Raw genomic sequence first — 57,671 nt, forward strand, 5'->3', positions numbered from 1 at the left:
GCAAGGGAAGGAAGTATAACAGCAGCAGCGGACTCGCTGCATGTTACACAGCCAACCTTGTCCAGACAATTAAAGGACTTGGAGCAAGCCTTAGGAAAAAAACTGTTTATTCGCAGCAGTCACAGCATCATTCTGACAGATGAAGGGTTGATATTAAGACAAAGAGCGGAAGAAATTGTCAATATGGTCAGTAAATTAGAGGCTGAATTTACCGCTATGGAGGATACCGTTAGCGGTGATGTTTACATAGGTGGCGGAGAAACGAAAGTTATGAAGCAAATTGCAAGTGTAGTTAAGGAAGTACAGCTAAAATACCCTAATATCCGCTATCATCTTTACAGCGGCAATGAAGAAGATGTAACAGATCGACTTGATAAGGGCTTACTTGACTTTTGCCTTTTAATTCAACCCGCCGATTTGTCCAAATATAATTATATCAATATCCCTGATAAAGATGTTTGGGGAGTTGTCATGAGAAAAGACAGTCCACTTGCAGTTAAAGCCACGATTCAATCGGCTGACCTACTTAATGTGCCGTTAATCTGTTCACGCCAAGCCATCCAACAATCTTATTCAAAAAATGAATTTGCAGACTGGTTTGGAGAGGATTTTGAAAAATTAAATGTAGTAACAACATACAATCTCGCCTTTAATGCTGCCATAATGGTTGAGGAGGGCATTGGTTATGCTATAACCCTTGATAAGATTGTGAATACTTCTAGTGACAGCAATCTTTGCTTTAGACCACTTAATCCAAAACTAGAATCAGGATTAAATATTGTTTGGAAAAAGCACCATGTCTTTTCCACTGCTGCTTCCGTATTTTTACAAGACATCCAAACTAAATTTTCAAGTATGTCATAAGGAATTATTTTTTTTGTCACAAAAAACATAGATTGCTGAGCTGTTTTCCTCAACTATCTATGTTTTTTTTAAAACGTAATTAGAGCATTTTCATTCCAGCTTGATCCCAACAAAGCAAATAATTATTAGAGTACTTTATTCTTAAAGATACGAATGGATAATAACCAGGAACAAGCAAACAAAATAAGAATGGAACCCGAAGTCATCAGATAAAAAGACAGAGTTTGCAAGGATAGCAGCTTTTCTACAAAATTTATGATAACTTCGTTCAGATTGTAAAATATCATATTAATTACTACCATATAAATAACAAACAACACAATGGAGGCTATCAGCAAATATTGACTTTTAAACTGATAAGAAAAAGGAAGAATAAAAGAAGCAACAATCATCACTAAACTAATGATAAGCATTATTTCTTTCCAAGCCATTAGCTCCTGGTTAAGAATTAAATTTCCAATAAATAGACCAGAAACAACAATTAATGTAAACACTAATACGCCAATATATTTAGAACTTACCATTTCTTTTCTGGTGTATGGCAGTGAATTTAGCAGTGTATTAATGGAGGACTTTTCATCCATGGAAAATGCATTCATAATGATTACAATACTAAATACAAACCCTATCCAAACATATCCGATATTAAGAGACAAATACACTAATTGAATTGGTAACAGTATCCACAATGTTTTCTTCTGCATTACTATATCTTTTCGAATTAGATTATACATCTGTCACAGTTCCTTTCTTTGTATAAAACATAATGTCTTCTAAAGTCGGTTTTTCCATAACCACTAATGACCCAAAAACCTCTTCTACTCTCCCTTTATTGCTAGTTAATGCCTCAAAGCCATGAGGAGACGTTTTAATAGAAATAAATTCTTGCTTCGTATCTTGATCTAATAAATCCAGCCCACCCTTTACAAGGGCATACTCCTCTTCTATTTGATAAGATTTCTTAGTGAAAACATGTTCGCCATCGTGAAGGAATGTGATATAATCTGCGATTCGGTCTAAGTCTGTTGTAATATGCGTGGAAAAAAAGATTGATTTCTCCCCATCTTCCATTATTTCATGAAGGATTTCCAACAGCTCTCTGCGAAAGATTGGATCTAATCCTGATGTCGGTTCATCCATAATAATTAACTCTGCTTGATGTGATAAAGCGATTGCTATGGAAGTCTTCATCATCATGCCTTTAGAGAATGTTTTTAGCTTTTTCTTTAACGGCAGTTCAAACTTCTCAACATATGCTTGAAATATACCGTCATCCCAATAATGATAAGATCGACTTATTATTCCGACCATCTCTTTAAGTGATAGATGCTCATAAAATACATTACTATCGAACACAAAACCAATTCGCTGTTTAATTTCTTTTTCATTTCCCTTGTAATTTAACCCGAAGATAGATATATCACCGCTATCTGGCTGCAATAAATTCATAATTAACTTAATTGTTGTTGACTTCCCTACACCGTTTCCGCCAATAAGCCCTGTAATATATCCCTTTTTCACAGTCATTGTAAGGTTTTTCAGCTGAAAATCACCAAATGATTTGTTGACGTTTTGTAATTCAATAACATTCTCCACTAAATTTCCTCCTTGTATAAGAATGTAAGCAGCTCCTTCAATTCTGTCAGTGAAACACCAATTTCTTTACTGTTATGGATTGCTGCTATTAATTGCTCCTCAATTACCTTCATTTTTCTTTCTTTAATCATTTCATTATTTTGCTCTTGAACAAATGAGCCTTTCCCAACAACTGAATAGATGAACCCGTTTTTCTCAAGCTCTTCATAAGCACGTTTCGTTGTTATTACACTTATGTCCAGCTCCTTAGCTAATTGGCGCATGCTTGGGAGTGGACTTCCTTCCGGTAATTCAGCTGAAAGGATATGCTTCTTTATTTGAGCATAAATTTGTTCATATATAGGTTCTTTTGATTTGTTTGAAATAATTATTTGCATGCAAAAACCTCATTTACAATATTGTATATATACTATATATACAATATATACAAAATACTAACTATATACAATAGTTTTTTTGGAAATTTTTACTTTTTTTCGCAAGCACAAAAAAACCAGGAGCCGCTTTCCGGTCCCTGGTTTTAAACAAGTTAAATTTCCCTATTATTTTGAAGCCGGTGCTAGCGAAGACTCTGGTGTAGTTACCTTGTCATAGAAATCTACAAATTTATCTCTGTCTTCACTGTCACGGTATGCCATTGCTACACGTGGATGCTCATTAAGCACACCAGAAATCATGTAAGGAATAATATAGCCCCATTCCCACTTTTGTCTCATTTCTACCATATGCTTTTCAATAACTCCAAGAACTGGCTTAAGCTCATAGCTTGGTTTTTGGATATAGCCAACTAAAAGCTCTGTATTACAGTTTCCTGCAGCACGGCCCATTCCATATACAGATGAATCAAGGAATGTAACTCCGTGTTGATATGCAGTTAATGTATTGGCAAACGCCAGCTGCATATTGTTATGAGTATGTATTCCCAGCTTTTTATTTGGAAGCATTGCTTTAAATTTATTAACTTGATGCTCAATATCAGAAGGATCTAAGCTTCCAAAGGAGTCCACAATATAAACAACATCCACTGGGCTTGCTTTCACCATCTCAAATGCTTTAATAAGCTGTTTCTCAGGTACACTTGATAATGCCATAATGTTTAATGATGTTTCGTAGCCTAAATCATGGAACAGCTTTACAAGCTCTAAGCCTTTATCAACTTCACGAATATAACAAGCAACTCGTATCATATCCAGCGAACTTTGCTCACGAGGCAGGACATCATTTGGGTCTACTCGTCCAATATCAACAAGTGCAGAAAGCTTTGTGAACTTTTTCTCTGGGATAATTTCTTTCAAGAAGTTATCATCAAGAAATCTCCATGGGTTGGGCTCAGACACATTCAGAAGCTTTGCAGAATTTTTATAACCGATCTCCATATACTCAACGCCAGCTTCACTTAAACCATTATATAAATCCTGAACAAATTCTACACTGAAGTCCCAATTGTTAACTAAACCTCCATCACGGATGGTACAGTCGATAATTTTACTATGATGTTCCATAATTCTACCTCTCTCCACTAATTCTTTTAGGGTCATAATATAATACGTTATCTATGCTTATATCATGTTTATTGCAAGGGAGTCAACCTTATCATCCAAATCCATAAACTTTCTACAATTAACAACGTAATAATGTTCTTAATGTAAATTGACTATGATTTATAAAAAATATCTGAAGGATATTCGATACTAGGAATTAACTTACAACTAACCATACATCAACCCTCTAGATAGTGCTAGAGAAAAACGAAAAAAAAAGAAACCCTTATTAAATGTCTTCTACGAAAAAGATATATATAAACAGCAGAAAAAAAGAATAATGGATAATGGTGACATAACGATCCTTTCTTTTTTACTTTTAGAAATTAAGTTTGTTAATGTATTTAAACCAAGGAATATGGTCATAACCCATACTAGTATGTTTGTAGGTAAAAAATGAAAACCATTTAATACTCCAGCATGGAGTAGAAAAACAAAGCCCATAAATAAAAGAATAATGGCATTTATGAAGCTCACAATGCGTAACTTTTTAGGTAAAACCTTGTAAAATCCCCCCATTGCATACTCACCGAATGAATAACCAAGTGAGAGCAATACTTGAAAGACTGATATGGACACGAGCATAAGCGCAACAAGAATGGATAATATGAACACAATTCCCATACATTTATTCCCCCCTGTTTACAGTAAATTTCTAAGTAAGTTCAAAATAGAATACGTTTGACCAGTCGTCATTATTCCTGATAACAGCTTCACTTGCTACTGTAATGATATAAATTTCGTATATTGCTATGGAAGAAAAAAAAGACAATGCCTGTTTTTGCATTGTCCCTGTACATTCATTTAGCCGTGAAATTTTTATCATTATCTACTAGCCCAACTGTATCTTTTTCTGTTATTGGTCTGATGACTCTACATGGAACACCTGCGGCAATAACATTAGCAGGGATATCCTTTGTTATAACACTTCCTGCTCCTATAATAGTATTATCACCGATAGTTACGCCTGGAACAATTGTAACAGAACCACCAATCCAAACATTATTTCCTATTGTAATAGGCAACGACCTCTCGTATCCTGCCTTACGCTCAACTGCATCCATTGCATGGTTTGGCGTATACAAACTAACATTTGGGCCAATCAGGACATTATCGCCAATCGTAACTTTGGCGCAGTCCAAGATTGTACAGTTTGTGTTTGCATAGAAATTATCACCAACTGTAATGTTATATCCATAATCACAATTAAACGGTGACTCAATCCATGCGTTTTCTCCAACAGAATGAAACAGTTTCTGAATGATTTGGTTTCTTTCCATGCGTTCTGATGGTTTCCTACTATTAAATTCATATACCAAATCCTTTGCTCTTTCTCTTTCTGCTGTTAACTCTTCGTCCCAACAAATGTAATATTCTTGATTTAACATTTTATGTTTTTCCGTTTTCATTCTTTTCATCTCCTAGTTAGTTCATTACACGCATCTACAAGTTATTCCAAGCAAAATGGTTGCCCCGGAATATATACTAATGGTTTTGGTTTTCTATATTTCAATATGTTTAATGATTCTTGCCGGATTCCCGCCTACCAATACATTTTCTGGTACATCTTTAGTAACTACTGCACCTGATGCGATTACAACATTATCTCCTACTGTTACTCCTGGATTTATTATTGCACTGCCCCCAATCCATACATTGTTTCCAAACGTAATCGGTTTTGCATATTCCTTACCTGAATTACGTTCAGCTGGATGAAGTGGATGTGTAACTGTATAGATTTGCACCCCAGGTCCAAGCATACAATTGTCCCCAAATCGCACTTCAGCAACATCTAAAATGGTACAGTCATAGTTGGCAAAGAAGTTTTCTCCTACATATGTGTTATATCCATAATCAAATCGTATATTAGGACGCATATGTACATTTTCTCCAGTAGAACCGAGTAATTCTTTTAATAATGCAGTCCGTTTTTCACCTTCTGTTTCCAATGTGTTATTAAACATACTAACCATCGTTCTTGCTTTCCTTCGTTCCTTAGATAAATCTGGGTCAGCAGGATTGAACATTTCGCCAGCCAGCATTTTTTCTTTCTCTGTTTTCATATGAATCTCCCTTTTATCCTGTGTATGATAGCGCATACAATTAGTATACTTGTATATACAAGTTAGTTCAACAATCTTTTTCGCTTTTTTTCCATAAAAAAAGGACTTTTTATAAAAGAAAGTCCAATTCCTAGCTTTACTCATGCCCTTTTTGCATAGGGATTCTGATTGTAAATATGCTGCCTTTTCCTAATTCACTTGATACACGAATGGTTCCTTTATAGCTGTCGACAATCCATTTGGCAATGGATAATCCGAGGCCATGGCCGCCAATTTGTCTTGTTCGTGATTTATCTGTGCGATAAAAACGGTCAAAGATGCGTTGCTGGTCTTTCGCTTCGATTCCGATGCCTGTATCTCTAACTTCCACAATAAGCTCCTTTTCACCGGCTATAAGTGCAAGCAGTACCTCTCCGCCGTTCGGTGTGTACTTAATCGCATTTTCAACCAAAATGTACAAAAGCTGTGTGAATCTTTGAGAATCTCCACGAACAATCAAGACTTCTGGTGCATGAAAATTCAGTTTAATCTGTTTTGAATTGGCTAGTGTCTTTAATGAATCAATTGTTTTACCTGCTATCGGACAAAAATCAAAGGTTTCATTTACGAGTTCAATCTTTTCCAAGTCAGACCGCGCTATTGTTAATAAATCTCCCACTAAACCTGCCATTCTCTTCACTTCATTTTTCATATTAACGAGAAGCTTATGGGAATAGTCTTCTTCCTTGAATTCCGCGGTCATTTCCATTGCATTGATGGAGGACAGCATAACACTTAAGGGTGTTCGCAGTTCATGGGATGCATCTGCGACGAATTCCTTTTGTCTTACAAAAGTCTTTGAAATAGGTATCATTGCTTTTTTGGACATATAGTAGCTAATATAAATAGCGACTCCCATAAACAGAATAGCTATTCCAAATAAAATAAATGGCAGCATCTTAAAGAGCTGGTATGCAAAGGAGATTTCCTTTCCGATATATAACATGCCAATTTCTTCACCGTGCTGATAGATAGGCTGTGCGGCAACAAGTAATCTGACAGTTTCTTTAGTTTGAGATGAGTGAAATTCCTCTCCCCTGTCTCTGCTTTTAAACCGTCTTTCTGTTGTTATATTAGCTACCTTTATTGATTCAGTACGGATTTCATTTCCAGCCGGATCCCAGCCGGCAAGCTTGTTTAGTATGGCAGACCGAGAGTCAGAAATAGTTTCATCCCCCAGAACAAGTGAACCAGATGTATTAACAACATAAAAGAAAAATTGGTCAACATCCTTCTCAAGGGATTTCTGGTACTGAAATTCAACAAGGCTTGATTGGTTTGTCTGGCTCAAATATGTCTCAATGTTTGCTGCTTCCTGCACAGCACTCGCTTTCAGCTCACGCTCTTGCTCCTTAAAAATAGTAAAATATAATAACAAATACACAACAACAATAAAAAGGAGCAAAAACAGCATAAGCAAGCCGCTGTAAAGCACCGTCAACCGATATTGAGTACTTTTGAAGACGTCTTGATTTTTCCGGTCATTCCATATAGAGAAAAGTGATAGCATTTTAGCTTTCAAATTTATAACCAACCCCTCTAATGCTATGAAGAAGCCCCTGCTGACCGATCATATCAAGTTTTTTGCGGAGAAGCTTAATTGTTGCATCGATTATTTTCATCGATACATCAGCATCCAGGCCCCAAATTCGATCGAGAATTACTTCCCTTGGCAAAACTTGCCCGCGGTTTTGCACAAGCAAGTCAAGCATCTGAAACTCGCGCGGACTTAGCTGGATTTCTTCTGCTCCATTACTGATCGTCTGGCTGAGTCTATTTAAGTGCATTTCATGAATGGACAGCTGTTCTTCGAGGATTGGTGCATAATTGCGACGGGACAAAGCTCGTAAACGGGCAAGCAGCTCGTCAATTTCAAAGGGCTTTACAAGATAATCATCTGCTCCCGCATCTAATCCGATGATTCGGTCAACAACTGCATCCTTGGCTGTAAGCATAAGAATTGCTCCTAAGTAGCCGCTGCTTCTCAGACGTCTGCAAACGGTCACACCGTCCTCATTAGGCATCATCCAATCCAATATCAATATATCATAGTGAGAGGCTTTCGCGTAATCGTATGCGTCCTCTCCATCCATGACCCAATCAATATTATAGCTGCCCTTCTTTTTCAGCATATATTCCACTAACTCACCAAGCTGCAAATCATCTTCTGCTAAGAGTATGTTCATGTAAAGCTCCTCCTTTTCTTTTCCGTTTCTATTTAGGTCGTCCCTGTATCTCCAACTACTTAACTACTGTTTGCATATTACCAGTCCTTTCTTAACATTAACTTAAGAAAGATGTGACGATATAATATCCTGCATACAGGGATTGGCTAAGCAGTACTAAACCAAACATCATTGCCGGAATCCACTGAAATCTTCCGAAAAATCCTTTCCCTCTGTTCACCTTTCTATTGGAAACACTACTCTTCATTTCACTTAATGAGCGAAGTACAGACTGAATGAGAATGACAGAGCTGAGGAAAATCGCAACATGCATAATAATGATGCCATCGCCATAATAAAGGGGTGCGGCAAGAATGGTGAGTGAGGCTATTGCCCAGAAGAACCCAATAAACGTTCGAATCCAGAACAGCAAGGATAAAGCAAGCAGACCAAATAACACGAATAGAATTAGTTCGTACTGTTGTCTCGAAACGAAGTAAAATAACCCGATTGCTGCTACTAAAGCTCCTGTATGGCCAACATATCTGGAGAAGGCTTCCTTAAATGTGCTCCCTTCTGCCTCAGCCTCGAGCATTTTCTTATTCCGTATCGCACGTATTTTCCTGCCTGCCGCTAAATCACCAAAAATGTTTAACAGCAATGTATTCCATATGGAAAAACAAGCCTTCACGAATGGAAAGATAGAGACCACTAGTGCTAATGCTAGATAAACAAAAATCGGCAGTGCTCTATCATCATTTAGAATTGCACTAGGATCTGTGTGAAGCAGATTTTGGATTGTCTCTTTCATTTTTTATACTCCTTCTCTTTATATTAGAAAAGAAGCACCTCTTATATATCCTGGTGCTTCTCACGCTTATCAACCAATCATTAAAGGTTTTCTTTTTCTGCCTTTAGCTTTTCTAATTCTGTTGTGATTTCAGCATCACTCACATAGGAAAAGCTTGTCTTGGCATAGCCGCTGTGATGGTTAGCTGTATAGCTGCCAGCCTGAACTTCTGCTTCCACATAGAGGATTTTCTCCTCCTGCTTTGCAAAACCTCTTAAAATGTTATCGGCATTGAATTCCATTGATACCTTTTGGATTTGCTTGATTGATTTTGCTACATTGACACGAGAAGCAAGCAAAATCTTTTTATGCTGAAGCTCATTATATGTTACCTGAAGCTCATTGAACCTATCTTTCAGGACATTTGTTTGTCCATTAAGGGTAAGCTGCTGCTGTTCGTACAGATGCAACTGTTGCTCAAGGTTTATTTTTTCCTGAATTGCTAATTTAGCAATACCTTCGTCCCCTTTTTCAAGGGCAAGCTTTGCTTGATTCGTTCTTTTTCCGATAAGCTCCTTTGTTTGTGCAATAAGTGCTGCTTGTTTGTTTCCCACAAAAATCTGTCTCGATAAAGCTGCCTGCGCCTGGCTCAGGCCCTGTTCCATTTCTCTGGTGTACTCATTCAGCATGGCGATTGGATCTTCTATACTGTCCAATAAACTGTTGATATCTGCCTTTGCGATTGTTTTTATCCTTTTAAAAATGCCCATTTAAATTCTCTCCTTTTGCTCTGCTGTATTCTTTTCCCATTCATCTAATATCGTTGCATTGCTATAGTTAACAGTTGGCTTTGGGGTATTCATAATGGAAGTGTCGATAAACTGCTGCATCGATGAAGCTTGCGATTTCTTCCTGAAGAGTTTGACTGCAAGAACAATCACCGTAACCAGGAAGAGAATAAAGAATAGTGTCCAAATCCATGAAAATGATGGTTCATTATGATAGCTGACCAATACTCTTTCATGGACCACTACATCCTGGTGATGCAGCACGGCTTCCCCTGGACCTCCTCGGTCGTGAAAGCCTGCAGCCATTGCAGTTGAAGCACCTCCAATCTGATTAAAGATAAAGCTAATCGCAAGCGTCATAGAAGCAACCATTGCTCCCCAGAAAATACCTTTTTTCAATCTAGCATTCACTGTTCTCCTTCCTCCTTTTCTTTTCATATTTGTAGTTTAGTAGCCTTTGGTGAAAAGATGGTGAAAGCAAACTACTATTTCACTCTATTAAAAAAATAAAAAAAGACAGCACAATCTTTGTGCTGTCCCAAACGATTAAATCACCCTTTTAAACTGACTAGTATACAGACCATAATAGAAGCCCTTTTGTTCAATCAATTCATCATGGCTGCCACGCTCGATAATGTCCCCGCCATTAAGCACAAGTATCGTGTCTGCCTCTCTGATTGTACTTAGCCTGTGGGCAATAACAAAGCTTGTTCTTCCTTTCATCAGCTGCCCCATAGCTGCCTGTATTTGCATTTCCGTTCTTGTATCAATACTGCTTGTTGCTTCATCCAGTATTAACACAGAAGGATCAGCAAGTATTGCTCGGGCAATTGTCAGTAGTTGCCGTTGTCCTTGGCTTAGGTTTCCTCCCTCAGCAGTCAAAACAGTATCATAGCCTTTCGGCAGCTTCCGAATGAAGCTGTCAGCATTAGCAAGCTGTGCTACGTATTCTACTTCTTCGTCTGTCGCATCCAAACGACCGTAACGGATATTCTCCCTGATAGTATCTGAGAACACATAAGCATCCTGTAGAACAATCCCAAGCCTCTGGCGGAGACTATCCTTACTGATAGATTGTAATTCGGTACCGTCAATGGTAATTCTTCCGCTGCTTATCTCGTAAAATCTCGTTAACAGATTAACAATCGTTGTTTTCCCAGCACCTGTCGGCCCAACAAGTGCAATCGTCTCACCAGGCTTAGCTGTTAACGTGATATTCTTTAAAATAGAATGACCTTTCTGATAACCAAATGAAACATTCTCAAAAATCACTTCGCCTTTTATTTCCCGCATATTATAAACTGCTTGCTTTTCATCATACTCTGATTCCTTATCCATTATTTCAAACACACGCTCTGCTCCAGCCACCGCAGATTGAAGCATATTAAATTGATTGGCTACTTGGTTGATTGGATCATTAAATTGTCTTGAGTATGATAAGAAGCTAACGACTACACCTATTGTGACCATATCCTCAAGAGCCATCCAGCCACCTGCTGCTGCAATAATTGCAAAGCTTGCATTCTTCATGACATTCATAACAGGACCAATAAATCCTGAGTAAATTTGTGCCCGAATAGACGCTTCCCGCAACTTTACATTAATATCCTGAAATTCCGCCTTAACCTTTTCCTCACGGTGGAAAACCTTCACTGCCTTCTGGCCGGAAATCGTTTCTTCAATATAACCATTCAGCTCGCCAAGGTGCTGTTGCTGGCTTGTAAAGTATTTTCTCGTAAACTTCGCAATTTTCGATGTCAGGAACATAACAAATGGGATTGTCACAAAGCTCAACAATGTTAGCCATATATTCAGACTTAGCATAAAGCATAATGCTCCGACAAGTGTGATTATGCTTGAAATAAGCGTTGTAAAGCTCTGGTTTAATGTGTTGGAGACATTCTCCATATCATTTGTAGTTCTGCTCATTAATTCTCCATGTGACTGTCTGTCAAAAAAACTCAAGGGGAGCATCTGAAGCCTAGCGAATAAGTCCTTTCGCATCCCTTGCACAGTATGTTGAGAAACGGCTGCCATGAAAAAGGATTGAAGCCATGTTGTAATAGAACTGCATACATAAACTCCAAGCAAGGCTGCACAAAACAAGATAAGTCCATTCGCGTTGCGAGTAATTATATATTTGTCGATGGAAACACCAATTAAGTAAGGACCTAAAAGATTTAAAATGGCTGTTGCCATTGTCAGGAATACGACAAGGACTAACCCTTTACGCTGCTTACCCATATAACGCCATATACGCAGGCATGTTTCCTTTGTGTTATTTGCTCGCTGTACAGGCATGTTGCCGCGGAAATGCTTTGGTCCTCCTCCTAATCCCATCTGTTGTGGAGGAATGTTGGTTTTTCTTTCACTCATAGACTACATCCTCCTTTCCAAGCTGGGAACGGTATATTTCCTGATATACTTCACTATCCTTCATTAACTGTTCGTGTGTGCCCTCAGCACAAATCCTGCCATCCTCAAGCACCATAATTTTGTCTGCTTCCAGCACAGAAGATATACGCTGAGCGATGATAAATGCAGTGCTTTTCTCCAGCAATTCTCCAAGCGCCTTTTGAATGCGGGACTCGGTTCCTAAGTCTACCGCGCTTGTGCTGTCATCCAATATTAAGATGCTTGGCCGCACTAATAGTGCTCTTGCAATGGAAATACGCTGTTTTTGACCACCAGACAAGTTTATTCCCCGTTGACCAAGCATCGTATCATATCCATCTGGCATACTCATGATAAATTCATGAGCACAAGCCGCTTTCGCTGCTAATTCTACCTCTTCCTGTGCAGCATCATGTTTTCCATAAGTGATATTATCACGGATTGTTCCACTGAATAAGATGGACTGCTGTAAAACCACACCAATAGATGTGCGTAGATGCTCTAAAAATATGTCACGGACATCAACCCCATCAATGGAAACACTACCAGCAGTTACATCATATAGTCTCGGAATTAACTGCACGAGTGACGATTTTCCAGAACCTGTTGCTCCTAATATCGCAACCGTTTGCCCTGGTTTAGCTCGAAAACTGATGTCCTTAAGTACATCCGCTTGTCCATCATAGCTGAAAGAGACACGATCAAACACAACTTCCCCACTTGTAACCGCCTGATGATCTGCTTGCAGATTGTCAATAAGAGTAGAGTCTGTAGTAAGGACTTCCTGTATCCGGTCTGCCGATACTTTAGAACGAGAAATAGTAATCATCATCATACCTATCATCATTACAGCAAACAATACTTGTGTCACATAGTTGATAAATGCAATCAAATCGCCAACTGGCAAGGCACCGTTCCATGTCTCGTGTGCTCCAAACCACAAAATACCTACTAAGCTGAAGTTAAGAATAAGCATTAAAACAGGCATATTTAACGAAACAATACGAGCTGCCTTAATCGCATATTTTGTGTAATCACCATTCGCATTCCCAAACCGGTCATTTTCAAAATCTGTCCGCACAAACGCCTTGACTACTCGTATCCCCATTAAATTTTCCTGAAGAACTGTATTCACCTTATCAAGCTTTTGCTGGACAACTGTATATGTAGGAAATGCGTGACGAATAAGGAAATAGAGGACAATAAACAATATTGGAATCGTTACTGCGAAAATGATTGCCAGTTTAAAACTGATTGTAAAAGCCATGATGACACTTCCAATTGTCAAAAGTGGCGAACGAATGCTGCGAAGTACCGTCATAATAAACATTTGCAGCTGGACTATATCCGCAGTCAGTCGAGTAATTAAACTTCCGCCCTTAAATTGATCCAAATTTTGAAAAGAGAAGGTTTGAACTTTGTCAAACACACTCTGTCGCAAATCAGTCGCAAAATTTAAGGAAGCAGTACTTGAAAATACCGTACAGCCAGCACCGCCAAGTAAGCCAATAAAGGCTACAAGTATCATTAGCCCTCCTGTTCGCTTAATCGTCTCCAGATCCCCCGCTATAACTCCTTCATTAACGATTTTCGCCATTAAGATTGGCTGAAGTAAATCCATCGATACCTCAAGCACCATAAACATTGGTGCAAGCAACGTGATTTTCCAATAAGGCTTAAGATAAACCATTAAATTTTTCATCTAACTCCCCCCTTACCAAGAAAACGGACTGGATTACTCCAATCCTTCCCTATCTTCCAAACCGTGAAATTCAGCCTTCTTTTCGAAAGGTTCCTCTGCTACTATCTCTTCTTGTACATTGGCTGACATTTCATTCTCTTGAATTTCAAACAACTGGATAAACTCGTTTATCACCATATCAATAGCCTTCAATTCTCCAACTAAGATCGGCTGAATTGTTTGAAATTCAGGTGCCTCCAGCTGCTGTTTGATTGTGGAACGCTTAAGATTCATCATCTCAAGAAAAGCAATTGCCCTGCCACGACGAAATGTTTTTGCACCTTTATGCCCTCTGTCCTTCCGCTTATGATGGTCCCCCCTGTGATGCTTTTCTTTTCTGAAGTCCTCATGCTTCATTTTCATCCCTCTTATCTGTATACATTTGTATACGTTTTTTTATAAATATAATGTATACGTTTGTATACATTATGTCAATAACCAACTGATGAGGAACTAATTTATGTTACACCGAGATTTCTCAAGAATAAAACAGTTACAAATAGGTCTTTGTAACCGCTATTTTGACATTATGAGATTTAAAAGTACTGATACCTCTTAAACCGAAAACTTTTGATATATTTACCTATTATTTATTACGGTTATCTATGTAATTTTGAGGATAATTATATTTGATACTATTATTTTTCGTTCAAATAATAGTTCTTTTGAAAGAATAAATCCAATTATTTTTTCGTTAATAAGAACCATTGTCCAATATTTGGATGATAGTATAATTGAATTTATAATATTCTAACAACGGAGTTGATTTACTTGTATTTAGGTAAATTATTATGCATGTTAAAACGAAAACATAAATTCCATTATTTCCGGCATACTTGTATTCGATGCGGTAAATTAAATAACTTGTAGTCTCCCTGCAAAACTTGATGATAATAACCTAAATTAATCCATATATTAAGTGATCCCCTAGAATTTATATTCTAGGGGATCACTTGATTTTATTCTTTTTTAAGTTGGTAGTTGCACACTAAAGTAAACAACCACATAGTTATTTACCTTAATGTGCAAGATAGATTCCAAGATTCCAAATAAAAGTCAATTTAATTTGTAGGATTGTTTAGGCAATATCTGATACCTTAACTAGATCTTCCTTCCATAGGACTTCTAAAAAATTTATTACTTCTTTTTCACATTCTTCTTTTTTTACGTCATATTTTTCAGTTAAATTGACGATAATGCCATCAAATGTTATAGGTGTACTAATAAGTTCCCATATTGCTCCACCAGTAGTGCCTAAATTATAGTATTTTCCGTTTGATATGCTTAGCATTACCTTTTCACCATTCATATCACTAACTATTTGTCCTTCTGACTGACAGATTGTTCTATTTTCTTCTAATAAGACATTTTTCAATTCACTCACTTAGAATTCCCTCCATTAATCGCTTTAAGTATAACCGCTGTTAACTCGTTTGCTGTAAAACGGGACATTGGCCTAATCAGCTTAAAGACGTGTATATTTTCAATTATTTTTGCTGATAGCTGAAAATGCCAGTTCAGCAATCCTAGTCTTTGAATAAGAAAATTCCGATACGTATGCTCAGATAGTTCTTGGATAGCATTGATACTATTCAGCTCCGTTAATTCTACGTTTTCTCCTTGTTTATTCAATACAAAGATTCCGGCTAACGGGATTGTTTCACGTTCAAAGAGATCATCAATTGGCACAGAATATTTTGTTTCTCTATAAACAATAGGTTGATAGTTTTCGGATTTCATATTAAATTCTGTCAGACTTTCCTCCCAAAGCTTTTGGTAAGGGTATGAAGGAATAACGTGTGGAACATTATTATTAAGTGTAACTGGTATTAAATCATCGCTTAGCAGTTTATACCCTTGTTTTATGAATGCTCTTGCTAAGGTGGACTTTCCTGCACCACATTCACCAACAATTCCATACGCCTTGCCATCAATAGATAATACACTTCCATGAAGAGGTAAAATATTATTCTGTAATAATATTGCTCCCATGCATGTTCCTAGTATATAGAGACGAATTTCATCTTCCTTATTGGTCTGCATTGGTGAAACAACAATTGCATTACCGGCTTTAATTAGAAAGATGGCTACTCCCTCTACTCGGAACATAATATGTTCCTTGGAGACAACAAATGGACCAATGCTATCATCGCAAAGTTCAGACCACATTTCTGAAAGATCGTTTATAGAAATGTTTATCTGCCCTTTAACATTTGATAAGATCCCTTGCTGTAATTCAGGTAAGTCTATTTCGCTAGCTATGTTAAAACCAAATGCTTGATATGACATTATGTTCTGTAGCTTCATAAATTACACCTCAATTATTGCATTGAAATCAATTTGTAAGTATTATCCCACAACCCCCCATTTTAGAAGATTGTGGGACTAATAGGTAAGTATTAATAATGGCTTCTTAGCTCCAAGTTAATTCTGGGAACGTTGTACCAGCATTGAAAGAAGCATCAAGGCGCGTTCCAGGGTTTGGTGCTGCCATTGTCATTTTTACATCCAATACTTCTAATTCAGGACTTTTCCATTCTAGTTTCATTAACTTTCACCTCCTTTCAATGAATATTAGTTAGAAATCGATATACAATTAAACTCCTCATTAGTATCCGGTAATCTAAATCAGTATCTTGCTCCACCATCGGGCCTTCCTTTATCTTCTCTAACCCAGAGAGAATGGCCTCTCGATTAAGATACTCCATCATCTGTTCGTTTTGGCTCATCATTTGGACTTCATTCACAAATAACTGCCAATCTGGAACCATTCGGTGAACCCAATCTGCTCCCTGTACACCTCTAACCCGTTGGTTCAAACGAACATCATCTGGTAAATAGCTTTTGGTGGATCGCCTAATCAATGCTCTGTCTAATCCATCTTGGACAAATTGGTCTTCTGGTAGTGATAAGCAGAAATTAATGACTCTCAAATCATTAGTAGGGTCCCGTTTCCATAAACCATGTTTCAATGATAATTTTGTTGATAAGGAATTCGTTGTATTCCATTGAAACACATCTTCAAAATGCTTCGCTCTCTCATCGGTTACCCTAGAATCATACCAACCGCTTTTATCCATACCTTTAGCTGCCAGCTTTTCATATACTGCTGTTTTATTTGCAAAATTAGGGTTAATTAGGACAGGATAATTATTACTTGCTACCCCTTTTTTTGATAATGCTGATTTACTAATAATGTTTAACTTTTTTAGTCTAGATCCTCCCACTCTCTTAGAATGGAAGGTAAGTTCTTTATAAAGCTTTATCCATCGTGCTTTTTTGAATAGAGAAGTGTAATAGTCAAGAGCTGTCCCCCAAGAAATAGATAAGTTTCCTCTCTCTCCACTTAAAAGCACTTTCAAGTTTTCCTTTTCAGCTTTTTCAAATATCCCCTTAATCCAAAAGGAATTCTCAAAAAATTTATATGGCATTTCCATAATATCGAGCACTTCATCTATATCTGTATAAGAGTTGCTCCCTTGGAAATCTAAATAATAATCATTAATTCCACCAACATATTGAACAGTAGATTTTATATATGGTGTCTCATCTGCCAAAAGATGTTTTGGTGTAAAGTCATGAAAATCTTTAGGCGGTACATAGCTGAAGGTATGAAAACTTTCATTTGTTTGTTTTAGGCTTTTGGAAGCAAAGCTAACTACTGCACCTGAGTCTAATCCCCCGCTCAGTTGTGCACCTACCTGACCATGTGTTCTTAACCGTGAGTTGACTGCTTCCTGAAAGACCTCTTGAAAAGCTTCTATATATTCTTCATTAGAGCTTAGTTTTAATGTTGATTCAGCTTTTAGGGTCATATATCTTGTTACCTTAAGAGAATTACTTGTTACAATAATGCTATGGGAAGGGGGCAGTTGTGCAATATCCTGATAAGGTGTGATAGAAGCATCCGCCGTGTCAGTAACAGCTGATACTGCCAAATATTCTGCCAGCCATTCCTCATTTAATTTTGAGCTTACATGACCACTTTTTAATAATGGCTCTAGTAAAGTGGCGAAGGAAAAATGACCATTTTTACGATAATAATAGAGCGTTCGTGATCCTGAAAAATCTCTTGCCCCAAATAGTCTTTGCCTTCTTCCATCCCATATCATGAAAGCAAAATCTCCTATTAAATATTTTGGGGTATCTTCAAGCCATTTATCATAAGCAAGCAGAATTAAACGGCTGTCAGTAATCGACTTACTTTCTAATTTATCTAAACCCAAAAGATCAGCAAGTTCCTTGCGATTATCAATAATAGCATCTGCTGTAATTGCATATTGGCGAATAGGATCATAGAATGGTAGCTGCTCACCTACAGATTCTGGTGTTATCCATTGAGCCATGCAGCCAAAAAGAACTTCATTATGTTTCCATACTTGAGTTACATCAGAAGGAAACTTTTTAAAATACTTTATTATTTTATAACCTTGTTCGTCCGTAGCATGGACGCCATTTAGATGATAAATACCAACGATCGCACTCATATCTGATCTCCTAACACCAAGTATCCGCACTAACAATTCTTTATTAAGAACCAATGCATAAAAAAAATATTTTTTAAGTTGTTTTTTGTTCTATATAAAGAACATATCATATTTCAACAACATACGCAATTATTAATTTTCACCATCAATGAACAAAGTACGAATGCTTATGCTAAGGTTTGATTTAAAGCCAATTCTTGTGTATTCAACAAGTTTCTTAAAGCACCTTGAGACTGAGACAAGCGTTGATACGCCCCCTCTTGAATTACTTTTCCATCCTCCAGCACAATAACATTGTCTGCATTACGGATGGTAGACAGCCTGTGAGCAATAATTATTATTGTCATTTTCCCTTTGAGGAGGTCAATTGATTCCTGGATTTTCTTCTCATTTTCACTATCAAGTGCACTTGTGGCTTCATCCAATACAAGGATGGAAGGTTTCCTTAATATTGCTCTAGCTAGTATGATCCGCTGTCGCTGACCTCCAGAAAGCTTCATTCCTCTGTCGCCAATTACAGTGTCCAAACCTAAGGGCAGTTTCTTTACGAACTCAGCTGCTGCGGCAAAAGATAAAGATTCCCATATTTCTGCTTCTGAGGCATCAGGCCGCACCATAAGTAAATTTTCTCTGAGTGTTGTATGAAACAAGTATGGATCCTGAGAAACATAACTAATAGAACTTCTAAAGGTAAGTAAATTATCATCATTTAACGGCTGATTATTAATTCGCACCTGTCCATGTTCTGGTTTTAGCAAGCCCATAATCATATCAACTAGTGTTGTTTTTCCTGCCCCTGATTTCCCTACAATGGCAGTTGTTTCATTATTCCGGATACAAATATCAATATTAGTTAATGCCATTATCTCTTGACTTGTATCATAACGGTAGCTAATGTTTTTGCATTCTATTACACCATCATAATATTGATTTTTATGGTGGTTTTTTTGACTGCTGATTTTAAATTCTTGCTGCTTCTGACTTTCCTCCTGTACATTTAACACATTTTCTACAGCAGGCAGCATTGCAATAATCTGTTCTAAGTTAGTTTGTATAGATGTGAATTTGGGCCATAATCTAGAAAAAATAAGAATAATAAGAACTACTTTTTCATTGGCAATATGCATCATGTTAAGTGATACATACACAAACATTACGATAAGTAAGGCTGCAGCTATACGGTAGGCTAGTGTTGATGTTGAACTAAGTCTGACTAACTTCATAACATTAGATTCAATCGCATTTGATTTCCCTCGGAACCAATGGAAATAAGATTCTTCTAGCATATTGCTTTTCATATCCTTAATGCCATTAAATTGGTCGGTTATACCACCAAAGTATTCATTCATTAAATCAGTTGTTTCTCTGCCAAGTGTTTTTGAGCCTTTCAAAAACTTTTTCATATAAATCGCTAATACTGTCCCGCTTACTAGTACAATAACAGTAAGTAACGGAGATAATAAAAAGGCCAGCATTACTTGTATTAAGGTGAAAAATATCAGACTGGATAACTGGATTACACTATGAGTCCCAGACCCTACCCTTGCAATCTCTGTTGTTAATATGTAGTTGAAATCAGACTTTCTTTTACCAATAAAGAACTCCCATTTTGCGCCGTTTAAGGATTTATACAAATCTAACCTTAATTTTTTGATGAAATTTTGCTGTATCCATGTGTTCGTAATTGATTGATATCTCTGGAGAAGTGCTTGACCTGTTATCAAGAAAAAATACAAGATAAGCACAAATGAAATGCTAACATCAAAAGGTATTTTCTCCATCCCTTTCATGATGTAGTTTATCGGAAATACATTATCCATTTGCATATCAAATACTCCAATTACAGCTAACATAGGTACTAATAAATAAATACCTATACCCTCTAACGCACTAATTAATAGGCTCAAAAAAAAGTTAAGATAAATCTTTCTCCCAGTGACCTCAACCAATTTCTTGAGAAAAAGCAAAAGATTATTCATAAAATATACTCCTAATTTTCCATTTTTCGATGGTTTTCGCCTTTACTGCTTATGCCCTTTTGATAATAAGGACCCTTGGCAAAAGTTTTCACAACAGTAAATTGGTTCATCGTTTCAGCACCGGTAACAAATAATGAACCGCTGCGCACCCATGCATGCGCAATCATACTCCCATCCTCATCCCTTGCTATTCCCATATAAAGTGTACTTTCTATTTTCCTTTTATTTAACATTCTAGTTGCTGCAATTGCCTGTACGAGACAACTGCTATCCCAAAATGTATGCTTACTTGCTGTTATCACTGCATAAGATACGTCTGTTATCATTTGATCATGTACAGATGAACTGATTGATGTTTCGGTAGACTGTTCTCCTAAAGAAGGTGCTACCTTTTCAAAAGGCAATAATTTCAAGTACCTTGCCCTTCCCAAATAAAAAAATGCTTCTATTAAAAGAGTTCTTCTTTGCATATTTAACTGCATAAATTTTTTTATTTTAGAAAACACTCCTAACATCCTTTCTTATTCATCTGAAATAAATCTACTATGCTGTTTTAGAAAATCCCCCATCTTTTTCTATCAAAACATTCTTTTATAAGAACAAATTTTGCATTTAACGAATAATATAATATATCCTTATGTAAGAAAAAGTACTTTTTTATACTATTAGGTGCTGCCTGGTGTTATTTTAGCACTAATAACAAAACGTTCTTTATAAAGAACTTATTGCTATTTTAACTTCTTTTTAGATAGATTTCGATAGGAAATTTTACCCTATTTTTTACTTTATATACCTAATCAGAAAATTCAATACTTTAGAAAGCGCTTTTGATTATTAAAACAGCTCTATTGGCGTTTAAAGCAAAAAAACAGTTCCCAAAAGGGGAAACTGTTAAAAGGAGGAAGACATGTTCTCATTCCAAGGCTTATTAAGGTTGTAAGGGGATGGAGAGATAAGCATTTATAACATTTGCTTGTTGGGAATTGCCAGCCTTTAAGACCTTGTACTTAACGTTCGTAAAACAGATCATTATTACAGACAGAATTTTAATGCCTACCGTTCTTACTGACGTTGCCACAAAACACTTACAACGCCCTTTCCCAGGCACTTAGGGGTATGCTAGGAGTTATGATATTTCCCGGTCTGTATAACGCAGCAAAGTGCCCAAAAAGGTAACACTACCCAAGGACTAGTTTCTCAGAAATAATTGGCAATTTATCCTGTTTAATTAAAAGCACATCTTATTCCCATAAACTAAAAACAGGAAGCAAATCTTACACAAACTTTCTGATCATTAGTGATTACTGGCTACTTTATCACTTTCTTTTACAAATGCTTATCTCAAACTTCCCCTGACAACTTAACCTTATCAATTCATCACAAAAATCCCTATACCTTCAGCTGTTTGTTGCGATTATTGTCAATCTTTTTAGGACTTTTACTTTAAATGCTCCTAGTATTTTTTACTTAAATGCAATATTTTTACTCTCACTCACTATTACGTGGAGCAGTTAATATCTCTCCTTCATTTTTCGAAGAGTTGACAAGTGTTGAAACTTCATATTTTATCATTGCTTCTGTGTCGTATGGGACGAGCAGCTGTTTTAGTTGTTGATAATCATCCATTCTTGGATTAAGCCACTGATTGTAGTCCTCCTGCTTTAATATCACTGGCATCCTGTCATGGATATCCTTTGTTATTTCGTTAGCATTTGTGGTAACAATGGTGCATGTCGCAAGCGGCTTTGTACCGTCTCCTTTTTTCCACACCTCATATAAACCTGCAAAGGCAAATGGTTTACTGTCCTTCATGACAAATCGAAAAGGCCGTTTTCCGTCCTCTGTCTTTTTCCACTCATAATAACCATCAGAAATAATTAAGCATCTTCTACTTTGAAAGGCTTGCCTGAAGGATGGCTTTTCGTCAATACTCTCCATGCGAGCATTAATTAGTTTATAGCCTACTTTTTCATCCTTTGCCCAAAATGGGACTAGGCCCCATCGTAAATAACTCCCAACCCTGCGTCCATAGTTATAACCAACTGCGAGAATATCCTGTCCTGGTGATATATTGTATCTTGGTGAAATTTCCTCGTAAAATTCGAAATTCATTTCAGTTTGTAGAAAGTCAAGCTCACTTATTAAGGAATATCTGCCGCACATATTCATTACTCCTTTATATCTTTTACTATAGTTTCGCCGAAACAAGCAAAAAGTAATATATTATTATGTAAACGAATAAAAGCTAGGAGCAAAGTCAGATTGTTCCTAGCTTAGTGTATTAAACTTTGGCAGTTAAATTTTGAATAAACTTCGCAATCCTATCGAAGCCTTTATGGATATTATCAACAGACGAAGCATATGAGAGCCTCACATACCCTTCTCCCATTGTTCCGAAGCAGTCACCAGGCGAAACGACTACATGCTGTTCGTGTAAAAGCTTAAGTGCAAACTCATCAGAGCTTAGCCCTGTTTCCTTTATGTTCATGAATACATAAAATGCTCCCTTTGGCATTAGACACGATATCTTATCTATCTGATTAATCCGTTCCACCATGATGCTTCTGCGCTCTTTATATTGCTCATTCATGTAGGTATAGGCATCCGTTGGCCCTGTTAATGCCTCAATCGCAGCATATTGCGCTGGTGTATTTACACAGGACAGCATGAATTCTTGGATTTTTTGCATTTGGGCAATGATTGGTTTGGGAGCCAGACAATAACCAACCCGCCACCCTGTCATTGCAAACGACTTCGATACAGAATCAATAATAATTGTCCTGTCTTTCATACCGGAAATCCTTGCAATATTATAGAAAGGCTCATCATACGTCAAATATTTATATACCTCATCAAAAATGACATATATATCATGTTCCATCGCAAGCCGAGCAATCATTTCCATCGTGTCCCTGCTAGCGACTGCGCCTGTCGGATTCGAGGGAGAGTTTAGAATAATTGCTTTTGTGTTCGGCGTTATCGCTTCCCTCAAGCGTTCTTCTGTGAAATTAAAGCCTTCCTCCTCAAATACAGGAACCGTTACAGGCACAGCATTATTCATTTCAATCATACCAAAATAATTTGTATAACAAGGATCACTAACAATCACTTCATCACCTGGATTAGTGAGGATTAACAATGATAAAAATAAGCCTTGCATTCCTCCAACTGTGATAAAAATCTCATCCTCTGGATTGTAGCTGACCTTATCGAATTCTTGAAAATGTTTGCTAACTGCAACACGCAAAGGAAGTATACCTGCATTTGGCGTATAGTGTGTTTCGCCATTGTCCATTGCCTTCTTTGCGGCATCGATAATGTTTTTGGGTGTGTCAAACTCAGGCTCCCCTATTACAAAGCTGACTACATCCTCCAAGCCTTGTGACAACTCATACATCTGTCTAACTTTAGCAGCTTTAATTCCTTGAATCTTCCTTGATAAATCCTTCATTGCCTTTCCTTCCCGAATGGAATCATTCTGCTTATTTAATTTTCATAATATTCAATCTTATATTTATTAGATTCTACCATATTCACTGTTATTAATTAATAATTATTTTTATAATCGAAAAATACCTCTAGTTTTACGTCCCTCTATATTGTGTCTAACTGATTGTTACATAACAAAAAAGCACCTATCCAGTTAAGGGTAGGTGCTTTCGCTTATTAATCTTCGCTTCTTTGCATTCCTGTATATATAAGGATTAATCGAAGTAATTCAAGGACAGCAACAGCTGCTGCTGCTACATATGTTAACGCTGCTGCGTTTAGAACTTTTTTTGTTTCTCTTTCTTCGTCATTACGAATAATTCCGAGGCTGACTACTTCATCCATAGCTCTGCTGGAAGCATTAAACTCAACTGGCAATGTCACAAACTGAAATATTACCGCTGCTGCCATAAACACGATTCCCAGCAATACAAAGTTGCTTAAGCCAGCAAGCATTCCAATCAAAATCAAAATCCAAGAGAAGTTGCTACCGATGTTTGCAACTGGAACAAGTGCATGTCGGAAACGCAGGAAAGCATATTCCTGCTGATCCTGAATTGCGTGGCCTACCTCATGGGCAGCAATCGCTGCTGCTGCCACAGATTGGCCATGATAGTTGTCAGAAGAGAGACGAACTACCTTTGAGCGTGGATCATAGTGGTCTGATAATACTCCTCTTGTTTCTTCAATAGATACATCATATAAACCATTAGAATCTAGGATTCTTCTGGCAACTTCTCTGCCAGACATATGTGAAGACGTCTTAACTTTTGAGTATTTTTTATATGCGCTTCTCACTCGAAGCTGAGCAAATATAGGGACAATCAAGATTATCAAAAAATAGATAAGAAACATATTTCCCTCTCCCTTTCCTTTTATTTAGCCGGTACAGCATCCAGAAGGTCATCTCCAATTTCACCGACGATTTCTTCCAATATGTCTTCCATCGAAACAATACCTGCTGTTTGACCGTTCTTATTTTTCACAATGGCTAAATGTGTGCTGCTTTGCTGCATTTTCAAAAGAGCGTCCTTAATAGGAGCTGTCTCCATAAAACTTGGGAGTTTATGGATGAACTTTTCCAACTTAAGCTCTCTTCCTGCAACAATATTTGTCAGCATTTCTTTTGTATTAATAAACCCGATAAATACTCCGTTTTCGGTAACAGGATATCGCGTATATTCATGCTCATCCAAAATTGTAATTAATTCCGCAAATGGCATGCCTTTTTCTACAGAAACAATGCGCTCTTTCGGTATCATAATATCTTTTAAAATTCGCTCATCAAATGCAAAGATATTCTCCAAGTACTCCAGCTCTGTTCTGTTGATTTCGCCACTTTCATAGCTTTGTGTAACAATCAGCTTTAATTCTTCCTCAGAATGGACTGATTCATGACCAGCTGGTTTTACCCCAAACATTCGAAGAAGAGCACGGGAAGAGCCGTTTAAAGCAGCTATGAAAGGCTTAGTTACTTTACCAAACCAATATAATGGTGGCGCAAGCATAAGCGTCATCTTTTCAGCATATTGAATGGCCAATGTTTTAGGTGCTAGCTCTCCAAGCACAACATGGAGAAATGTAACGACTGATAAAGCGATCGCATAAGACAGCACTGTTGCTAAAGCTTCTGGAACATTAAACCTTTCAAATAGAGGATGAAGCATTTTCTCTACTGTAGGTTCGCCTAATGCACCAAGTACTAATGCAGTTATTGTAATTCCCAGCTGACAGGCAGACAGGTAAAAATCGAGATTTTGAGCAACTTTTTTTGCTATCAAAGCCTTCTTATTACCTTCTGCTATTAATTGATCGATCCGTGACATCCTTACCTTCAATATCGCAAACTCAGCACCAACAAAAAATGCAGTCAATCCAATAAATACGGCTACTAAAAACAAATTTAATACTATAAATCCGTCCAATTCATGCGCTCCTATTAATAAAGTTTTTCTTGCTAATTAATTGATTAGTTAAGAACTTCAATAGCATCTTCACTTGATTCTAAACGTGTCAATGTAACTTGCTTAATCTGATAATTATCCATTTCGGTGACTGTCCATACATACTTACCATATTCGACTTGATCATCCAGTTGAACATTATCAACTAACTGAAACTGCATCCAGCCTCCGATTGTATCAATCGTTTCCTTTTCATCAAAGCTGATGCCAAATTGCTCTTCCAAGTCTTCCAGTAATACTCGGCCATTTACTATATAACGATATTCTCCGATGCTTTGAATATCTTCCACTTCATCTGCATCAAATTCGTCCCTAATCTCGCCAACTAGTTCCTCCAGAATATCTTCCATTGTCAAGATTCCAGATGTACCTCCATACTCATCAATGACTAATACCATATGAATTCTTTCTTTTTGCATTTTATACAAAATATCCTGAATTCGAGTAACTTCTAATACAATTGGTAAGTCACGGATAAATTCCTTGAGCTGACGGTTCCTACCTGTTGCCATATTGGATAACATTTTTTTGATGTTGACCATTCCGACGATATTGTCTTTATCACCATCTATTGTTACTGGGTAACGTGTATAATTAAACTCATCCAATACTTTAATGATTTCTTCTCTTTTCATCTCTTGATCCAATGTAATTAAAGATGTCCTTGGCACCATAATATCTTTTGCAACACGCTCATCAAAGGCGAAGACATTTTCCATATATTCAAGCTCTGTCTCATTTAATTCTCCACCCTGATAGCTTTGTGCCATGACTATCTTCAACTCTTCTTCTGAGTAGGCATGCTCGTGTCCTGCAGGTTTAACACCAAAGATTCGCAGAATTCTTCCAGACGCACCGTTTAACGCCCAAATGAATGGGTACATGATTTTACCAAACCAATACAATGGTCCTGATAACATCAATGTTAGCTTTTCTGGAAACTCAATTGCTAAAGTTTTAGGCGCCATTTCACCGACGACAACATGCAAGAAAGTAACTAGGATAAATGCAATCGCATAGGAAGCGATTGAAGATACAGACCCAGGCACATTCAACAAATCAAACACCGGGTATAGAATCCGTTCTATTGCAGGTTTTCCTAGTGCACCAAGTCCTAATGCTGTCACCGTAATACCTAGCTGACAGGCTGAGAGGTAATAATCGAGATTACCGGCCACTTTTTTTGCCATTACTGCTTTTTTGTTCCCTTCTGCAATCAGCTGATCGATTCGCGACATTCTAATTTTAACGACCGCAAACTCAGAGCCGACGAAAAATGCCGTAAGCACGATCAAGATTACAAGTATGAACAGATTTGTAAGAGTAATTATGTCCAATCAGTTCCCTCAAATTGAGGGATTCACCTCCGTAAAAAAATAGTTATAACAATGCTAACAGCGTCATAATTGCTGTCATTTTCGGTTCAATACGTTTATATACCTTCAGTTTCTCTTCTGGCGGTACATTTTTTAGTTTTTCTTCAAGAATAGACAGCTTTTTTTGTAAACAGTTTATTTCATCCTGTACATCGCAAATAATCGGTTCGATGTCACCTGAAAATTCTGAGTGGAGTACTTCCTTAATTTCCTCCATGGACATTCTTTGCTGTTTTAGAATTTTAATTCTTTCCAGTGTTTCAAGTACGTCCTCTGGATATAAGCGGTAATTAGAGGAAGACCGCTGTACCTCCAGCAACCCAATTTGAGTATAATAATCAATTGTCCTCGATGATAAACCGCTTAATTCCGCCACTTTTCCGATACGCAATAACGCCTCCCCAAATTACTCACCCTTTCTATACGTTATTATTTATATATAATGATAACATGCTTTATAAAAACTGTACAGTATAACGTTACGGTTTTCGTTTTCAATAATTATTGCTTTTTATTTTTACCAGCTTATGCTGTAATCATTTACTTTTCTGCCATTTTTATATGTATGTAAAAATTGGTGTATTAAAACTAAAAAACCGAACTATTAGTTCGGTTTTCCCAATGGTTCATATACTTTTGTCACAGCCTCTATCTTAGGCTGAAAATACTTATTTCCAGTCTTTATGTGAAAATGGAGTGCAAGCTCCTTAACAATAACTTTTATATATTTTTCGGTTAATCTATATATTTATTTTTCAGCTGATCTGCTCCAATTCCACCAACAAGCATTAACACTAAAGGTAGGAATGAAGTTCCTGTTGGCAACCCTTCTAAACTTATATTTGTCCAATCAAAATAATTGAACAGCATAATAACAATTTTTCCAACCATTAACAGAACACCAATTGTAAAGATGCTCTCAAAGAACACCTTCCACTTTGGATATGCGAGCTTCTTACTATCTTTAATCACTTTGTCCTTCAATTCTTCATCACTCCTTAGCATTTCATCGATTGTAACGCCAAATAAATCACTTAAATGAATGATTATTTCAATACTGGGATAGTTCTTGCCAGTTTCCCATTTTGAAACAGACTGACGGCTAACATGAATCTTCTCAGAGAGTTCAAGCTGAGACCATCCCTTTTTTTCACGTTCTTGTTTCAAACGCTCACCAAAAATCATCTTCTCGTTCGCCTGCCTTTACATTTTTTATATTAGTAAAATTAGTAACAAAGTAAAGATAGTTCTGTGCGCATCAAGGTGCAACCTATGGTTGCACCTTGATTTTCCTTTGTTTTTTATAAGTGAATACAGGAAACTAAAGAAAAACCATTTATAAGATATACGGAAAAAAAGTTAATGCATAACAGGTCTACGCATTAACTTTAATAGGATTTATTCAATAATTTCCTTCACAGGAGAGTCAGCGTTCAGCGTAAAATCACCACTGTCTGCATCAACAAAATCAGGATCCATATACATGGAATTACTGTCACTATTTGTTGCATCTTGGAAGTCAGTAATGCTTGTATATTCTTCGTTTTTCCAAACCCAAAGCGGCTCCTTCTCCTCTTCCTTATCATAGATATTGCTTGCGAGAGAATTTTTTGTATTAGCAGTGAAATAATTAACAATGAATATTCCGTTATCACTTGAGGAAAGGATATTTTTTTCGATTTTATTGCCGCTCGTATCATGCTGCAGCATTAATTGTCCGCCGTCCAAACCTTTGATATCATTTTTGTACAATATATTTTTAGAAATAGTCGAGTCCTTTGTGCCTCCTCGGTCCGTATCATAACCGCCAATTGAAATCCCCGTATAATTATTTTCATATACAGTATTATTGGTAATATCAATATTAATGGCATATTTCTTAAGATGTTCAGACGTTGCTTCAATCCCAAGGTCATTATTGTAGATAGTATTTTGGTCTACCGTAATATCCCTGCCACCATCAATATAAATTCCCCCAGCACTGTAGTCTTCTCCGTAAGCAGGGTTTCCATATGATGTATTATTGGACACAATATTGTGACTGACCGTTCCATTTCGAACATAATCATTCTCTTCACTTGTGCCCTCATAGCCAATCATATCAATTCCAATATTATCATTGTTGCGGACAGTATTATGCGAAATAACAAATCCATCAATGTTTCCGTTTAAAACAAGCGCTTCACTCGCACCAAGCTTTAAATTTTCTACAAGGTTATTTTCTATTGTTATGTCTTTCATAGCTTTGGTCGCATAAAAGGCAATCCCATGACCGTTTCCATCATCATGTAATGTTTTTATATTTCGGACCGTATTATCCTTAATCGTAATATGACTGCTGTTTCCTGCAACATATATTCCGATGACCGTTTCATCTGCAAGCCTTGTAGATAAGTCAGAAAACGTTAGCCCTTTTAGAGTAATATAGCTTTTATCGATAATAGATGCGAGAGCAGTGTCCTCCTCTACATCCTCCATATTTTCACCACTGATAATGACTTTTTCTCCCTTATACGCTTCAAAAGTAATTGGGTCTGTTTTCGTTCCACTATGGTTCACATCTAACGCCTCATAATAGGTTCCTGCACGTATATATACAGTAGTGCCAGGAGTAGCTTCTAAACTCGCCTTTTCCAATGTCTTGAATGGTTCCTCAATGGTCCCCGCATTTTCGTCTTCCCCATCTTCTGCTACATAAAGTGTCTGTTTAGCTGCTGCTACCTTTGTTTCTTGTTCTTCTGTGTCTGTGTCATCCTGTTGTAAATAAACGAACAGACAGACAGCAGCGATAATAGTTGCCAATAGTAATAATATTTTTTTCATCATAACGTCCTTTTCCTTTAATATGCTTCGCTTTTTATCTTGAAGGAAGATCCGTCGTTTGGCAAGGAAGGTTATTGTAACTCTTCGTTAATTACACCACATAAGCATTAACAATAGATCACACAATGCCAATCTCTATAGACATGTTATATGTTCTGTAGCCCAGCCTGTAATAATGAATTAAATCAGTAATAAAATGACATCTCCCAGCATAAAAATATTTTTGTTCTATGTACGATATTTGTTTAGCTAGCCATTTTTCAATATATACGAAAACATGTGTTGTTCTGGGTAACTATAAAGGGGTTTTCATCATATAAGTAGGATGTTTTTCCATTAGTTATTAAGAAATGGAGGTAGTAATAATGATCAAATTTTATTCCCATCAAGGCATTGTCAGAAGTATAGGTGATTATCATACCGGAGAAAATGATGGCTGTTATAAAATCTTTGCTATCGAGGACAGTTCAGGCGGGATTGTCAATTTTATCGTAAGCCCCTCCACCTTTTTTGTCGACCATATGATTGTGCAGCCTGGCGATCGTATAACTGGATTTTATGATGGTAATGCCCCTGTTCCACTTATTTATCCCCCCCAGTACCAAGCACTGGCAATTGCGAAGGAGGTTCCTTATCAAAATGTTAAAGCAGACTATTTTAATAGTAATTTAGTAAGCAGTGATGGAAGTCTGAAGCTGAATTTATCACCAAGCACCCCAGTACTTTTAAAGAATGGTCAACCCTTTTCCAAGCTGCCGATAAACCGAAATCTTATCGTTCTTTATGGTCCAACTACAAAAAGTATTCCAGCACAAACTACCCCTTATAAAATTATTGTTTGGTGCTAATCACTATAATTCCAATTTAATTGTTTGATAGTCATACTTATAACCTTCTTTATAGGAATATCATTTGCGTTTTTTAAGCGCTTACATTATTATTTTAATGTAGTGTAAAGTTAACATTTTTGTTCTTATTTTTAGCTTTTATTCTCATAGCTAGAAAGACTCTTTGTTTATTTTCAGCAAAATGGATAGTTTTGAAGGGAGCTGATTTACGAACTGGTTTGATAAGCAGCTTTTTTATTTTAAGCCTTATTGCTGGAACAATCACACTCTATTGATTACTTCTGCTATTGCCTGTTTCATATGTTTGGCTTATAACACTTAATACTTAATGGGAGTGGATTTGATGTCAATACCGAGCGGAGCTAGCATGAATATTATTATTCGCATACAGTTGGAGACTAGTATTATTTCTTTAGGGGAAATCGTAAATGTAATCGGAGATGAAGCTGGAGATATTATCGGGCTTGACGTCATATCATCAAGCAAAACCAGTACTGTTCGAGATATAACCGTCCGGGTTCACAATAACAATCACGGCCAACAGGTAGTGAGTGCCATTTCCAATTTAGCCGGAGTTAATATTGTCAATGTATCTGACAGTACTTTTCTTCTTCACTTAGGCGGCAAGATTGAAATGAAGCCAAAGGTTCGGATTAAAAACCGTGATGACCTGTCAAGGGTTTATACACCTGGAGTCGCTGCCATCAGTGAAGCGATACATGCCGATCCAAGCAAGGTTTATTCTCTCACCATGAAAAGCAATACGGTGGCGATTGTCACAGATGGAACAGCAGTGCTTGGACTTGGTGATATCGGTCCAGAAGCGGCCATGCCCGTTATGGAAGGGAAAGCGATGCTGTTTAAGCAGTTGGCAAATGTCGATGCATTTCCGATTTGCCTTGATACAAAAGACACAGAGGAAATCATTCGCATTGTCAAATCGATTTCCCCTACATTTGGAGGAATAAATCTTGAAGACATTGCCTCTCCCCGCTGCTTTGAAATAGAACAACGACTGAAGCAAGAATTGAATATCCCTGTATTCCATGATGACCAGCACGGAACGGCTGTTGCCATTTATGCCGGTTTGCTTAATGCTTTGAAAATCGTCCAAAAAAACGTCAAAGATATTAAAGTAGTCATTAATGGAATTGGAGCAGCAGGAATTGCCTGCACCAAAATCCTTTTAGCTGCAGGTGTCCAAAATGTCATCGGTGTTGATCGCAATGGTGCCATTTATCGCGGCGGAGAATACAGCAACCCCCATTGGCAGGCATATGCAGAAATGACAAATCCAGCAAACCTCCAAGGCAGCCTTTCAGACGTAATAGGTGAAGCCGATGTATTTATCGGTGTTTCTGCCCCGGGTACTTTGAAGGTGGAGGATGTTCAGAAAATGGCGGCAGACGCCATTGTATTTGCCATGGCAAATCCAGTTCCTGAAATTGATCCTGATTTGGCATCCCCTCATGTACGAGTAATGGCAACAGGACGCTCCGATTTTCCTAACCAAATCAATAATGTGCTCTGCTTTCCAGGCATTTTCCGCGGTGCATTAGATTGCCGGGCAAGTGAAATAAATGAAGCCATGAAATTAGCTGCTGCAGAAGCAATTGCTTCGACCGTCTCTGACGAGGAATTAAGCGAATCCTATATTATCCCGTCTGTATTCAACAATAAAGTAGTAGATAAAATTCGCGATGCAGTCGTCAAGGCAGCTGTTGAAACAGGTGTGGCAAAGAAAATACCGAACTCAAATAAATAAACTGTAATAATTTCAGGCTGTCAGGACCTACTTGACAGCCTTTTATATTTAAATATTAATCTAGTATAAATACTCTCCCATTTGGTTATCCTGCTTTTATAAGGGAGAGTTGAGACGATGAAAAAAACAATATTAATGGTTATATGCTTTTTACTATTAGTTACTATAACAACAAAAGAAACAAAGGCTTTTTATCAGGATAATGAATTAAGTCAAATAACAAAAATCGCTGTTCAAAACAATATACAAGTAAACACTTGGTCTATGTATATCAAAGAGCCAATTAAACAATTTACTAAAATGAGCGACCTTGATAAAGCTGTAGCAGTTTATATGAAAACGGAAAAGGAGTATACATGGTCCAAAAAACAAGCAGAGAAGGATTATTTTAAAATTGAGGGACAAAAGAAGTCATCGAAATTAGGATTGAAAGAAGAAAAGGCTTTAATTACTATTTACTCTCAAAATGGCAAATACAATTTAAGCATTACATATGATATAAAAGGTAAGTGGAATGAACGTAAATGGCCCGCAATTTATAACTTATATAAGCAAAAAATAGAGGATTATTCCGTCTTTTACACTATTCAAGGAACTGCCAATATAAATCAATCCTTATATTCAGAAGCATCCAAAGTTTTGGCTAGCTTTTCAGGAGAAGAAGTTCAAAGCCTCAAGGAGGAAAACTTTGTATCCTTGTCTGCCTATACGAAAAGATGGGAAAATAAACTATCTATTGGTGACAATGAATATATGAATCTACATATTGCATACAGAGCGACTAGTGACTCAACAGATCAAGTAGATGTTACGATTGGAACGCCTATCATTACTTCAGAATATTAGGATAAGTTAACGAGATGTCTAATTTAGACATCTCGTTTCAGCATTTATCAATGATGATGATGGGCATGCACAGGCTTTGTCTTCGCCTGACAAAGGATGGTATTCTCATGATTATGAGTTCCTGTTTCCAATTGAATAGTCATATGTGTTATGCCAATATGTTCGAGTTCATGCTCTAGATGTCGCAGGATTTTTTCACTTTCGGCAACTGTTAAGTCATTGGCCACGACGGCATGACAGGAAAGGGCATTTAGTTCACTCGTAATGGACCAAATATGCAAATCATGAATTCCTTGTATTTCATCTGTCTTTTCTAATACTGCAATGACTTCCTTCACATCTATGTTCTGTGGTGTTCCTTCCATCAGTATATGCAGGGCATCCTTCATAACGAAATAACCGCTTCTCAATATAAGGATAGCCACAATAACGCTGGCAAGGGGATCTGCCCAACCCCATCCGAATACCATAATTAAAATGGCTGCGATAATTGCTCCGACAGACCCGAGCATGTCACTTATCACATGGAGGAAGGCTCCTCTCATATTCAAGTTATGCTCTGTATCGCCGCCGCGCAGCATAATCCAAGCAACAATCACGTTAACCAATAAGCCAATAATACTGATTATCAGCATCCCTGTTGTGGCAACCTCTGGAGGGTTAGCAAAACGGCCAATTGCCTCATAAATGATATATAGCGAAATGACTATTAATGTTACCCCATTAATCATAGCTGCGATAATTTCAAAGCGCTTAAACCCATACGTATTGTTAAAGCTTGCTGCCTTCTCACCTAACTGGAAGGCAAGGAGCGCAATCACTAAAGAGATGGAGTCGCTTAACATATGGCCTGCATCTGATAAAAGGGCAAGACTGTTTGTAATAAAGCCTCCAACAGCCTCAATAAGCATATAACTCGTAATAATGATAAAAGAGAGCAGCAGTACCTTCTTATTTGAACTATGTCCATGGCTATGACTATGATTATGTCCCATGTAAATCCCCTCCTGATTACATTATGCCGCTTATTTCTAATAACATAAGCGAACAAGCCTAATTGAAAATCTTTTATTTGTTTATATGAGCATCTATTCATATATAGGATACAGCTAAAAAAACTGTAAGTCAAAGTAATTTCATATTACTTTTCCCTAATTCTTTTTATTTAAACTTGATGCCAATAATTCATTAAGTGACTCTGTTACTGTTGCTGAAACAGTATGTCAAAGATAAAATAATGACGACTAATGATAACAACACACTTTTTCTCATGTTAATTTCTCCTTCCTCTTTATACTTCATGAGACGATCAACCCCTAATAAATGTTTCATTTGGAAAAAAAGAAAGAAGCGCATATATCATCGCACCTCTTTCCTTCATGTTAAACTGTTTTAATTTCTATAAATTTACGTTTACCAACTTGTAGAATTAAACCGTTCCTTATTGCAACCTGTAGTTTTGTATCAGTAGCTTTAACTCCGTTTATTTTGACCCCTTTGTTTTCAATCATCCTGCGAGCCTCACTTTTAGAGCTTAATAATTTCAATTTAACGAGCAAATCAATTAAGGATATTTCGGTATCTCCTTCCCATTGAACTGCTGGAATTTCTTCTGGCATTGCTCCCTGCTGGAAAACAGAGATAAAATGCTGTTCTGCTTTCTCTGCTGCCTCCTCTCCGTGGTACATTCTAACAATTGTCTTGGCAAGGAGCATTTTTGCATCTCTCGGATGAAGTGTGCCTGCTTCTAATCGGTCTTTCAAGTCTTTAATTTCAGCTGGTTTCAAATCTGTTATTAGTTCAAAGTATTTTCCCATTAATTCATCTGGAATAGACATTGCTTTACCGTACATTTCCTGTGGGCTTTCATCAATGCCAATGTAGTTTTTCTTTGATTTGGACATTTTTCCAACACCATCAAGACCCTCTAGTAATGGCATTAGTAAGGCTATTTGTTTTTCACTTCCGTACTTTTCTTGAAAATGTCTCCCCATTAAAATGTTGAAGTGCTGGTCTGTTCCACCAAGTTCAATATCACATTTTAAAATAACTGAATCATAGCCCTGCATTAAAGGGTAGAAAAATTCGTGTAAGGAAATAGGTTTATTAAATGCCATTCTTTCTTCAAAATCATCTCTTTCTAACAATCTTGCTACAGTGATTTTTCCTGCGAGTTGAATAACATCCTCAAAGTTTAGCTTAGAGAGCCAGGTCGAGTTGTAATGAAGCTCGACCTTCTCCATATCAATAACTTTGGCGAACTGTTCAAAGTAGGTTTTGGCATTATGCTTGACCTCTTCATCTGTTAGCTGCTTTCTAGCAATCGATTTGCCTGTCGGATCACCAATTTTCCCTGTAAAATCTCCGATAATTAATTGAATCGTATGACCATTTTCTTGGAATTGTCTCATTTTATTAAGTACCACTGTATGACCCAAATGGACATCTGGTGCTGATGGATCGAGACCCAGCTTAATTTTCAGCGGCTTATCTTCCAAAATAGATTTTGCTACTTTCCTTTCAAGCTCTTCTGTCGGAATAATCTCTTGCACTCCTTGACTGTAAAGGGTCATTTGTCGCTTTACTTCTATTTGTTGTTCCTTTGTCAATTGTTCGATTAACTTCTCCATCTCAAATTCCTCCTAAATGAAAATATAAAAAAACCACATCCCCAAAAAAGGGACGTGGTTTCTTGCACGCGGTACCACCCTTATTAAAGGACATAATTGTCCTTTCACTCAATCGATTAACGGCTCGCCCGGTCTTTGCTTTCACAGAGACAGCTCCAGGAATGTAATTCGTGTTATCTTTGTGTCGATTTGCACCAACCATCGACTCTCTGTCAACAGGGAGATAACTACTACTGGGTTTCCTTTCATTGCATTTCTCTATTAAAAATTATTTTCACGGATTACTTTTCTAAGCAATGCTGACATGTATTTTTGTTCATCCACTGACATACCAGCAACAAGATCTACTTCACCAATATGAAAGCGTGGATACAACTCCCCCATCACTTGCTTGCCTTTATCTGTTATGGCGACATAAGTAATTCTTCTATCCCTCATGTCAGTTTTCCTGTAGCACAGCTCTTTTTTCTCAAGTGTTTTTGTAATATTGCTTATTGTTGCTTTCGAAACACCGTTTGATTCAGCTAATTTCTTTGTTTCGATCGACTCCCATACCCACAAATCATAAAGCATAGAAAATGCGGTCCACGATAGGCCATATCCTGATAACACTTCTTGTTCCATTTTATTTCTCAACCCTTGGGCAACTCGGTAAATGTTAGTAACTACTGCTATCGCATCAAGGTTTAAAGACTCAATCGGAATATTAGTGATTCGATTGATTGTGTCCACTTCTTCAGGAAGCAATTCCCCTTTTTCATCAAATGAATAAATATCGAACCACCTCTTTGAATTTTCATAATCATTAGCTTTGAAACGATATTATCAGATTCAGTCAATGAATGCAATATTTTTTGTTTAAGCTATTTGTATTTGTGATAAAAGATAGAAATCAAGAAATCAATCCCTAGGCAAAATGGATGATTCGTAATGCGAAAAGTTTTATAATAAGATATGTGTTAATTTTAAAAAAATTTTTTATTTTCTGGAGGGATTTTGGGATGAGTTTTTCAGGAAAAGTTGTTCTAATAACAGGAGCTGCCGGGGGTATCGGTATCGCTGCTGCTAAAAAGTTTGCTAACGAAGGTGCAAAACTTGCGTTAGTTGACTTAAAAAAAGAAAATTTAACAAAGGTAGCAGCAGAAATCACTAGTGATCATATTCTTTTGCTAGAAGGAAATGTTGCAGTTGAAGAAGATGTGCAAAGCTTTGTTGAAGCAACAAAAGAACATTATGGCCGCATTGATGTTTTCATTAATAACGCTGGAATTAACGGCAAATTTGCTAATTTAGTGGATCAAACAGCAGAAAACTTTGATGCAGTTATCAATGTTAATTTAAAAGGTGTTTTCTACGGTCTCAAGTATGTACTTAAGGTAATGAATGAACAGAAAAGCGGTGCGATTGTTAATACTGCTTCAAATGGCGGACTTCTTGGAGCTCCAGGAATGGGTCTTTATGTTGCATCCAAACACGGCGTTATTGGTCTAACAAAAACAGCAGCACTTGAAGGCGCTCCATATAATGTTCGTGTTAATGCAGTAGCTCCATCTGGTGTTGATACGCAAATGATGCGATCTATTGAGACAAATGCTATGCCTGGCGATGAAGATAATGCAAAAGAGCAGTTTGAAGCTTCTGTACCAATGAAACGTTATGCTACAGCCGAAGAAATTGCTAACTTGATGGCCTTTTTAGCATCAGAGGATGCATCCTTCATTTCCGGATCTTACTACCGTATAGACGGTGGACAAGGTGCTACATCAGCTTAAATTTAAGGGGATGCCATTATGGCATCCCCTTTCGTTTCCTTGTAGGCTGGCCTTTGATAGCCAATTTATCCTTTACATATATTTTTGAAGACGTTCCACTCCTTCTGTCGCATCCTTCATAATTTTATCCAGCAATTCTCTAACTGATGGCACATCATTAATTAACCCAATTACCTGTCCAGCCCATGCAAATCCATTTATTTGATCTCCGTCATATATATATTTTAAATTGGATTTACCGCTTATCTTATCCTTTAAATCCTCGTATTTAGCTCCTTGCCTTTCATTTTCAATGATATCTAACGTATAAGCTGATTTTAAGACCCTTCCTGGAGTACCAAATGTACGTTTTATCACAACCGTGTCCATTTCTGTACCTTCTACAAGTGCAGCCTTATAAGATTGAATAGCGTCGACACATTCAGATGTCGCTATAAATCGTGTTCCCATTTCAATTCCTTGTGCACCAAGCGCTAATGCGGCCAGAAAACCTCTTCCATCGCCAATTCCACCGCTCGCAATAACAGGGATTGAGACCGACTCTGCAACTCGGGGAATCAGAACCATTGTGCCAATATCATCCTTGCCAATATGTCCTCCGCCTTCCTGCCCAACTGCAATGACAGCAGATGCTCCTAGCAGCTCTGCTTTAAGTGCTTGTCTGACAGTTGAAACGAGCACAAGTGATAAAATACCTTCCCCTTTAATTCGCTCTAAAATAGGCTGTGGATTACCTCCTGTGATGGAAATGACTTTCACTTTTTCAGCTATTGCCGTTTCCAAAAGCTCCATATACACACCATTATAGGAACCAATCGCAAAATTGACTCCAAAAGGCTTATCTGTCAGCTCCCGTACTTTTTGAATCTCAACCCTCAGTCTTTCTGGTGTGTTCAATGTCATTGCGGTAATCTGACCAAGACCCCCTGCATTTGAAACTGCAGCCGCAAGCTCCGCATTACCTAAATAAGCTAAGCCACCTTGAATGATTGGGCGCTCAATTTTCAGTAAATCCGTTATTCTCGTTTTCATACTTACCATTCCCTATGCTAAAATTTACGTTCATTTTAGCATAATACTAATTAAGCCCGCTTCTATTTGCACTTTATGATGCTTTAAAGATTCAAGACTGGGAAGATTAATATAAAGCAATTTCAGGCAGATTAATGTATTAAACAGTTCTGTTGAACTATAATTATTCTTATAATCCAATTACATGTTTCTTTAGGTGAAGGAGCGATTATGATGAAGCTAACAATAACAGATAAAGCAGCTGAAAAACTGCGTTCATATGATCAGCCAGAGGATGCTGCATTTAAACTAACAAGTGTTTTCAGTGGCGGCTGCAGCTACACGTATAATTATGACCTTGCTATCGATCATAAAAAAGAAGAAGATACAAAATTCGAGGACAATGGAATTGTTTTATATCTTGATAAGATGACAATCAGTCACATTAACGAGGATTTAAAATTAGACTACAATGAAGGCCAAGGCTTCCGCTTGGTTGGTGCGAGCCAAATTTATACCTTTAGACTCGATGTGAAAAATAAAGTGAAAGCTTAAAAACAGTGGGAGCCTAAGTTCCCACTGTTTTTTTCTATGGGCACCATCTTCCACACCTACCTATTCTTCAAGCCCCATATGATAGATGATGGCTTCTTGCAGCCATTTTTCCTCCTCCTTTGTAAACGGAGAATGCGTCAGCTCCTCAAGCTCATCGATATTTATGTTTTCCAGATCGACACCAGCCAAATTTTCTAGTAGGTCCTCCCCGAGAAATGCAAATGACGCTTCTAAATAGGAAGTGATCATTCTCTGTACTTCTGGATTCTCTACCGGTCTACCGTAGAGTAGCTTCAATTCATTCGCCAATTGAATATAAGTTTTATCAAGATCCTGTATTTGTTTTTCTGATTTTTGATAAAGTTTTTCCCCTATATCTGCTAATTCATTTTTTTCCAGCCGCTCTTTTTAAAGAGGTTCTGTTTTAATAGCTTGGATTAAGGTAAATAATACGCTGCTGTCAATTTCAGTCTCTATCTCCAGTAAGGAGACCACTCTTTTAATGGCATGGATAGACTGCTCCACTTTTTCCTTCTCTTCCTCCAGCGCTTGTAAATGAAGCTGCAAAGTATCATTTAAACTAACAGTAAAACTTGCTTCCCTTAATAAACTGGCGATACTCTCTAGGCTATAACCTGAAAATTTCAAGCTTGTAATCTTTTGAATGGTAACTATATCTTGATTTTTATATATACGGTGTTCAAATATAGGATGTTTTTCTGGCCTCAACAAGCCAATTTCATCATAATAATGTAAAGTGCGAATAGATATGCCGGATTTAGCCGAAAATTCTCCGATAGCAAAGCTTTCTTTCCCTTTCATTTACACATATCCCATAAATAGTATGTTTCTATTATAAATCCTGACGTTACTGGAGGTTCAAGTGGTAAATAAGGTACTTTTTTGTGTTATATTTCTACCCTTGAGCCTATTCATCATTTTTGTGTATAATAAAATGGGTTAGACTATGGTATTGCCTGTGTTACTTTGCAGGAAATATATATCTCTATAACTATTTCATTTTTTATAACATTTACACAACAAGGATCTGGCACATTTCTTTAAATTAAATTGAGGCGAGCAAACATTGCGGTTTATAATAGAGCTATGGGAGCAACAAAGGAGTTGGTATTATTGGCCTTACCAAAAAACTATCTAGTAGACGCAACACTTGAACGTTTGGGAACATCCTTTCTGGATTTATATAACAGCAAAATAGGCGATGATGTTAGAGAATTTTTAGCTGTCATCTTTTTTGAAGAACTAATTGAGCCAGAAACCGGCAGGCAAAGGAACTTAAAAGAGCTGCGCTCTCTCTATTATCGAGATAAGTTTAAACGAACGAAGAAAAACTGGCATTCTGCTCTAATTAAAAGCATAAACAAAACAAGCAAAAATCCGAAGGAATTGATGGCTGAAGTAAAATTCATCCGTGAAGGAATTGAGAAAGGATTTATTGACTTAGCAAATAATTACCATGTTACAGATATCAAGGACTTAATTGCTGATCGCTTAAGCGAAGTCGATAAATGGGTCAATGATGATACAAAGCTCTTGTCAGATTATAAATATATTAAAGACAAAACCAAAAACCAAATTAAAAACACTTTAAAAATCGACTCCATCATAACCGTAACAAGCCTTGTAATTGAAGAGTTTGGCGGTGATTTTAACCGAATTGTTAAAGAAGTAAATGATCTTTTCAGCGAGCTTCCCCTGCCAGGAAAAACAGGCAGAACCAAATTCATGGATTTTCACGAGGATCTCGCTGTTGAAAATAGTGTAACAGCTGAAATTTATGAAGATGGTAATTTGTCTATCCGAACACTTCTTGGCAAAACATTGATTGAAGAAAAAAATTCAATCGCTTTGACTCCAATGGATTATGAGATATTTAACTTTATTCTTTCCAGAAGAGATTATGAATTTGTAGAAAAACAAAAAATTTATGTCGATATTGGCGACATTGTTAAAAACATGTATTCCTCCAGAGGTGTTAAGGAATATAAGCGAATAAGAGAACGCCTCGAAAAGCTTAAGCATCTTAGCTTTGACATTAAGGCTGATGATGGCAAAAAGTATATATTTGACCTTTTTGACCATATAACTTATTTAGATGAAGCAGAAACAAAAGCAGAAATTAAAATAAATGAATTCATGCATCAGCGGTATATCGATAACCAAGTGACGAAAATATATAGTGATAAAATTCAGAATTTCCAGCTTGAACTATCTGAGAATATTGTATTCATTCTGCAAAAAGAGCGATTTGCGAAAAACTCCCTTCTTGATGACTCCATTGATCGAAAGAAAGGTATCGCCTACCCTCTCGCCTTTTTTACTAGGCGTCTACGATTACCTACAAGAAAAAAGGATGCTTTAACGAAAGTGGAAAACTCACTTCATGAATTGGTGGAAAACCATGTAACAATAAAAAGCTTCCGGCGAGTGAATGATGTGTTCCATATTGAGTTCCTTCCTATCACGGAGCATGAAGCGGAGGATTTAATTGATGCTAAGCATCAAAAGGTGTTATTCCTAGAAACATAAAAACAAGAGCATTCCCATTGCCTTAACACTTGGGGTGCTCTTTATCTTCTCTTAAAGTTAGATATAAAAAAATTTACACCATTTCTTCGTGCTTTTTTCCTCATTTGTACCACAAATTTTTTTCACCATTTTGTCGTGCTTTTTTTAAAACTCTTTTTGTACAAAAAACCGGTGATTTTTTTTCACCATTCTGTCGTGCTTTTTTCACGAAAGGAAATTAATAATAAAACCGTTCTTTTTTTTCACCATTTTATCGTGCTTTTTTAAAACACATGATTTTTTTCACCATTTCTTCGTGCTTTTTTGTACTTCAGTAAAAATAAACTGTTATTAAAGCTCTTTTTTGTGTTTTCTGCGGTTTAATGCTACCTAAATCAAGAAAACAAGTTTCTACGTGATATACGGACGTCTCCTAATATATGCTCTAAACGAAATACTTTTTTATTAAACCGCAAATTTTTTTCACCATTTCTTCGTGCTTTTCCTGAAACTCAATAAATTTTCACCATTTCTTCGTGTTTTTCTCCATAAATGCACCTAAATAATAAAAATAGTGTTTTTTTTTCACTATTTTATCGTGCTTTTTTTTCACTATTAGCCTTTTTATGTGAATGTACGTAATCACTGGGTTTATCCACTTCAATTCTCAACTTTTTTTCACCATTTCTTCGTGTTTTTTTATTTTTTTCCCTATTCTATCGTGCTTTTTTTTCCCGCTTGTCAAAAGTGTAAAATTTTCACCGTTTTTTCGTGCTTAAGTATAAAAATACTAATTTTATTTTCGACAATATTCGACAAACATAGTACCGTTCTTCGCTTTTTTTCACCATTTTATCGTGCTATTTCACTTTATTGATTTTTACTTAGAGTGAATGTACTATCTTTTCACCATTTCTTCGTGCAAAAATATTTTTTTGTTACAAAAAAGACATTAAAAACCGCGCTATTATAGTCTTCTTCAAAAATTTTCACCATTTCTTCGTGCTTCATTATTTGTTGTAATATAGCCTTCTACATCATTTTTTCACCATTTCTTCGTGCCATTTACACCTCTTTTTTTTGGTGTATATAATAAATGATATATAAATATAGATATTAATTTAAAGACTTCTACATACATAATTGCGACAACGTTTTTATACTCTTAAGATGACCCAAAATAAAGGGAAAGGAGGTTAAAATAAAGTGATTTACGAGGAAACGTATCAGTATTTATTACATAATGTATCATCTAAAGAATTTGATGTATGTCTATATTCCCTTCTGCATACTGATTGGGACGGCATTATCCAGGCACCAGCTTCTGTCATTGCAGCAAAAGCTGGTACAAAAAAGAAATACTTACGGCAGATCATACATAAATTCACATCATTTAAACGTGGAAACATCTATATTCCTGTTGAAACAGCAGAAGGAACTAAATATAAATTTAAGCGTGGACTTACACGAAATTTAGGCTTTAACAATAAGACAGATCGATATTGCAAAAAGTATTCCTTCTTTTATGAAGATTCCTTTCAAAGGCTATCAATAAATTCTAAAAGATTATTGTTAATGGCTGCATATCGTATGTCTGTACAAAAAGCGGAATCTGTTATGTTTGATTATCACGATATCGTGCCTTCAAAATATACATATGGACATCCCTATTTTACAAAAGGCCGCCTTTATGAGGCCATTAGTGAACTCAATAACTCTGAACTTTCAAAAATAGTGAAGGTTCATTTAGTGAGCAATATTTACACTAGAAAACTAGCTGTCTCCTTTGAATTTAAACAAGGAACCTTGGATGAATTCGCAAGCAATTATACAGAAAGGCAGCTTCTGCGCAAAAAAATGTTCGAATCAGGCTTCCATGGATATCTTAATGACAGTTTTTGCATGGAAATCGAAAGCGTCGGCAAGTATTTATACAACTCTCTCTTTAGCAATGAAAAAATAATGGCTAAACAGGGGGTTATTAGTGATGCAAAGGATGAAATACTATCACTAGCCAGATTTATTTATGATGCGGCAATTGAACAACTGGCAGCTGTACTCCCTTCTAATATACATTTTTTGACTGAGCCTAAACAGGCTTCAGCTTATTTCAGCACGATTATTTATAATGTATTATTAGATGAAATGGGCAAATATGGTCATCAAGCAGAAAGCATCAAATCTCTGTTGGATAACCATTACCTGCATAAGACGATTGTAGAGAAAGAAACTGGCATCGATATTATGCATATTGGCATTGAAGATCATGTTAAACCGATCAAACAACGTTTTGAGAAAGCACAGCATATTTATCTAGTCCTGAAAAATTGGTCTGAAAACTGGGTTATTTCTCGTACTAAGTCGATAATTGAAGACTCAGAGACACTATTAACCTCAAATAACGAAGATAAAAAACAGGCAATCCAACAAAAACGCGGCTGGAGTGATATAGAATCTGCGAAAAACCAATTACAACTATTAAAGGAGCAGTCTTACGAGCAAATTAACAGGCTAATAAATCAATGTTTAACATATGGTAACAGAGCCATAGACATGAGTGACCGCATCCAGTCTTTAACAACTGCCAAGGACTCAATAGCTTCGTTTTTTGCCATACACACCGAAAAAATTTTCAAAACTCCATAATGACACGGGTTAACACTGGCTATTAGGCGAGTGGATCTTGTGCTACAATGAAAAGTCCCCTTTTTTTCTTTTGCTTGTTAAGACGTACTTTTTCCCCCTTCTTTCATTTTTCAACCATAGCGAAATAACCATATGCTGGAAAAGCATATTTTTTTTGATTTTTTTTAAGGCTGTGAATTGTAGTTTTATGGATGTTAATAAATTTTTTCACTATGTTATTTGTAATCTCATAAATGTTATTTGTTTTAAATTAGATGTTATTTATATTTCATTGTTTGTGAAAAAAAAAATTTTACTGTTAGCGTCTATTAATTGCCTGTTTATTTTATGCTTGTACATGTGATATGCCGCTTCGAGCTTTTTTTTATTTTAGGAAACTGGATAACATGAGGGTTTTTAGAGGATTTTTATTAAATGTTCTAAATAAATGTTCTAAATAAAGTTCTAAATAAAGTTCTAAATATTAATCTAAATAAAGTTCTAAAATAAGGAAATAAAGCTTACATCCTATTTTATGTAAAAAGTTATACAAAATATCTATTTTAGATGAGTTTTGATACTTCGGTTAATTACTTAATAGTGGGCACATACAAGCAGTTAAAATATGTCTCTATGTAGCATATTCGTCTACCAATTTATATATTCCTTTTTTTAATAAATATGTAATAGCACAAAATACGATTAGCTTATCTAAAAAACGAAAAATCCATGCTTGTCCTATTATATTAATCTATTACTCTTTTTCACCTGAGCATAGAATAAAAATAAATAATGATTAGGAGGAAATAATAATGAGTAACGTATGGTTTCCAGGTGGAAGAAGTGGCGATAACAATCAAAAAAACAACTCAAAATCTCGTTCAGGTGACAGCGATAGCCAATCAAAATCTAATGTAGATTTTGATTCTGATAATGACTTAAGAAATGACACTAATGTCGACAACCAAAATGATTTAAAAAATGTCGATAAGAACACTAACATTGCAAAGGTTAAAGATTCTGGAAATGCTAAAATCGAGTTAAAAATCGACGTGGATTCTGATTCAAATGCTCGTGTACGCTCTCGTTCTAGAGCTAATGCTGATACAGAACAAGATCAGGATAATAATCAAGAAAATGACCAAAACCAAGAATAAAAAACGATGGCGAGCAGGATTAACTGTTTCGCCATTTTAATGTAAGGTGAGTTGTTCATGTCTCCCAAAAGAAGATTTATAGATGATAAAAATAATATCTATCATTTCCGTAATAACGGTATTGATGAAATCGATACGAACAACGCAGAAATAGGTCAGAGCGGTAATTCCGATGTGGATGTATATGTTAATGTAGAAATAGATACAAAACCAATAGCTCATGCTATGCTGTGTACTTTATTAGCCACTAAAAAAATCAGCAAAAAAGAGTTTGAGGAAGCATTAATTAACTTAGAAGATATTACAAAAAAACATAACAGCATTCCTGGCTTACGACTTTTTGGTCCATTAAGTAAAAAATGACAGTAATTAATCAGGTTAAGAGCTGCATTTTATGTAACTTCTTGATAGCAATCTATAATTTAGCTGTATATTCATGCCCATACTCTTGCTTATAACTGTCTCACACCTCCTCTAACTCCCCAAATATGCTCTATTTGATAGCCTTAATCCATTTAGTTTGTCATAGTTCAATAGCATTTCCTATAATGTGAGGGGTAATACAGCGACATTCTTTATTTATATTTACACTTACCAATATCTAATAAAAACCTCATGATATATTTCTAAGGGTGATTATAAGTCACTAATGGGTACTATATGCCTTCTAAGTAGCTTTTAAGGAAAAGATACTAATAATATTCGTTCCTGCCGTTTCAAGAGGATATGGTGTATCCTATGGAGAAGCAGCCAATAATAAAGGATAATAGCAGCCTGCCTTAAGAGCACTATTATCCTTTTTCACTGGTACATTATTGTGACAGCCTTTGTATAATATTATCCAACACATTGGACAAGTTACCATTTTTATATTGAAGAATGAAATCACTGTACAGCATTCTGAGCACATCCTTTACTTCAAAGCTATATTCTAAATCCAGCTCCGCAATATCACTTAGCATGACCTCTAATCTCAAAGCCTGTTTTCTATTTATAAGACATTTAATCATCTTCTTTTTTGGCGAATTTGCTGGGATAAATATAGCGTCCTCTTCCTCGTGATAAGAAGTGATTTTTATAGCCTTTTGACTTCTCGTTGTCAGCTCGTGGTAAAGATCAACGGGATTACTTCTCTTTTTAGCCTGATATAAAAAATCATCTAAAAGCAATGTCACTAAATCTATATGTGTAAACAGTTCGTTAGCCGCTTCTGTCACATCATCACAAAATAGCTCGCCACGTAAATACTCAGAAACAGGAACGTAAAAAGTATATGAAAGTAATGTAGGTGTTGTTAATTTCCTTGTGGCCTTCATAAACCATTTATCAAAGAAATTATATGGGCTATATGAGAGCTCCTTAATTTCATCCTCGTAAATAGGAAATCTGCTTTTTTTCACCGGTTCTTTTTCACCTCTTCCTCCAGCATAAAGGCAAGAATCCGATATGCTGCTTCTTTTAAACTACAATCCCATTTAACTTTCATTTCAAATAGTAATTCATGATATACCCTCTCCAACTTTGCTGGATAAGGCTGCCCCTTAGGATCATATGTGCGAATTGGAAAATCCTGATATTCCTCTAATCCCTTCTTCACTAATAAAGAACAATAAGGTGTGGGATCAAGCCCTCTTTTTTTTGCCAAGACTTTAAGCAATCTTCTTTCTTGTGGAGTGAAAGGAATTTTCACATCCTTCTTTTTATCAACTCGTTCTTTACGTCCCTCTGTTTTCGTAATTGATTTTTTCCGAACAATTTCCTTTTTCGTTTCTATTTTCGGTTTATCCATCTTGGTCGTAAATATCGGATTTATAGGTTTCATCTTCTCCCTCTCTGCCTCCCTTTTGTCTTTTTTCCTTCTTTATCTCAGTGTCAAATTGTCAAAAAGTTATATTGCTAGATTATGAAGGAGGCTATGAAATTAGAACGTTTAAACTTCAATCATTTGGACAAACTATATAACAACGAATATTGAATAAGTTAGAGGAGGAAAATATATGACTTCTGGAAAAGGCAAAAATACAGGGATTGAAAATGAGAAACTAAAAAAATTAGCAGAGTTAGCAAAAAAGTCAAAAACAATAAAAAAAGGCATCGTAAAATAACATAAGCTTTATGATTAACATTATCTTTACGATGTGAGGACTATTATAAATATGCGTCAGCTTTACGTCATAATAAGCATGTACGAACCAAGTGGAAATAGAAATAAAATAACTAATAGCAGGATCGGAATAAAATAGTAACCTTGTACATAACATTAAATGAAGTCTATAAACCTGGTTCGTAAATGACATGTAAAAGAGCAATTTACGTAAAAATATAGCACATAATTATGTAATTTACGTACATACTATTCATTATTATTTTTGGTGTTTAATAAAAAGATGTCGTTTTTACGTAAACAGTTATATTTCAATTTTTTTTTAATAAGAGATAGTAGTTAATGGGAGAATTACTGACTAACTTTAAATTGGTCAATGTATATCCGTAAGTCACATACATTTAGTATATAAAGACACTATATAAGCCCACTACTATTAGTGGGCTTATATAGTGTCTTTGTTAAATTGTAAATATAAAATATCAACAAAACACTTATATAACAACGTTTTATTATAGACACTATATATAGACACTATTATAAAATAGAATAGAGTTTTTTAACTATATTTACATCGAAAAAACGGTAAAAAACACCCGTTTTTTATAAAAAGTGCATTTTCATCTGAATGTGATCTATATTTCATGAAGGTATCGGGCTGAAAATCATAATATTATAGATATAGTGACTTTAAATAGACACTATATAAAACCCCTTTTATCAAGGGTTTTATATAAAATTATTAATTTATAAGTCACAAAAACTGCCATATAGACACTTGTATTAGAGACTATATTTAGTTATTATATAGTTTATAAGTATATGATAGGAGGAAGATTCTTGGATCATACCCTTCATGAGTTACATAAGCATGTTAAGTTTAGTGATGAGGTGCTGGAAATGTTCATTGATATTATTGGACAGGATCCCGGCTTGCTTAAGGTATTCCAGTACATAGCAATTGAAGAACAAAAGAATAAAGAGCGAGGTGTTTCAATAAGCCACATCATTGAAAATGTTAAGGTGGAACGTCTTGTTAGGAAAAACGTTGGAAAAAACAAGTACGTATATGAAGAAGTATTTACGAACATTGAACGTAAAAACGTCGAAAAAATGGTAGATAAGCTTATGTTTATGTCGCTTATTTATCATGAAGCAATTAAACCCTATAAGTTTCTATTTCTAACAAATCGTGGAAAACAACTTATAGCTAAACTAGTAGAGAATAAATCGAAGAATAAGGAGCTGCGTAAATAATGGCAAAAACATTTACAAAGAACCAGCCTGCAATTAACATCACAATGGTAGGTTTTGGACAAGCTGGGACAAGAATGGCAGACCGCTTTGCTGCTTTTAAAAAAGAAGATAATACGTCTGTTTACAACTGTATCGCTTTAAATAGTAATGATGGTGATTTGGCTGGATTAAAGAACATCTCAACAAATAACAGAGTAAGCTTGGAGCTTGGTGGACTAGGTAAAAACCCAGAAGAAGCTATACATATATTGGAGAGAAATGACAAAGCAAAGGATAAGCTGAAGTCTTTTATACAAGAAAGAATTAGACCGCAAGATGATCTTGTTATGTTTTTCGCTGGCCTTGGCGGTGGAACAGGTACTTCTACTATCGTGAAGGCAATTGAGGAATTTTATGATTACAATAATAAACCGAAAATCATTGAAGAATTTAACCTTATTCGCAAAGAGCTTGGTGAAGCTGAAGTTAAAACGAATCCAAAGAAATACTTAAAAGAAGCTTCTATCCGTGCAAGAAAAAAATTCATTAAAATTGGTATAGTTGTGACGATTCCAACACGTGCTGATGGTCCAGATGCTCTTCGACAAGTGAATAATTTTGCGCAGCAAATCTGGGATATTGCGAAAAACCCGAATAAAGGTGTTGCTTTCGTAGTTTTTGCAGACAATCAGCATTTCTACGATGAGTTTAAACAGTTGCCAGAGAACAGCAGAAATGGCATTGATAACTATAGAGATTATGCTAACAATGAAATTGCAGAAATTTTCCATGAGTTAAATACAGCCACAACTGGCGGTGGTACAGCGGTTACCTTTGATAGTGCTGACTTTAGACGAGTAATCCTGGAGCATACGGGTTCACTTGTAATCAGCAGGTTCTCAAAGTCTAGCAACACTGTTAGAAACGGCCATGATGTGACTGCAATGTTTAAGGATGCAATTGATAGCAGTAATCTTCATCAGCCTATCCAGTTATTTGATAAAGAAACGAACACATCAGCTCGAATCCATCATATTGGACTACTTGCTATTCTTGATAAATCAAATGATATCGGCAGTTCTTTCATTGATGATGCTAGAGAGGAAATTATTGAAAAGCTTCCGTTAAATGGTACGGTATTTAGTGGGTATTTAGAGGAAAAAAACAATTTTTCAACTAGTGTTTATACTTTCTTTAAGGCAGATGCCCTTCCAGAGCGTCTTGCTAAAGGTTTAGTGAAGGAATATGAAGATTTTAAAGCAAGACAGCAAGAAGTAAGCTACCAACAGTCTGTGATCAGTTCTATTGCTGCTGCAAGTGATGACGAGGATTTTGACCTTGATTTTGCTGAATTAGGCTTAACAGAGTACTTGGGTAATGATAAACCAGCTGAAAAAACGGAACCAGAGAATGATATTGACTTAGATGATATTGATTTAAGCTTGCTTGATGATTAATTTACGTTCTAAAAGCTCTATTAATCCCCTTTTTTGGTTCAATTAAAATAGAATCTGCTCTAATCAATAAAAAAGATGCTTTAGGAACTGCTCCTGAAGCATCTTTTTTACATTTAGTTGTATATTACCCCACCATTGATGTATTTTCCGTAAATTACCGTATCAAGTTATAATTCTTTTAGTAATAGATCCTATAATTCGTCTTTAACGCCCTTTTTTTACGTTGTAAACGGTTCGTAAGCCTTCCTTTTACGTAAATATACAGATTATTTCCAATAATATCCTTGGAATAACAGTTTTCTCTCGTACATCCACGTAAATATTGCATTTTATGTACATAGTAAATACGCTATTTTTATGATTTATGTACGTTAATGAGGAAAAATACATCTCGTAAATAATTAGTAAACCACTAGTTTACGAAAAAGATAGTTACATAAAAGGGCAAATATATATAAATTTTACGTTCAAATTACATAAACAAAGTAAGTACAACCGTAATTTTTACATAAAAGCTATATGCAGTATTTATGTATAATTATTAATAGTACTTGTAGATGTACCGTGAATGGATAATCTATGTAAAATGAACGTAAATATTTACGTAAACAAAACAACTCGATGTCATAAACGCACATTACAATTACATAAATAATTCGTAAAGCGATAAACCTTAACGTAAATATAAAATATATTCACGAAAATGATTCATCGTAAAAGGTTCGTAAAAATAACACTTACGACACCGTTCAACTAGAATAATGTAAAAATTACGTCGATAAATACATGTTTTTCTTGGGTGATATAACATTTACGTAATCAGTACGTAAATGAATCAGTTGGTATTAGATATTTTACGTCGTAAACAGGTTGTAAAAGAGTATGTTTACGAATATCCGGATTAAAACAGGTGTTCTTGTGGTAGAATGAACGGAAATTTACGTAAGGTTACGTTGAAGATTTGGTATATTTTTTGTAATGTGAAAAATGTTTAACGTAAATCTAACGTAGTAATTATATTAATAAAACAGAGGGAAAGTCGTAAATGATTCGTAAAAATACCCTTTACAAGCTTTGATTTTTTGCAAAAGTAGGTGTAAAATCAAATAAAGTGTATTTTTTGAGCAACTGGAGGTGAGCAAGGTGGAAGACAAACATCAACGTGAAGAGTTGAGAGAATTATTATTGGAAGAATTTCAATATGATCAAATATATAATCTAGCATTGTCGCATACTTCGGAAGAGGATATTTGGACAGACTCCATTTTATCTATAAATCCTGATACACATTATGTAGCGATAAAAGCAAGTGAATTCATAGGCAGGGATGATGCCACAATTAGGCATTATTTACGGAGTGAGCTTTCTGATATATACATTAAACCACAAAAGCACGGCAGATATTACCGCCTTAATTACATAACAATCTTTAGGATACATCTTATTTCATTATTAATGGAAAAGGTGGGCATGACTACAAACCAGCTGTTAGTGGAATTGGGTGCAGAGCCAACATTTGAATCGAATAGAAAGAGTTCAAATGATGCTTTGATTGAACAAATTTCGAACTTTAAAGAAGCTGTTAATTATTTATATAACAGCAATATGAATTATCAGAACTTATTGCTTGAAATCCTTGCGATGGATCGTTCTGTTAATCAGCTAAAATATGAAATTACTCATCTCGAAAGAGAAATGAGTGAAAGCAATCAAGAAATTAAACAGTTAGAATCGACTGCCTATCAGAATTATTTGCTAGACAGGCAGAATCACATTATGGTTGCAAGCTTAAGAAAAAAACAAAAAACATCTATTTTTTCTTTGTTTAAGAAAGAAACGGATGATGAGCCGCTTATTACAGAGGAAGTTGATAAGCAACTAAAGGATAAGCGCTTGGATGCTATTAAGGATCAAATTGCCCAGCTGAAATCAGATATTGAAGCATATAGCGGCAAAAGAGAAAACCTTGTCAAGAAATTGACAGAGGATGAGAAGAAGCTGCTTGTACTTACGGAGCAGCAAAAGTATATGCTTTCTGACAGCAATAGTGGCAGAATGATTGAAGCTGCAGCCGATTTTGAAACAGTTGAATAAATAACTGCAAATTTATAAGGACCCAGGTGACGGATAAGAGACGATGATTCTCTTTCTGTTCATTCTGGTTTTTTTTTATTTTCTCCCATTCTATAGTATGTTATTAGGTTCTTGGTTATGATAAAATGTAGCATTTTATTAAAAAAGGGACATATGTCCTTTCTAACTTATCCATTTTTCTTTTTAATAAGAAGAGAAGGGTGGAAGGATAAATGAAAGGTATACTGTTTGCTTTACTTGGTGGAATGTTTATAACGATTCAAAATATAGCTAATGCCCATATTCGTGAGGATATTGGTATATGGCAAACGGCAAGCTTAACCCAGTTTTCCGGCTTTTTATTGGCAGCCGTAATCCTTTATGCTACTAGAGATATAAACTGGAAAAGTGTCGGAAGTGTTAATCCAATCTATTGGTTTGGAGGAGCATTTGCAGCCTTTATACTTTTTAGCAATATGGAAGCAATTCTGCAGATTGGGGTTACATTTACGGTTTCCTTTGTGTTAATTTCGCAGCTATTAATAACCTTTGTTATTGATATTAATGGATGGTTTGGGATAAAGAAACGGAAGTTAAAAATTGCTGATATTATGGGTATTGTGATGATGATTGGTGGTTTACTATTATTAAAACTTTGACTGGCGGGAGAATATGAAGGAAATCAAGGACATAAGGGAGCTTCATGCCTATTTAGAGCAACATCAATTAACACATATTTTTAATGACCGTTTAAAAGAACATGCTGTATTATGTGAATTTGAGCAAGGAGAAACAATTTGTACACAAGGTGAGTCTGCGCGCTCTCTTTACGTCCATGTTAGTGGCAAAATAAAGGTATATACAACATCACAGGATGGAAAAATTCTCATCTTATCATTTAAGCAGCCTTTAGAAATAATTGGTGATGTAGAATACGTCAATGGTGCTGAACTCCTTAATACAGTTGAGGCCACCTCTGCAAAAGTAAAAATGATTAGAATTGATTTTGAATGGTTGAAAAAGCACGGGAATGATGATGCTGCATTTCTACTTTTTCTGCTGGACATAATTGCTCATAAATTTTACCGGAAATCGACAGCTATGAGCTTTAATTTAATGTATCCGGTTGAAGTCAGACTCGCAAGCTATTTGCTATCTGTTTCGGCAGTGAAGGAGCATACATTTATTGATAGGCTTGATTGGCTTGATTTAAAAGATGTAGCTAATTTTATCGGCACAAGCTATCGTCATGTGAACCGAATAATAAAGCAATTTTGCCTTGAGGGGCTAATTGAGAAACATAAAGGGGTTATCGTTATTAAAGACAGAGCAGGACTTCAAATAATGGCAAAGGATAATATATATGAGCAGTAAGGGGGAAATGAAATGCTGGGAATATTACTTGCTATAATGGCAGGAGGATTAGTTGGGGTTCAAAATATATTTAATAATAAAGTGATGGAGAAAGCAGGCTCTTGGACAACGACAACACTTGTGCTTGGAATGGGATTTTTGGCTTCTTTTATAACTGGACTTGTTGTGGAGGGCGGAAAGCTGTTTGTTTTCACAAACATGGAGCCGTGGTATCTGGTAAGCGGCTTTATCGGTGTAGGAGTGGTTTATTGTATAACATCAGGAGTTAAGCTGCTTGGACCAACATATGCAATTGCAATAGTAATGTTTGCACAGCTTGGCTTTGCTTTAATTTCTGACACTTTTGGCTGGTTCGGTACGGACCCAATTCCATTTACGCTTAAACAAAAAATCGGAGTCTTTATCATTATTGGCGGAATCCTTATGTTTAAGTTAGGTGATTTAAAAGGACGAGAAACATCTGCAGTGTTAAAGAAAGCAAGCTAAAGGGCCATGAACAGCCCTTTTTTTGTTTTTAAAAATACGTTTTTTCTTGCAGTGTATGTTTTCTGGAAAAAGACTCTTCTATTAGAGCTAATAAATGGGAAGAAGCCTTTCCAGTTAAATTATTAGTCCTTCTTAACAATCCGATTACTGGTGCAGCATCAATTCCGTTGATTTCTAATACTTTTGTGCCAGGAAATGGGAAGGAATGGGCAGTGCGTGTAAAGAGGGAAATTCCTAGTCCTGCTTGAACATAGTGTTTATGTGCCATGCTACTGGATATTTCCAGTTTTTTATAATTAGAACCGATAGTCTCAACAATCGTTTGCTCGATTTTGATCCGAATTGGGCAATTATGAGGTGTAAATAATATTGTTTCATTTTCAAGATCCTTTAATTCCACTAATGTTTTTGTGGATAGAGGATGAGAATCAGAAACAAGCAGCACGATATCATCATAATAGAGTGGCTTAAAAACATTCTCCATGGAAACTTCAGGTGCACCGCAAATAGCAAAGTCAATTTCATCCTGATAAAGCATTGTACTTAAAGTATTGGCGTCAGCAACAAGAAGGGAGATTTCTATTTTAGGATATTTTTGGATGAAATCTGCCATTATTGCTGGCAGTTCAAGACTGGCTGTAGGCTCGGAAACCCCAATTCGAATCAAGCCTGCTAAGCCTCCCTCTAAGTCTTGTAATGTCTTATCTAAACGGTCGTATTCGCGTAACAGTGCATTGGCTCTTTCATAGAAAAGGCGGCCAGCCTCTGTCATCTTCAATGTTTTTCCTCTTTCCAACAGCTTCTCACCGACTTCTTCTTCCAGATGTTTAATATGAAGAGTGATGGTAGGCTGTGAGTAGTTTAATGCTTCGGCAGCCTTAAGGAAATTGCCGTATTTTACAATAGTCGTGAATGTGCGAATTGCACGAATCTCCATGTATAAACACCTCTTTTAAGTCTTAATTTAGTAATTCTGAATCCTGACATTAATTTTACTGATTATACTTTCTGAATTATTTGCTTTATTATAATCTATATTATCAACTAATCCAAGTGGTTTAGAAGGAATTTTGAAAGGGGAAGTAAAAATGCCAACAATTACGATTGTAGCTGGTGGGAATTCCATCCACTCTCGCCTAACGGGTGTGTTAAATTATGCAAAAGAATTTTTAGAAAAAGAAAACATTGATCCAACTATTATTCAAGTCCATCAGCTTCCAAGTGAGGCACTAATAAAAGCTGAATTTAATAATGAAAAAATTACAGAAGCAAACCAAATAATTGAAAAAAGTGATGGAGTAATTTTCCTAACTCCTGTATATAAAGCTGCGTATTCAGGTATTCTCAAAACATATATTGACTTACTTCCACAAAAGGCACTGAAGGATAAGGCAGTGTTGCCGCTCGTTCTAGGTGGTACATATGGCCATTTATTGGTGATAGATTATGTCCTTAAACCTGTGCTTATTAACTTAGGAGCTTCCAATATTAATAGTGGAGCGTATATCCAAGACACCCAAGTAACAAAAAATGAGGATCATTCCTATAGTTTGGCAGATGAAACAAAAGCAAGGCTTAATGATGCATTAACTACATTTATAAAATCAATCGTGAGGTGAGAAATTTGACCATTAAATTAAGCATTCTCGATCAGAGTCCAATTGGTGAAGGAGAAAAAGCAGAGCAAGGTCTGCAAAACACAGTGAAATTGGCTCAGGCTGCAGATTCTTTTGGGTACAATCGTTTTTGGGTTTCAGAGCATCATAATAATGACCAATTAGCAGGTTCTGCCCCAGAAAGTTTAATTGGATTCCTGCTGGCATCGACAAAAAATATCCGCATCGGATCTGGCGGAGTTATGCTGCAGCATTATAGCCCATTCAAAGTGGCAGAGGTATTTCATGTGTTATCGGCACTGGCACCTGATAGAGTTGACCTTGGTGTTGGCAAAGCACCAGGAGGCCTAAGCCTTTCAACAAAGGCATTACAGGAGGATAAACGAGAGGAACAAAAGTCGTTTGAAGAAAAGCTGGCTGATCTTCATTCATTTATTAATGATGAAGAAAATGTACTTGAGTTAAAAGCGGCTCCTGCACCGAAAGTAAAACCAGATATTTTCCTGTTAGGTGGTAGCGCAGAGAGTGCTGAGCTTGCTGCAAAGCTAGGAATTTCCTTTGTGTTCGCTTACTTCATTAACGGAGAAGAAAATATTCTGAAGGAAGCAAGAGACAGATTTAAACAGTTTTCACCAAATGGAGGAGGTGAATTCCTGCTGGCATTAACAGTTGCCGTTGCTGACAGGGATGAACAAGCGGATGCTTATATCAAGCAAAGGGAATCTGTCAAAGTCATTTTTGCTGATGGCAGGAAGTTAAATGTAGGCTCATTAGAGCAGGCAGAAAAAGTAATAAGTCAAGCAGGAGAAGCAGAATATCAGCTGCTTGTGCAAAAAGCAGGCTATGTGGCTGGTACAAAGGAAAATGTAAGAAAAGAACTAACTTTACTTGCTGAAAAGTATGAAATTGATGAAATAATTTCCTTATCACCAATTGTAAATATTGAGGATAGAATTTATTCTTATAAGCTACTTAAAGAAGCATTTGCAGAAGATAGTAAGCTCAAACAAAAAAATAATCAAGGAGTGGGAATATAATGAGTCAAAATAAAAAAGTAGTTGTGTGGAGCAAAGTTGGATGCAGTTATTGTGAACAGGTTAAATCTTATTTATCCGAAAATAATATTGCGTATTCTAAAATTGATGTAACAGAAAATGATTCTTTAAGAGATGTACTTGAAGTGAAATATGGCATCCGTTATGTACCTGTAATTGAAATCGGTGATGGTGTATCCCCAGAGTATAAAGCTGTCTTTAAAGTAGATTTAGAGGCATTAAAAGAAGCACTAGTTTAATTTTTTAACTTAATACTGAGTATTTTTATAGGAATAATTACTTTTTTAAATAGAAGAAGGGTGGCTAAATGATGGCAAATGATAAAAAAATAAAGTTTGGTGCAATGATTCACGGTATTGGCGGAACAACAGATGGATGGCGTCATCCATCTGTTCCTGCAGATGCTAGTGTCAGTCTTCCATTTTACAAAGAA

General features: G+C 36.2%; 56 protein-coding genes, 1 pseudogene and 1 other annotated feature (2 of these 58 running past the window's edge). Of the genes and pseudogenes, 20 read left to right on the forward strand and 37 right to left on the reverse strand.

The features are described 5' to 3' along the window. Positions 1 to 864 carry the 3' portion of a LysR family transcriptional regulator gene (locus tag CEQ21_RS07680; protein ID WP_185763975.1) on the forward strand. The gene continues 36 nt to the left of window position 1, outside the view, so only the last 864 of its 900 coding nucleotides appear in the window; its start codon lies off the left edge, out of view; it ends in the stop codon at positions 862 to 864. 125 nt (positions 865 to 989) lie between these two features. On the opposite strand, the gene CEQ21_RS07685 is transcribed toward CEQ21_RS07680, so the two are convergent. The 29 genes from CEQ21_RS07685 to CEQ21_RS07825 all read right to left on the reverse strand — a co-directional run bounded on the left by CEQ21_RS07685 (position 990) and on the right by CEQ21_RS07825 (position 30,102). Further along, entirely contained in the window at positions 990 to 1,598 is a 609-nt protein-coding gene (locus CEQ21_RS07685) for an ABC-2 transporter permease (protein WP_185763976.1), read from the reverse strand. Then, the gene (locus CEQ21_RS07690) at positions 1,591 to 2,460 is read right to left on the reverse strand and encodes an ABC transporter ATP-binding protein (protein ID WP_185763977.1); all 870 of its coding nucleotides are present in this window, start codon (positions 2,458 to 2,460) and stop codon (positions 1,591 to 1,593) included. Before CEQ21_RS07690 ends, CEQ21_RS07685 begins: the two co-directional genes overlap by 8 nt. Beyond that, positions 2,460 to 2,837, reverse strand: a complete 378-nt coding sequence (locus tag CEQ21_RS07695; protein ID WP_144457946.1) for a GntR family transcriptional regulator — start codon at positions 2,835 to 2,837, stop codon at positions 2,460 to 2,462. Before CEQ21_RS07695 ends, CEQ21_RS07690 begins: the two co-directional genes overlap by 1 nt. Before the next feature lie 165 nt (positions 2,838 to 3,002). Then, positions 3,003 to 3,962: an aldolase catalytic domain-containing protein gene (locus CEQ21_RS07700; protein ID WP_185763978.1), complete on the reverse strand. Its 960-nt coding sequence runs from the start codon at positions 3,960 to 3,962 to the stop codon at positions 3,003 to 3,005. 279 nt (positions 3,963 to 4,241) lie between these two features. Next, positions 4,242 to 4,625, reverse strand: a complete 384-nt coding sequence (locus CEQ21_RS07705; protein WP_185763979.1) for a hypothetical protein — start codon at positions 4,623 to 4,625, stop codon at positions 4,242 to 4,244. Between the two features lie 176 nt (positions 4,626 to 4,801). Beyond that, the gene (locus tag CEQ21_RS07710) at positions 4,802 to 5,410 is read right to left on the reverse strand and encodes a sugar O-acetyltransferase (RefSeq protein WP_185763980.1); all 609 of its coding nucleotides are present in this window, start codon (positions 5,408 to 5,410) and stop codon (positions 4,802 to 4,804) included. 93 nt (positions 5,411 to 5,503) lie between these two features. Next, the gene (locus tag CEQ21_RS07715) at positions 5,504 to 6,064 is read right to left on the reverse strand and encodes a sugar O-acetyltransferase (protein ID WP_185763981.1); all 561 of its coding nucleotides are present in this window, start codon (positions 6,062 to 6,064) and stop codon (positions 5,504 to 5,506) included. Positions 6,065 to 6,200: 136 nt separating this feature from the next. Next, complete coding sequence (locus CEQ21_RS07720; protein WP_235907198.1) at positions 6,201 to 7,625, reverse strand: sensor histidine kinase; 1,425 nt, start codon at positions 7,623 to 7,625, stop codon at positions 6,201 to 6,203. Continuing rightward, complete coding sequence (locus CEQ21_RS07725) at positions 7,615 to 8,289, reverse strand: response regulator transcription factor (RefSeq protein ID WP_185763982.1); 675 nt, start codon at positions 8,287 to 8,289, stop codon at positions 7,615 to 7,617. Before CEQ21_RS07725 ends, CEQ21_RS07720 begins: the two co-directional genes overlap by 11 nt. Positions 8,290 to 8,386: 97 nt before the next feature. Beyond that, on the reverse strand, positions 8,387 to 9,079 hold the full coding sequence (locus CEQ21_RS07730) for a M50 family metallopeptidase (protein WP_185763983.1): 693 nt from the start codon (positions 9,077 to 9,079) through the stop codon (positions 8,387 to 8,389). An 80-nt stretch (positions 9,080 to 9,159) separates the two neighbouring features. After that, a complete protein-coding gene (locus CEQ21_RS07735) occupies positions 9,160 to 9,828 on the reverse strand; it encodes a PspA/IM30 family protein (RefSeq protein ID WP_185763984.1) in 669 nt (222 codons plus the stop codon). Further along, positions 9,829 to 10,257 (reverse strand): hypothetical protein, encoded by a 429-nt coding sequence (locus tag CEQ21_RS07740; RefSeq protein WP_185763985.1) that lies wholly within the window; start codon positions 10,255 to 10,257, stop codon positions 9,829 to 9,831. 135 nt (positions 10,258 to 10,392) lie between these two features. Continuing rightward, positions 10,393 to 12,222, reverse strand: a complete 1,830-nt coding sequence (locus CEQ21_RS07745; RefSeq protein ID WP_185763986.1) for an ABC transporter ATP-binding protein — start codon at positions 12,220 to 12,222, stop codon at positions 10,393 to 10,395. Then, positions 12,215 to 13,942, reverse strand: coding sequence for an ABC transporter ATP-binding protein (locus tag CEQ21_RS07750; protein ID WP_185763987.1), 1,728 nt, complete (start codon positions 13,940 to 13,942; stop codon positions 12,215 to 12,217). The genes CEQ21_RS07745 and CEQ21_RS07750 overlap by 8 nt, the downstream gene beginning before the upstream one ends. 33 nt (positions 13,943 to 13,975) lie before the next feature. Further along, positions 13,976 to 14,338 (reverse strand): hypothetical protein, encoded by a 363-nt coding sequence (locus tag CEQ21_RS07755; protein ID WP_235907199.1) that lies wholly within the window; start codon positions 14,336 to 14,338, stop codon positions 13,976 to 13,978. A 721-nt stretch (positions 14,339 to 15,059) separates the two neighbouring features. Next, positions 15,060 to 15,365, reverse strand: coding sequence for a lasso peptide biosynthesis PqqD family chaperone (locus CEQ21_RS07760; protein ID WP_235907200.1), 306 nt, complete (start codon positions 15,363 to 15,365; stop codon positions 15,060 to 15,062). Beyond that, the gene (locus CEQ21_RS07765) at positions 15,362 to 16,288 is read right to left on the reverse strand and encodes a phosphoenolpyruvate carboxykinase (ATP) (RefSeq protein WP_185763988.1); all 927 of its coding nucleotides are present in this window, start codon (positions 16,286 to 16,288) and stop codon (positions 15,362 to 15,364) included. Before CEQ21_RS07765 ends, CEQ21_RS07760 begins: the two co-directional genes overlap by 4 nt. Positions 16,289 to 16,394: 106 nt before the next feature. Further along, complete coding sequence (locus tag CEQ21_RS07770) at positions 16,395 to 16,529, reverse strand: paeninodin family lasso peptide (protein WP_127738430.1); 135 nt, start codon at positions 16,527 to 16,529, stop codon at positions 16,395 to 16,397. A 16-nt stretch (positions 16,530 to 16,545) separates the two neighbouring features. After that, a complete protein-coding gene (locus CEQ21_RS07775) occupies positions 16,546 to 18,468 on the reverse strand; it encodes an asparagine synthase-related protein (RefSeq protein WP_185763989.1) in 1,923 nt (640 codons plus the stop codon). A 167-nt stretch (positions 18,469 to 18,635) separates the two neighbouring features. After that, entirely contained in the window at positions 18,636 to 20,447 is a 1,812-nt protein-coding gene (locus tag CEQ21_RS07780) for an ABC transporter ATP-binding protein (protein WP_185763990.1), read from the reverse strand. A gap of 11 nt (positions 20,448 to 20,458) precedes the next feature. Then, the gene (locus CEQ21_RS07785) at positions 20,459 to 20,962 is read right to left on the reverse strand and encodes a lasso peptide biosynthesis B2 protein (RefSeq protein WP_185763991.1); all 504 of its coding nucleotides are present in this window, start codon (positions 20,960 to 20,962) and stop codon (positions 20,459 to 20,461) included. 973 nt (positions 20,963 to 21,935) lie between these two features. Then, positions 21,936 to 22,610 (reverse strand): SOS response-associated peptidase, encoded by a 675-nt coding sequence (locus tag CEQ21_RS07790; protein ID WP_185763992.1) that lies wholly within the window; start codon positions 22,608 to 22,610, stop codon positions 21,936 to 21,938. A 118-nt stretch (positions 22,611 to 22,728) separates the two neighbouring features. After that, the gene (locus CEQ21_RS07795; protein WP_185763993.1) at positions 22,729 to 23,898 is read right to left on the reverse strand and encodes a pyridoxal phosphate-dependent aminotransferase; all 1,170 of its coding nucleotides are present in this window, start codon (positions 23,896 to 23,898) and stop codon (positions 22,729 to 22,731) included. Positions 23,899 to 24,113: 215 nt separating this feature from the next. Next, positions 24,114 to 24,791, reverse strand: a complete 678-nt coding sequence (locus CEQ21_RS07800; RefSeq protein ID WP_185763994.1) for a zinc metallopeptidase — start codon at positions 24,789 to 24,791, stop codon at positions 24,114 to 24,116. A gap of 20 nt (positions 24,792 to 24,811) precedes the next feature. Beyond that, entirely contained in the window at positions 24,812 to 25,861 is a 1,050-nt protein-coding gene (locus CEQ21_RS07805; RefSeq protein WP_185763995.1) for a hemolysin family protein, read from the reverse strand. A 44-nt stretch (positions 25,862 to 25,905) separates the two neighbouring features. Next, positions 25,906 to 27,237, reverse strand: coding sequence for a hemolysin family protein (locus tag CEQ21_RS07810; RefSeq protein WP_185763996.1), 1,332 nt, complete (start codon positions 27,235 to 27,237; stop codon positions 25,906 to 25,908). A gap of 43 nt (positions 27,238 to 27,280) precedes the next feature. After that, positions 27,281 to 27,667, reverse strand: a complete 387-nt coding sequence (locus CEQ21_RS07815; RefSeq protein WP_185763997.1) for a MerR family transcriptional regulator — start codon at positions 27,665 to 27,667, stop codon at positions 27,281 to 27,283. A gap of 344 nt (positions 27,668 to 28,011) precedes the next feature. Next, positions 28,012 to 28,461 (reverse strand): helix-turn-helix domain-containing protein, encoded by a 450-nt coding sequence (locus CEQ21_RS07820; RefSeq protein WP_185763998.1) that lies wholly within the window; start codon positions 28,459 to 28,461, stop codon positions 28,012 to 28,014. A gap of 213 nt (positions 28,462 to 28,674) precedes the next feature. After that, positions 28,675 to 30,102 carry a right-handed parallel beta-helix repeat-containing protein gene (locus tag CEQ21_RS07825; RefSeq protein WP_185763999.1) on the reverse strand — a complete coding sequence of 476 codons (1,428 nt, stop codon included), beginning with the start codon at positions 30,100 to 30,102 and terminating at the stop codon, positions 28,675 to 28,677. A gap of 362 nt (positions 30,103 to 30,464) precedes the next feature. On the opposite strand from CEQ21_RS07825, the gene CEQ21_RS07830 reads away from it, so the two are divergent. From CEQ21_RS07830 to CEQ21_RS07840, 3 genes are all read left to right on the forward strand, one after another. Next, positions 30,465 to 30,947: a hypothetical protein gene (locus CEQ21_RS07830; RefSeq protein ID WP_185764000.1), complete on the forward strand. Its 483-nt coding sequence runs from the start codon at positions 30,465 to 30,467 to the stop codon at positions 30,945 to 30,947. A gap of 343 nt (positions 30,948 to 31,290) precedes the next feature. After that, positions 31,291 to 32,712 carry an NAD-dependent malic enzyme gene (locus CEQ21_RS07835; RefSeq protein ID WP_185764001.1) on the forward strand — a complete coding sequence of 474 codons (1,422 nt, stop codon included), beginning with the start codon at positions 31,291 to 31,293 and terminating at the stop codon, positions 32,710 to 32,712. Between the two features lie 117 nt (positions 32,713 to 32,829). Continuing rightward, on the forward strand, positions 32,830 to 33,558 hold the full coding sequence (locus CEQ21_RS07840; RefSeq protein WP_185764002.1) for a YwmB family TATA-box binding protein: 729 nt from the start codon (positions 32,830 to 32,832) through the stop codon (positions 33,556 to 33,558). Between the two features lie 47 nt (positions 33,559 to 33,605). Here the strand turns inward: CEQ21_RS07840 and CEQ21_RS07845 are convergent, their stop codons facing one another. From CEQ21_RS07845 to CEQ21_RS07855, 3 genes are all read right to left on the reverse strand, one after another. Further along, the gene (locus CEQ21_RS07845) at positions 33,606 to 34,553 is read right to left on the reverse strand and encodes a cation diffusion facilitator family transporter (protein ID WP_185764003.1); all 948 of its coding nucleotides are present in this window, start codon (positions 34,551 to 34,553) and stop codon (positions 33,606 to 33,608) included. A 387-nt stretch (positions 34,554 to 34,940) separates the two neighbouring features. Continuing rightward, positions 34,941 to 36,188 (reverse strand): tyrosine--tRNA ligase, encoded by a 1,248-nt coding sequence (gene tyrS / locus CEQ21_RS07850; protein WP_185764004.1) that lies wholly within the window; start codon positions 36,186 to 36,188, stop codon positions 34,941 to 34,943. Between the two features lie 45 nt (positions 36,189 to 36,233). Then, positions 36,234 to 36,446 (reverse strand) — a binding site (T-box leader). Between the two features lie 3 nt (positions 36,447 to 36,449). Next, positions 36,450 to 36,935: a MarR family transcriptional regulator gene (locus tag CEQ21_RS07855; protein WP_328593463.1), complete on the reverse strand. Its 486-nt coding sequence runs from the start codon at positions 36,933 to 36,935 to the stop codon at positions 36,450 to 36,452. Between the two features lie 254 nt (positions 36,936 to 37,189). Here CEQ21_RS07855 and CEQ21_RS07860 point away from each other — a divergent pair, with 254 nt between their 5' ends. Next, positions 37,190 to 37,960 (forward strand): SDR family NAD(P)-dependent oxidoreductase, encoded by a 771-nt coding sequence (locus CEQ21_RS07860; RefSeq protein WP_185764005.1) that lies wholly within the window; start codon positions 37,190 to 37,192, stop codon positions 37,958 to 37,960. A gap of 72 nt (positions 37,961 to 38,032) precedes the next feature. Here CEQ21_RS07860 and CEQ21_RS07865 read toward each other — a convergent pair whose 3' ends face one another. Next, positions 38,033 to 38,992 carry an NAD(P)H-dependent flavin oxidoreductase gene (locus tag CEQ21_RS07865; protein ID WP_185764006.1) on the reverse strand — a complete coding sequence of 320 codons (960 nt, stop codon included), beginning with the start codon at positions 38,990 to 38,992 and terminating at the stop codon, positions 38,033 to 38,035. A gap of 210 nt (positions 38,993 to 39,202) precedes the next feature. Between CEQ21_RS07865 and CEQ21_RS07870 the strand changes: the two genes are divergently transcribed. After that, complete coding sequence (locus CEQ21_RS07870; protein WP_144457741.1) at positions 39,203 to 39,526, forward strand: iron-sulfur cluster biosynthesis family protein; 324 nt, start codon at positions 39,203 to 39,205, stop codon at positions 39,524 to 39,526. A 60-nt stretch (positions 39,527 to 39,586) separates the two neighbouring features. Here CEQ21_RS07870 and CEQ21_RS07875 read toward each other — a convergent pair. Beyond that, positions 39,587 to 40,348 (reverse strand): annotated as a pseudogene (locus tag CEQ21_RS07875) (MerR family transcriptional regulator). 312 nt (positions 40,349 to 40,660) lie between these two features. Here CEQ21_RS07875 and CEQ21_RS07880 point away from each other — a divergent pair. The 4 genes from CEQ21_RS07880 (at position 40,661) to CEQ21_RS07895 (ending at position 46,200) form a co-directional block, all read left to right on the forward strand. Next, positions 40,661 to 42,076, forward strand: coding sequence for a hypothetical protein (locus CEQ21_RS07880; protein WP_185764007.1), 1,416 nt, complete (start codon positions 40,661 to 40,663; stop codon positions 42,074 to 42,076). 1,185 nt (positions 42,077 to 43,261) lie between these two features. Further along, positions 43,262 to 44,701 (forward strand): hypothetical protein, encoded by a 1,440-nt coding sequence (locus CEQ21_RS07885; protein ID WP_185764008.1) that lies wholly within the window; start codon positions 43,262 to 43,264, stop codon positions 44,699 to 44,701. Positions 44,702 to 45,492: 791 nt separating this feature from the next. Next, positions 45,493 to 45,837: a hypothetical protein gene (locus CEQ21_RS07890; RefSeq protein WP_185764009.1), complete on the forward strand. Its 345-nt coding sequence runs from the start codon at positions 45,493 to 45,495 to the stop codon at positions 45,835 to 45,837. A 57-nt stretch (positions 45,838 to 45,894) separates the two neighbouring features. Next, positions 45,895 to 46,200, forward strand: coding sequence for a hypothetical protein (locus tag CEQ21_RS07895; protein WP_185764010.1), 306 nt, complete (start codon positions 45,895 to 45,897; stop codon positions 46,198 to 46,200). A gap of 449 nt (positions 46,201 to 46,649) precedes the next feature. Here CEQ21_RS07895 and CEQ21_RS07900 read toward each other — a convergent pair whose 3' ends face one another. Both CEQ21_RS07900 and CEQ21_RS07905 read right to left on the reverse strand, forming a co-directional pair. Beyond that, entirely contained in the window at positions 46,650 to 47,237 is a 588-nt protein-coding gene (locus CEQ21_RS07900) for a hypothetical protein (protein ID WP_185764011.1), read from the reverse strand. Then, complete coding sequence (locus CEQ21_RS07905) at positions 47,234 to 47,659, reverse strand: hypothetical protein (protein WP_235907201.1); 426 nt, start codon at positions 47,657 to 47,659, stop codon at positions 47,234 to 47,236. Before CEQ21_RS07905 ends, CEQ21_RS07900 begins: the two co-directional genes overlap by 4 nt. A gap of 1,122 nt (positions 47,660 to 48,781) precedes the next feature. Between CEQ21_RS07905 and CEQ21_RS07910 the strand changes: the two genes are divergently transcribed. The 6 genes from CEQ21_RS07910 (at position 48,782) to CEQ21_RS07935 (ending at position 54,567) form a co-directional block, all read left to right on the forward strand. Further along, the gene (locus CEQ21_RS07910) at positions 48,782 to 49,198 is read left to right on the forward strand and encodes a hypothetical protein (RefSeq protein WP_127738405.1); all 417 of its coding nucleotides are present in this window, start codon (positions 48,782 to 48,784) and stop codon (positions 49,196 to 49,198) included. After that, on the forward strand, positions 49,198 to 50,634 hold the full coding sequence (locus CEQ21_RS07915; protein WP_185764012.1) for a cell division protein FtsZ: 1,437 nt from the start codon (positions 49,198 to 49,200) through the stop codon (positions 50,632 to 50,634). Before CEQ21_RS07910 ends, CEQ21_RS07915 begins: the two co-directional genes overlap by 1 nt. Before the next feature lie 1,143 nt (positions 50,635 to 51,777). Continuing rightward, complete coding sequence (locus CEQ21_RS07920; RefSeq protein WP_185764013.1) at positions 51,778 to 52,728, forward strand: PH domain-containing protein; 951 nt, start codon at positions 51,778 to 51,780, stop codon at positions 52,726 to 52,728. 212 nt (positions 52,729 to 52,940) lie between these two features. Then, complete coding sequence (locus CEQ21_RS07925) at positions 52,941 to 53,366, forward strand: DMT family transporter (protein WP_185764014.1); 426 nt, start codon at positions 52,941 to 52,943, stop codon at positions 53,364 to 53,366. A 13-nt stretch (positions 53,367 to 53,379) separates the two neighbouring features. Continuing rightward, the gene (locus tag CEQ21_RS07930; protein ID WP_185764015.1) at positions 53,380 to 54,081 is read left to right on the forward strand and encodes a Crp/Fnr family transcriptional regulator; all 702 of its coding nucleotides are present in this window, start codon (positions 53,380 to 53,382) and stop codon (positions 54,079 to 54,081) included. A 12-nt stretch (positions 54,082 to 54,093) separates the two neighbouring features. Then, complete coding sequence (locus CEQ21_RS07935; protein WP_185764016.1) at positions 54,094 to 54,567, forward strand: DMT family transporter; 474 nt, start codon at positions 54,094 to 54,096, stop codon at positions 54,565 to 54,567. 28 nt (positions 54,568 to 54,595) lie between these two features. On the opposite strand, the gene CEQ21_RS07940 is transcribed toward CEQ21_RS07935, so the two are convergent. Further along, the gene (locus CEQ21_RS07940; protein WP_185764017.1) at positions 54,596 to 55,504 is read right to left on the reverse strand and encodes a LysR family transcriptional regulator; all 909 of its coding nucleotides are present in this window, start codon (positions 55,502 to 55,504) and stop codon (positions 54,596 to 54,598) included. Between the two features lie 151 nt (positions 55,505 to 55,655). Between CEQ21_RS07940 and ssuE the strand changes: the two genes are divergently transcribed. The 4 genes from ssuE to CEQ21_RS07960 all read left to right on the forward strand — a co-directional run. Then, a complete protein-coding gene (gene ssuE / locus CEQ21_RS07945; protein ID WP_185764018.1) occupies positions 55,656 to 56,186 on the forward strand; it encodes an NADPH-dependent FMN reductase in 531 nt (176 codons plus the stop codon). A gap of 5 nt (positions 56,187 to 56,191) precedes the next feature. Further along, on the forward strand, positions 56,192 to 57,220 hold the full coding sequence (locus CEQ21_RS07950) for an LLM class flavin-dependent oxidoreductase (protein WP_185764019.1): 1,029 nt from the start codon (positions 56,192 to 56,194) through the stop codon (positions 57,218 to 57,220). After that, positions 57,220 to 57,477 (forward strand): glutaredoxin family protein, encoded by a 258-nt coding sequence (locus CEQ21_RS07955; protein WP_185764020.1) that lies wholly within the window; start codon positions 57,220 to 57,222, stop codon positions 57,475 to 57,477. The genes CEQ21_RS07950 and CEQ21_RS07955 overlap by 1 nt, the downstream gene beginning before the upstream one ends. Before the next feature lie 71 nt (positions 57,478 to 57,548). Continuing rightward, positions 57,549 to 57,671: the start of an LLM class flavin-dependent oxidoreductase gene (locus CEQ21_RS07960; RefSeq protein ID WP_185764146.1), read on the forward strand. The gene runs 1,209 nt beyond the window's last position; only the first 123 of its 1,332 coding nucleotides appear in the window; it begins with the start codon at positions 57,549 to 57,551; its stop codon lies beyond the right edge, outside the window.

It is taken from the genome of Niallia circulans, from assembly GCF_007273535.1.
GTDB lineage: Bacteria > Bacillota > Bacilli > Bacillales > Cytobacillaceae > Niallia > Niallia circulans_B.

What these genes read in the sequence shown, in the direction of transcription:
- CEQ21_RS07890 (WP_185764009.1), top strand. Translation starts at nt 45,493, where the DNA reads ATGAGTAACGTATGGTTTCCAGGTGGAAGAAGTGGCGATAACAATCAA.
- CEQ21_RS07825 (WP_185763999.1), bottom strand. Translation starts at nt 30,102, where the DNA reads ATGATGAAAAAAATATTATTACTATTGGCAACTATTATCGCTGCTGTC.
- CEQ21_RS07935 (WP_185764016.1), top strand. Translation starts at nt 54,094, where the DNA reads ATGCTGGGAATATTACTTGCTATAATGGCAGGAGGATTAGTTGGGGTT.
- CEQ21_RS07705 (WP_185763979.1), bottom strand. Translation starts at nt 4,625, where the DNA reads ATGGGAATTGTGTTCATATTATCCATTCTTGTTGCGCTTATGCTCGTG.
- CEQ21_RS07710 (WP_185763980.1), bottom strand. Translation starts at nt 5,410, where the DNA reads ATGAAAACGGAAAAACATAAAATGTTAAATCAAGAATATTACATTTGT.
- CEQ21_RS07695 (WP_144457946.1), bottom strand. Translation starts at nt 2,837, where the DNA reads ATGCAAATAATTATTTCAAACAAATCAAAAGAACCTATATATGAACAA.
- CEQ21_RS07800 (WP_185763994.1), bottom strand. Translation starts at nt 24,791, where the DNA reads ATGTTTCTTATCTATTTTTTGATAATCTTGATTGTCCCTATATTTGCT.
- CEQ21_RS07730 (WP_185763983.1), bottom strand. Translation starts at nt 9,079, where the DNA reads ATGAAAGAGACAATCCAAAATCTGCTTCACACAGATCCTAGTGCAATT.
- CEQ21_RS07820 (WP_185763998.1), bottom strand. Translation starts at nt 28,461, where the DNA reads ATGATTTTTGGTGAGCGTTTGAAACAAGAACGTGAAAAAAAGGGATGG.
- CEQ21_RS07835 (WP_185764001.1), top strand. Translation starts at nt 31,291, where the DNA reads ATGTCAATACCGAGCGGAGCTAGCATGAATATTATTATTCGCATACAG.
- CEQ21_RS07765 (WP_185763988.1), bottom strand. Translation starts at nt 16,288, where the DNA reads ATGAAGCTACAGAACATAATGTCATATCAAGCATTTGGTTTTAACATA.
- CEQ21_RS07785 (WP_185763991.1), bottom strand. Translation starts at nt 20,962, where the DNA reads ATGTTAGGAGTGTTTTCTAAAATAAAAAAATTTATGCAGTTAAATATG.
- CEQ21_RS07930 (WP_185764015.1), top strand. Translation starts at nt 53,380, where the DNA reads ATGAAGGAAATCAAGGACATAAGGGAGCTTCATGCCTATTTAGAGCAA.
- CEQ21_RS07780 (WP_185763990.1), bottom strand. Translation starts at nt 20,447, where the DNA reads ATGAATAATCTTTTGCTTTTTCTCAAGAAATTGGTTGAGGTCACTGGG.
- CEQ21_RS07860 (WP_185764005.1), top strand. Translation starts at nt 37,190, where the DNA reads ATGAGTTTTTCAGGAAAAGTTGTTCTAATAACAGGAGCTGCCGGGGGT.
- CEQ21_RS07905 (WP_235907201.1), bottom strand. Translation starts at nt 47,659, where the DNA reads ATGAAACCTATAAATCCGATATTTACGACCAAGATGGATAAACCGAAA.
- CEQ21_RS07895 (WP_185764010.1), top strand. Translation starts at nt 45,895, where the DNA reads ATGTCTCCCAAAAGAAGATTTATAGATGATAAAAATAATATCTATCAT.
- CEQ21_RS07775 (WP_185763989.1), bottom strand. Translation starts at nt 18,468, where the DNA reads ATGAGTGCGATCGTTGGTATTTATCATCTAAATGGCGTCCATGCTACG.
- CEQ21_RS07770 (WP_127738430.1), bottom strand. Translation starts at nt 16,529, where the DNA reads ATGAAACTAGAATGGAAAAGTCCTGAATTAGAAGTATTGGATGTAAAA.
- CEQ21_RS07750 (WP_185763987.1), bottom strand. Translation starts at nt 13,942, where the DNA reads ATGAAAAATTTAATGGTTTATCTTAAGCCTTATTGGAAAATCACGTTG.
- CEQ21_RS07870 (WP_144457741.1), top strand. Translation starts at nt 39,203, where the DNA reads ATGATGAAGCTAACAATAACAGATAAAGCAGCTGAAAAACTGCGTTCA.
- CEQ21_RS07940 (WP_185764017.1), bottom strand. Translation starts at nt 55,504, where the DNA reads ATGGAGATTCGTGCAATTCGCACATTCACGACTATTGTAAAATACGGC.
- CEQ21_RS07795 (WP_185763993.1), bottom strand. Translation starts at nt 23,898, where the DNA reads ATGAAGGATTTATCAAGGAAGATTCAAGGAATTAAAGCTGCTAAAGTT.
- CEQ21_RS07700 (WP_185763978.1), bottom strand. Translation starts at nt 3,962, where the DNA reads ATGGAACATCATAGTAAAATTATCGACTGTACCATCCGTGATGGAGGT.
- CEQ21_RS07715 (WP_185763981.1), bottom strand. Translation starts at nt 6,064, where the DNA reads ATGAAAACAGAGAAAGAAAAAATGCTGGCTGGCGAAATGTTCAATCCT.
- CEQ21_RS07925 (WP_185764014.1), top strand. Translation starts at nt 52,941, where the DNA reads ATGAAAGGTATACTGTTTGCTTTACTTGGTGGAATGTTTATAACGATT.
- CEQ21_RS07725 (WP_185763982.1), bottom strand. Translation starts at nt 8,289, where the DNA reads ATGAACATACTCTTAGCAGAAGATGATTTGCAGCTTGGTGAGTTAGTG.
- CEQ21_RS07790 (WP_185763992.1), bottom strand. Translation starts at nt 22,610, where the DNA reads ATGTGCGGCAGATATTCCTTAATAAGTGAGCTTGACTTTCTACAAACT.
- CEQ21_RS07755 (WP_235907199.1), bottom strand. Translation starts at nt 14,338, where the DNA reads ATGAAGCATGAGGACTTCAGAAAAGAAAAGCATCACAGGGGGGACCAT.
- CEQ21_RS07735 (WP_185763984.1), bottom strand. Translation starts at nt 9,828, where the DNA reads ATGGGCATTTTTAAAAGGATAAAAACAATCGCAAAGGCAGATATCAAC.
- CEQ21_RS07865 (WP_185764006.1), bottom strand. Translation starts at nt 38,992, where the DNA reads ATGAAAACGAGAATAACGGATTTACTGAAAATTGAGCGCCCAATCATT.
- CEQ21_RS07955 (WP_185764020.1), top strand. Translation starts at nt 57,220, where the DNA reads ATGAGTCAAAATAAAAAAGTAGTTGTGTGGAGCAAAGTTGGATGCAGT.
- tyrS (WP_185764004.1), bottom strand. Translation starts at nt 36,188, where the DNA reads ATGGAGAAGTTAATCGAACAATTGACAAAGGAACAACAAATAGAAGTA.
- CEQ21_RS07840 (WP_185764002.1), top strand. Translation starts at nt 32,830, where the DNA reads ATGAAAAAAACAATATTAATGGTTATATGCTTTTTACTATTAGTTACT.
- CEQ21_RS07685 (WP_185763976.1), bottom strand. Translation starts at nt 1,598, where the DNA reads ATGTATAATCTAATTCGAAAAGATATAGTAATGCAGAAGAAAACATTG.
- CEQ21_RS07915 (WP_185764012.1), top strand. Translation starts at nt 49,198, where the DNA reads ATGGCAAAAACATTTACAAAGAACCAGCCTGCAATTAACATCACAATG.
- CEQ21_RS07830 (WP_185764000.1), top strand. Translation starts at nt 30,465, where the DNA reads ATGATCAAATTTTATTCCCATCAAGGCATTGTCAGAAGTATAGGTGAT.
- ssuE (WP_185764018.1), top strand. Translation starts at nt 55,656, where the DNA reads ATGCCAACAATTACGATTGTAGCTGGTGGGAATTCCATCCACTCTCGC.
- CEQ21_RS07845 (WP_185764003.1), bottom strand. Translation starts at nt 34,553, where the DNA reads ATGGGACATAATCATAGTCATAGCCATGGACATAGTTCAAATAAGAAG.
- CEQ21_RS07745 (WP_185763986.1), bottom strand. Translation starts at nt 12,222, where the DNA reads ATGAGTGAAAGAAAAACCAACATTCCTCCACAACAGATGGGATTAGGA.